The organism is Stenotrophomonas sp. STEN147, from assembly GCF_056757995.1.
On the sequence record NZ_JBRRCG010000012.1, the window covers coordinates 1 to 56,309 of the forward strand.

The window sequence follows — 56,309 nt, forward strand, 5'->3', positions numbered from 1 at the left end:
GGGTATCGCTCTCTTGGGTGTCGCGGGGGGCATGCCGGGGTGCCCCCCTGGGCCCTATTTCGCCGGGGGTAGGGCCCCGGCACTACCGGTTTACCGGTGCGCCGATGGCACGCAGGCAGAAGCTGCAGATGGCGTCGACCAGCGCATCCTCGTCGCGATGCGCTTCACGGCTGGGCGCGGTCGGGCCAACCATCGCTTCGGTGAAGGCACCGACCAGGCACGCGGCCGCCACATGCGCATCCTGCGCAGGCAGTTCGCCGGCGGCCACGCCTTCCTCCACCAGGCGCAGGAACACATCACCGAAGGCACGGCGGCCGCGCATGCGCTCGGCTTCCACGTCCGGATCGACCGGTTCGACGATGAAGGCGTGGGCCAGCCCCGGACCCGCCAGAGCGCGACGCACGAAGGCGGCGATGGCCAGCCGCAGGCGCTCGCTGGCGGCCTCCGGGCCGCTGGCGATGCGTTCCATGATCGCCACTTCATGGGCCACCGCCGCGTTGAGCACCTCCACGAACAGGTCGGCCTTGGAGGGGAAATGACGGTAGATCAGGCCGGTGGAGACCCCCGCCTGGGTTGCCACGGCGGTCACCGGGGCGTTTCGCCAGCCGCCGGTGGCGACCCGTTCACGGGTTGCCAGCAGGATCCGCTCGCGGGCCCCGGCCAGGCGTTCTTCCATCAGTGCAGAGCGTTTGTAGGCCATGTTTTGATTCTGTTTTCAATTTTTGAATTTGTGTTCACTTCTTTCCCGAACCCCGTTACGCTGGGGCCTTGCCCGTGCCGGCGCGGTCCTGGAAACCATCGCCGGCAAGCCCTGGGTGCGTCCATCCCCCACTTTGCCGCCGTGGAGCCGCTGTAATGCACGTGCCATCCCTGAACTTCGATCTCGGTGAAGAGATCGACCTGCTGCGCCAGAGCGTGGCCCATTTTGCCGCCGCCGAGATCGCGCCGCTGGCGGCCGAGGCCGATGCGACCAACCGGTTCCCGCAGGCACTGTGGCCGAAACTGGGCGAACAGGGCCTGCTCGGCCTTACCGTCGAGGAAGAATACGGCGGTACCGGCATGGGCTACCTGGCCCACGTGGTGGCGATGGAAGAAGTCTCGCGCGCCTCCGGCGGCATCGGCCTGTCCTACGGCGCGCACTCCAACCTGTGCGTGAACCAGCTGCGCAAGAACGGCAGCGAGGCGCAGAAACAGCGCTTCCTGCCCGACCTGTGCAGCGGCGCCAAGGTGGGCGCACTGGCGATGAGCGAACCCGGCGCCGGTTCGGACGTGGTATCGATGAAGCTGCGCGCCGACAAGCGCGGCGATCGCTATGTCCTCAACGGCAACAAGATGTGGATCACCAACGGCCCGGACGCCGATGTGCTGGTGGTCTATGCCAAAACCGACATGGACGCCGGCGCCAGGGGCATCACCGCCTTCCTGGTTGAAAAGGGCATGCCGGGTTTCTCCTCCGCGCAGAAGCTGGACAAGCTGGGCATGCGCTCCTCGCCGACCTGCGAGCTGGTGTTCCAGGACTGCGAGATTCCCGAAGAGAACGTGCTCGGCAGCGTCGGCGGTGGCGTGCGCGTGCTGATGTCCGGCCTGGACTACGAGCGCGTGGTGCTGTCCGGCGGCCCGCTGGGGCTGATGGCTGCGGCCATGGACGTGGTGATGCCGTACGTGCACGAACGCCACCAGTTCGGCGAAGCGATCGGCAGCTTCCAGCTGATCCAGGCCAAGATCGCCGACATGTACGTGGGCCTGGGCGCCTGCCGCGCCTACGTGTACGCCGTGGCACGCGCCTGCGACCAGGGCCGTACCACCCGCCAGGACGCGGCCGGTGCGATCCTGTACGCCGCCGAGAAGGCCACCTGGCTGACCGGGCAGGCGATCCAGATCCTCGGTGGCAACGGCTACATCAACGAGTACCCGACCGGCCGCCTGTGGCGCGACGCCAAGCTGTACGAGATCGGTGCGGGCACGTCGGAGATCCGCCGCATGCTGATCGGCCGTGAATTGTTCCAGCGCACTCTGTAAGGCCACCCCATGACCGTCCTGAACAGCCAGCTGCAACCGGGCAGCGACACGTTTGAAAGCAACCGCGCGGCGATGCAGGCCGTGGTCGACGATCTGCACGCCACCCTCGCCCGCACTGCCCTGGGCGGCAGCGAGGCGGCACGCGCCAAGCACACCGCGCGCGGCAAGCTGCTGGTACGCGACCGCATCGACGCCCTGCTCGATGCCGGCAGTGCCTTCCTGGAAATCGCGCCGCTGGCTGCTCATGGCATGTATGACGACGCTGTGCCGGCAGCCGGCGTGGTCGCCGGCATCGGCCGGGTCAGCGGCGTGGAGTGCGTGATCGTGGCCAACGATGCCACGGTCAAGGGCGGCACCTATTACCCGATGACGGTGAAGAAGCACCTGCGTGCACAGGAGATCGCCGAGCAGAACCACCTGCCGTGCATCTATCTGGTCGACTCCGGTGGCGCCTTCCTGCCGCTGCAGGACGAGGTGTTCCCCGACCGCGACCATTTCGGCCGCATCTTCTACAACCAGGCCAACCTGTCCGCGCAGGGCATCCCGCAGATCGCCTGCGTCATGGGCAGCTGCACCGCCGGCGGGGCCTACGTGCCGGCGATGAGCGATGAAACGGTGATCGTGCGCGAGCAGGGCACCATCTTCCTCGGCGGCCCGCCGCTGGTGAAGGCGGCCACCGGCGAAGTGGTGACGGCCGAGGAACTGGGCGGCGCCGACGTGCACACGCGCATTTCCGGCGTGGCCGACCACATGGCCGACAACGACCTGCAGGCGCTGGCACGGGTCCGCGCAATCATCGCCCAGCTGAACTGGCGCAAGCCGGAACCGGCGATGGCGATGCAGCCGCCGGAGGAACCGTTGCTGCCGGCGCACGAACTGTACGGCGTGATCCCGGCCGACACGCGCAAGCCCTACGACGTGCGCGAGGTGATCGCACGCCTGGTCGATGGCTCGCGCTTCGATGAGTTCAAGCCGCGCTATGGCGCCACCCTGGTCACCGGCTTCGCCCATCTGAACGGCTACCCGATCGGCATCATCGCCAACAACGGCATCCTGTTCTCCGAGTCCGCCCTGAAGGGCGCGCACTTCATCGAGCTGTGCACCCAGCGCGGCATCCCGCTGCTGTTCCTGCAGAACATCACCGGCTTCATGGTCGGGCGCAAGTACGAACAGGGCGGTATCGCCAAGGACGGTGCCAAGCTGGTGATGGCGGTCGCCTGCGCGAAGGTGCCCAAGTTCACCGTGGTGATCGGCGGCTCGTTTGGCGCCGGCAACTACGGCATGTGTGGGCGGGCCTATTCGCCGAACTTCCTGTGGATGTGGCCCAACGCACGCATCGGCGTGATGGGTGGCGAACAGGCCGCCAGCGTGCTGGCCACGGTACGTCGCGATGGCATCGAAGCCAAGGGCGGGCAATGGCCCGCTGCGGAAGAGGACGCGTTCAAGGCGCCGATCCGCGAGCAGTTCGAGCAGCAGGGCCACCCGTACTACGCCAGCGCGCGCCTGTGGGACGACGGCGTGATCGATCCGGCCGATACCCGCCGGGTATTGGCCCTGGCGCTGTCGGCCAGCCTCAACGCCGCCCCGCAGCAGACGCGCTTCGGCGTGTTCCGCATGTAACCCGCGCCATGACCGAGCCTGTCGCCATGTTCACCAAAGTCCTGATCGCCAACCGTGGCGAAATCGCCTGCCGCGTCATCGCCACCTGCCGCCGCCTCGGCATCGCCACCGTGGCGGTGTATTCCGATGCGGACCGCAATGCCCGCCACGTGCGCCTGGCCGACGAGGCCATCCACATCGGACCGGCCGCCGCACGCGAGAGCTATCTGCGCGGCGAGGCCCTGCTCGACGCCGCACGCCGGAGCGGCGCGCAGGCGATCCATCCCGGATACGGCTTCCTGTCCGAGAACGCCGACTTCGCCGATGCCTGTGCCGCCGCCGGCATCACCTTCATCGGGCCGCCGGCCAGCGCGATCCGCGCGATGGGTGACAAGAGCGCGGCCAAGGCCTTGATGGCCAAAGCCGGCGTGCCGCTGACGCCGGGTTATCACGGTGACCAGCAGGCGCCGGGCTTCCTGCGCGCGCAGGCCGATACGATCGGCTATCCGGTGCTGATCAAGGCCAGCGCCGGCGGTGGCGGCAAGGGCATGCGCAAGGTCGAACGCAGCGAGGACTTCATCGATGCGCTGGCCAGCTGCCAGCGCGAGGCCGCCTCGGCGTTCGGCAACGAGCACGTGCTGGTCGAGAAGTATGTCGAGCGACCGCGCCATATCGAGATCCAGGTGTTCGGCGACAGCCACGGTGATGCGGTCTACCTGTTCGAGCGTGACTGCTCGGTGCAACGCCGGCACCAGAAAGTGCTGGAAGAAGCCCCGGCACCGGGCATGAGTGCCGAGCGCCGCGCGGCGATGGGCCAGGCGGCGGTCGACGCTGCACGCGCGGTGGGCTACGTCGGCGCGGGCACGGTGGAGTTCATCGCCGGCCCGGACGGTGATTTCTACTTCATGGAAATGAACACCCGGCTGCAGGTCGAGCACCCGGTCACCGAGTTCATCACCGGTACCGACCTGGTGGAATGGCAGCTCCGCGTGGCCTGTGGCCAGCCACTGCCGCTGCGCCAGGACCAGCTGGCCATCCAAGGCCACGCGATCGAAGCACGGCTGTACGCCGAAGATGCCGACCGCGGCTTCCTGCCGTCCACCGGTACCCTGCGCCGCCTGCGCCTGCCGGCGGCCTCGGCCAACGTGCGCGTGGATACCGGCGTGGAGGAAGGCGACGCCATCACGCCGTATTACGACCCGATGATCGCCAAGCTGATCGTCTGGGATGTGGACCGCGACAGCGCATTGCGCCGCATGAGCCAGGCGCTGGCTGACTGCCAGGTGGTGGGCGTGACCACCAATGCCGGTTTCCTGCGCCGGCTGGTCCACACCGATTCATTCGCGCACGCCCGGCTGGATACCGCACTGATCGAACGCGAGCAGGCCGCCTTGAGCGCCATCGGTGACAGCGACGATGCACTGTGGCAGCTGGCCGCGGTCGCCGCGGTTGCCAGCACGGCCGGCGCCGGCAGCGACCCGCGCGATCCCCATTCGCCCTGGCGGGCACAGGATGGCTGGCGCCTGGGTGCGCCGGCGCCCCGCGTGCTGCCGCTGCAGCAGGGAGAGCGCCGGCACGTGCTGAAGGTGTGGGCACAGGCCGATGGCTGGCGGGTGCAATGTGATGATGCGGCTCCCCGGACGGTGCTCGGCCGCCTCGACGGCGAGCACCTGACGGTGCAGCTGGACGGCTGTCGCTGGTCACTGCAGCTGCTGCGCGAGGGCGACCAGCTGTATCTGTTCGGCGCCGATGGTCAGCACCGCTTCACCCTGCACGACCCGGTCGGCGAGTCGGAGCATGCGGTGGCCGATGCAGGCAGCCTGCTGGCGCCGATGCCCGGCAGGATCGTGGCCACGCTGGTCGAGGCCGGTGCCCAGGTCAAGCGCGGCACGCCGCTGGTGGTACTCGAGGCGATGAAGATGGAGCACACCCTGCAGGCACCGGCCGACGGCACAGTGAAGGGTTACCGGGCGAAGGCCGGCGACCAGGTCGGCGACGGCGCGGTGCTGGTCGACTTCGAAGCGGCCTGAGCCACGCTACGGCGTGATCCTGGCGGGCCAGACACGGCCCGCCGGGTCCATCTCCGAGGTCTGCATCGTTGCCGCACGCCAGCCGAAGCCGCATACCGCCAGCGCGCCTTCCGCCATCGGCTGCAGGGCAAGCGCGCGCGCGGCCTCGGCCTCGTTGATGGCCGCCGTGACGAACGCGCCCAGGCCCTGTGCGGTGGCCGCGCTGTAGAACGCCTGCGAGATGTGCCCGGCGTCGAGCATGACCGCACGGTATGCCTTGGCGTGGTTGCGGTACTTCCAGAAGGTGCGCTCGAAGCGGCACACCAGTACCAGCAGCACGTGGGCATCGGCGAACCAGTGCTGGCCTGCCAGCAGACGCAGGCGGAACCCTGCGGGATCGTCGGGCTGCACCGGCAGCGGGGCCAGTTCATGCGCGACTGCGTGGTAATGGTAGAGCCCCGGCGCCAGGCCCTGCACGTCGCGCACCATCAGATAGGCTTCCAGCGGATGCAGGCTGCCGGCCGAGGGCACGTTCTTCTTCAGGAACCGCACGTCCGGATCGGTTTCCACCTGTGCCTGCGCCATCAGCACCTGCTGCAGCAGCCGTGCCAGCAACGGCAGCGGCAGCGGGCGGGTCGCGTCGAAGTTCCGGCAGGTGGCACGCGCCTGCAGCAGTTCCTGCATTGGATCATCATCGCAGCGGGGCAGCGCAAGCGCGCCGTGCTGGCGTGGCGGCGCCTCCGGCGGCGGATTGCCGAAGCTGCGGACCAGGTCGCGCGCGGTCACCAGCTGCTGACGCTGCATGTCCGCGCTGCTGTCCACGCCATCCCAGCAGGATTGCTGGTAGTGCAGCGCCGACAGCGGCCACCAGTGGCTCTCGCGCACGCGCTGCTCCGCCGCACAGGCCTCGGCATGGGCCGGATCGTCGCTCACCAGCAGTCCCTGCTGCAGCAGCGCCAGTACACGACGGCGGCATGCCGCATCCTCCGGCATCGGCTGCCAGTGCTCAGCGCTGCAGGCCAACAGCCAGGCGCAGCTGTCGGCATCGATCTCGCATGCCGAAGGCAGGTGGGCGGTACGCACCTGCAGCCGCTGTTCGAAGGTCACCCCGGTGCCGCCGGCCATCAGGTCGGCCAATGCAAAGGCCGGGCGTTCGACCGGCTCGACGAACAGTGTCCGGCAACGGCGGAATCTCATCGGCGTGCAATCGAAAGGCCTGCGGGGGCGCCGATCATAGCGCGATGCACGTGCCTGCCATCAACTTCGCACGATCGCTGCCGATACTTCCATTTTCCCAGCCCGTCGGTTGCACGCCATGTCTTCTTCACCACTTCCCACCCACGTCGTCCAGCAGCTGCTGGAACGCCTGTCCAGCGACGATGACTTCCGCAAGGCTTTCGCCGCGGATCCGGGCCAGGCACTGCTTGATCTGGGCGCCGATGAAGACTGCGTGCGCGCCTGCCATACGCCGCTGGCCACGCTGGGCAGCAAGGCCGAGTTCGCCAAGGCCGCTCCGCGCCTGCGCGAGCTGCTGGACGCGCGTGCCTCGTTCACCGTGCCGTTCCTGTTCGAGGATGGCCTGCCCGGCCTGGATCGATAGACCGGCCTCAGGGCGCGGCCACCGTGCCCTTGTCAGGCATCACTGCGGCGGCGCGGCCTGCCGCCAGCCGCTGCACATCCATCGCGTTCAGCGGCAACAGAGCGTAGTCACCGGTGTCTTCAGCAAATGCCAGGCCGGCATGGCGCTGCAGCCACGCCGCCTGCCGTGCGACCGCGGCCTGGTCGCCGCGCGCGGTCACCAGATCCAGCTGCAGCACCCGCCACTGGAACAGGTTCGCCGAGGGCTGCTGCGCCAGCAGGTCCTGCGCCTGATCCAGATCACCCTGGTCGAAGGCCATGCGGGCACGCAGCAGGTTCCAGAGCTCGCGCAGACGCGGATCCGCGTCGCGCTCGGGCAGAGCCTGCAGCGGGTCCCTGCGCTGCATCACCACCGATGCGTGGCCTGCGCGCGCGGCATGATAGGCCGCCGCCAGGGCGATGAATGCATTGCGGCGCGCTGGCGCAGGATGGCGGCGGTCGACCGCGGCCAGCGCCCGGTCCAGCACACGCAGGTATTCCTGCGCCGTCACGTGGTCGCCTTCCTGTTCGCGCCAGGCCAGTGCCTGCAGCGCGTAGATGTCGCACAGCCCACCGACCGTCGTGCACTGGGCAGCCACCTGCCGCATGTCGGTGGCTGCCTCGTGCGCGCGCTCCTGCATGGCCAGCACCGCCGCGCGCAGCATGCGCGTCCCCGGCCCCGATACGGGCATCGCCGCAAAGCCGGCATTGGCGGCCTCGAAATCACCAGCCAGCGCGGCGATCACCGGCTCCATGCCATCGCCATTCCAGCCCGGATGAAGGCGTGCGCCACGCAGCGCCGCTTCGGCTGCGGCGACTTCGCCACGGGCCAGCTGCACCCGCGCCACGAACACCAGCACCAGTGCACGCCGAGAATGCTGGCGGGCCAGCAGCGGCTGTGTTGCGGCCAGGGCGCCGTCATAGTCGCCCTGGGTGTACAGGATCTTGGCGTAGTTCATCCAACCGGCCGGGTCGTCCGGGTACAGCTCGGTCAGCAGGCGCCACTTGTCGGCGATGCGCATGGGCGGTGCACCTGCGAAATCCGCTGCCCACGCGTCCAGGTACAGCTGGTCGCGTGCGGTCAGGTGGGCACGCTGGCTGACCGCCTTTCGGTACAGCACGGCGGCCTGCTCCAAGTTGCCCTTGGCGTGCTGGATGGTCATCTGCCCCACATAGGCAAAGGCGAATGCGGGATCGAGCCGGGTGGCCTGCTCGTAGAACATCAGTGCGTCGTCGTAGCGGGCGGCCGCCGTGGCATCGACGCCCTTGGCGTAGGCATGCAGGGCATCGAGATTGGCCGTCGCCACGGTGGGCAGCGGTCGCTGATCGCGACCGACATCACGCAACGCTTCGCCCAGGTCGGCGCGCAGCGCCGCCACCACGTGGTCGGTGGAGGTCAGGATCGATTCCAAGCCTCGACCATCGGCGTAGCGCGTATACACGGTCTGCCCGCTGTGCGGATCGACCACTTCGACACTGACCCGCACCTTGCCGTTGAGCTCGAGCACGCTCGGTACCAGCACCGCGCGCGCGCCGTCGCGCAGGGCCACCTCGATGGCCAGGCCTCGGTCGAGCCGTGCCTGTGGCGAGCGCTGCATCAGCTGCAGGGTATCGCGCACCTTCAACTCGCTGAGGATGTTGACGAAACGTGACTGACCCAGGCTGATGTACAGCGCCTGCTCCAGGCTGCTGTCCAGCTGCGGATAGGCGGTGGTGTTCTGCACCGCAGCCAGGATCACCCAGTCCCGTTCGGCGAAGGCGATGGCCGGCGCCGGGCGCAGCAGCATCCACAGCAGCACGCCCAGCGTCACCGCCAGCGCGGCCTCGGTGACCACGGCCGCGGGACGCCGCCACAAGGGTAGATCGCGCCATGCCTTCTCGCCCGAGCGCGGTCGACGCAGCGGCGCACTGCCACGCAGGCCGATCTCGAACACATCCTGGCGCTCGGTGATGCCCTTGAAGCGCCAGCGCCCATGGTGCTTCCAGCGCAGCGCCTCGCTGGCCCAGGGCAGCGTGGAGGTAGCGCGCCGTGCCATGTGCTCGGCGGTGGACGACAGCAGCACCTGGCCCGGCCAGGCCAGCTGCATCAGCCGCGCCGCCATCGGCTTGGCCAGGCCCTCCACCTCCACCGGCTTAGCGCCATGGGCCATTGCTTCGGCACTGTTGTTCCACAACAGCACGTCGCCGACATGCAGGCCCGCACGCGCGCGCAGCACGATGCCGCGCTCACGCCCCAGCGCCTCCACCGCAGTCTGGTAGGCCAGGGCAAAACCGACGCCATCGATGGTGCGCTCGAACAGTACGAACAGGCCGTCGGAACGGTCGATCAGCTGCCCGTTCCAGCGCTGCTGCAGACCCAGCACCAGACGGTCATGCTGCTGGAACAGCTCGGCCGCCGCCACATCGCCGATCCGTTCAACCAGCTGCAGCGAATCGCACAGGTCGGTGAACAGCAGCGCGCGCAGCTGCTGGTTGTGTGGCGCCGACGTTCCTTTGTCGCCCTTCATCACCGGTGTCTCCGCTCTAGTGCCCGTCCGGCACGTCCACCCAGCGCAGGCAGTTGCCGCCATCGCGCTTGGCCTGGTACAGCGCGCGGTCCGCGCGCGCATACCACTCGCTCCAGTCCGCATCCGGCGCCAGCAAGCTGGCGCCGATGCTCACCAGGCTCACATGGGGCGTGCCATGGCTGCGTTCGAGCAGGCCATGCACCGCGCTGAGGATGAACTCGGCGGCATGCTGCACGATTTCGTGGGTGCCGCGCCGCAGGATGAGGCAGAACTCATCGCCGCCCAGGCGGCAGGCCAGGTCGTGCTCGCCGGCCATCGAGCGCAGGATGTTGCCCATGCTCTGCAGCACCCGGTCGCCGGCCTGGTGGCCGTGCCGGTCGTTGATCTGCTTGAAGCGATCACAGTCGATCAGCAGCAGGCCCTGCGGTGCGCCCCGCCCATCGGCCCGGCACTCCTGCAGGTACAGGGTCAGCCCGCGGCGGTTGTGCAGCCCGGTCAGCTCGTCGGTACGCACCAGCTCGCGGGTGTGCGTGAGCTGGTGGGTGGTGATGTACAGATTGTCGAGCGCCGTTTCCAGATCGTGGTTGCGGCGCCGAAGCTGGCTGATCAGGGCCTGCTCGTTGGTCAGCACGCGCATGATCGTACGGCGCAGGAAGTAGGCCACCAGCCCTGGATCGGCATCGACCAGGCGCTGGAAATCGGCCGGCCCCAGTTCCAGCACCTGGCAATCGACCAGCGCACGTGCACCGGCACTGCGCAGGTGATCGCCGACCAGCAGGCCCAGCTCGCCGAAGAACTCCTGGTGGCCGAGGACCTTGATCACCAGATCCTCGCCGAAATCCAGTTCGATCCGGCCTTCCAGGATCACGTACATGCGCTCGCCACGATGGCCGCGCTGGAACAGCCACTGCCCGGCTTCGAGCCGGAGCGGCCGGCCGAATCTGGCGAACAATGCGACTTCGGCATCGGACAGCAGCGCATGCACGATCTCGGCCATCGCCACATGGGCGATACCGGTCGTTGCATCAGTGTTCTCGGCCGCACCCCTGCCGGTCATTCCCTGCACCCGCCGCCAGCGTCCCCTGGTGAGCCGCGGAGCATAGCACCGCTTTAAAGTGTGCGCCCTATCTCATTTTTACGAATCGACAGCCGGTAGGTGCGTGGAGACCGGGGGGTGCACCTTGGGAGCACGACTGTCCGTAAAAATTCCTGCCGGATCAAGCTGATGCCCGTCTTCACAGGGTTTGGGCCAAGTTGCGTGACGAGGCGTGCGCCCGATTGACGCGGGTGCCATGCGGGACCGCGGCGAGGGGATACAACAACGCCGGCAGGTCCCCCGACCGGCCGGCGTTGTCTGGCCCTTCCCTGGCCACCCTGAGCGGTGTCGGCAGCCGATCGCACGGCCACCGTTGGATCAGGCCGCGCGTTCGCTGTGGAACTGCTCTTCTTCGGTCGAACCGGTCAGCGCGGTGGTGGAGGACTGTCCCTGCTGGATCGCCTGGGTGACCGCGTCGAAGTAGCCGGTGCCGACCTCGCGCTGGTGCTTGACTGCGGTGAAGCCGCGTTCGGCTGCTTCGAACTCCGCCTCCTGCAGCTCGACGAAGGCGCTCATCTGCCGGCGCGCATAACCGTGGGCCAGGTTGAACATGCCGTAGTTCAGTGCATGGAAACCGGCCAGGGTGATGAACTGGAACTTGTAGCCATAGCTGCCCAGCTCCTTCTGGAACTTGGCGATGGTGGCGTCGTCCAGGTTCTTCTTCCAGTTGAAGCTCGGCGAGCAGTTGTAGGCCAGCAGCTTGCCGGGGAACTTCGCATGGATGGCTTCGGCGAACCTGCGCGCGAACTCCAGGTCCGGCTTGCCGGTCTCGCACCACACCAGATCGGCATACGGTGCATAGGCCAGGCCGCGGCTGATGGCCTGTTCCAGGCCGTTGCGGGTTTTGTAGAAGCCTTCGACGGTGCGCTCGCCGGTGGTGAACGGCTTATCGTTGCCGTCGATGTCACTGGTCAACAGGTCGGCCGCTTCAGCGTCGGTGCGCGCCACCAGCAGGGTCGGCACACCCAGCACATCGGCCGCCAGCCGCGCCGCGTTGAGCTTCTCGATGGCCTCGCGGGTCGGCACCAGCACCTTGCCGCCCATGTGGCCGCACTTCTTCACCGATGCCAGCTGGTCCTCGAAATGCACACCCGCGGCGCCGGCTTCGATCATCGCCTTCATCAGTTCAAAGGCATTGAGCACGCCACCGAAACCGGCCTCGGCATCGGCCACGATCGGCTGCAGGAAATCGATGTCGTCCTTGCCTTCAGCGTGATGCAGCTGGTCGGCGCGCAGCAGCGTGTTGTTGATGCGCTTGACCACCGCCGGCACAGAATCGGCCGGATACAGCGACTGGTCCGGATACATCTGCCCGGCCAGGTTGGCATCGGCCGCCACCTGCCAGCCGGACAGGTAGATCGCCTTCAGGCCGGCCTTGACCTGCTGCATGGCCTGGTTGCCGGTCAGTGCGCCCAGCGCGTTGACGAACTCGCGCTCGTGCAGCGACTTCCACAGCTTCTCCGCGCCCAGCCGGGCCAGCGAATGCTCGATATGGACGGTGCCGCGCAGGCGCACCACGTCAGCGGCGCTGTAGTTGCGCTGGATGCCTTCCCAGCGCGGGTTGGTATCCCAGTCGTGCTGGATCTGTTCGGCAGTGGGCAGGGTGCTCATGTCTATCTCCAGTTCAGTGGTGCGTGCAGCGGGAAGGGAAGCGGCGTGGAAACGGGCGCGGGGATCAGTCGATGCGCGCGTAGGCCGGCAGGGTCAGGAAGTCGGTCAGTTCATCGTTGCGGCTCAGTTCGCCAAGCAGGGCGATGGCTTCGCCGATGCGCGCGCCGCCGGGCAGCGCCGTGGTATCACCCAGGCGTGCGGGCAGCTGCTCCAGGGTGGTGTCGAGCAGTGCCAGGTCGATGGCAGTGCCGTCGTCCAGCTGCTGGCCCGGGGTATGCAACCACTGCCACAACTGGCTGCGGCTGATCTCGGCGGTGGCCGCGTCTTCCATCAGGTGATGGATGGGAACGCAACCGTTGCCGTCCAGCCACGCGGCCAGGTAGCGCACGCAGACTTCGACATTGCCCTCGAAGCCGGCGCGGGTGATGGTGCCCGGCGGACGCGCGATCAGTTCGTCGCGGCCCACGCGCACGTCCTGACGCAGGACGTGGTGCTGGTTGGGCGCAGGCATGTGCTCGTCGAAGATCGCCATCGCCACCGGAATCAGCGCCGGATGCGCGACCCAGGTGCCGTCATGGCCTGCACTCACCTCGCGCAGCTTGTCGGCACGCACACGCGCCATCGCCTGCTCGTTGGCAGCGGCGTCGTTGTTGATCGGAATCTGCGCCGCCATGCCGCCCATCGCATGTGCCCCCCGGCGGTGGCACGTCTGGATCAGCAGTTCCGAATACGCCTTCAGGAACGGCTGGGTCATGGTGACCTGGCCGCGCTCGGGCAGCACGCGGTCGGCGTGGCGGCGGAAGGTCTTCAGGTAGGAGAAGATGTAGTCCCAGCGCCCGCAGTTCAGGCCGACGATGCGGTCGCGCAGCGCGTGCAGGATCTCGTCCATCTCGAACACCGCCGGCAGCGTTTCGATCAGCACGGTCACCTTGATCTGCCCGTGCGGCAGGCCCAGCATGCCTTCGATGTGCGACAGCGCGGTCTCCCACAGGGCCGCCTCTTCCATGCTCTGCAGCTTGGGCAGGTAGAAGTACGGGCCACGATCCTTGCGCTGCAGCGTGCGGGCGTTGTGGAAGGCGAACACCGCCGCGTCGAACAGGCCACCGGCCAGGAACTGGCCATCGATGCGGACGTGCTTCTCGTCCAGGTGCCAGCCACGCGGGCGCACGATCAGCACGGCCTGCTCGTCGTACGGGCGCAGGGTGTAGTGCTTGCCGTTGGCCGCGGTGAACTCCAGGTCACCACGCACCGCAGCGGCCAGCGACTGCTGCCCGGCCAGCAGGTTGCGCCAGGTCGGCGAGGTCGAATCCTCGAAGTCAGCCATGAACACTTTGGCGCCGGAGTTCAGCGCGTTGATGACCATTTTCGGATCGGTGGGGCCGGTGATCTCGACGCGGCGGTCCTGCAGCGCGGCCGGCAGGGGTGCGACGGTCCAGTCGCCGCTGCGGATCGCGGCGGTGTCCTCACGGAAATCCGGCAGGCCGCCGCGGTCGAAGAACGCCTGGCGCTCACGGCGGGCCTGCAGCCGCGCCTGCCGGCCCGGCTCCACCGCCCGGTGCAGCGACACCAGCAGGGCCAGCAGCGGCGCCGGCAGCAGGGTGTCCTGGCCGGCCACCCGGGTCGCCAGGGCGATGCCGGGCGTGGCCTTGGCGGCGGGGGAGGGAACAGCAGAAGCGACGGCGGACATGGGACGACTCCAGCAGTGGGGAACGTCTCCACCGTGCCGCTGGCGCTCAGTATTTGGCAAAACAGTTTTTGCAATGCTTTACATAAATTGTGCTAATACTCGTTACGCCATGACCACGCGCAGCTCGCCAAGTCCTCGTTTTTCCTACAAATCCGACCGTCTGAAACCCTTGCGTGCGTTCTGCCAGACCGTGCGCCTGGGTTCAGTCTCACGGGCGGCTGAGGCGCTTTTCGTCAGCCAGCCGGCCATCAGCCTGCAGTTGCAGGCGCTGGAGCGGGAGCTGGGCGTACCGCTGTTCGAGCGCAGCGGCCGCCGCCTGGTGCCCAGCCGCGAGGGCCAGCTGCTGTACGAAATGGCGCAACCGCTGGTGGAGAGCCTGGACGGGCTGGAGGCGCGCTTCCGCGACAAGGTGCGCGGGCTGGATGCGGGCGAACTGAACATCGCGGCCAACAGTTCGACCATCCTGTACCTGCTGCCGAAGATCGTCGAGCGCTTCCGCATGCATCACCCGGACGTGCGCCTGACCCTGCACAACGCGATCAGCGCGGACGGCACCGACCTGCTGCGCGAGGACGCCGCTGACCTGGCCATCGGCTCGATGACCGACGTGCCCGCCGACCTCAGCTACGCCCCGGCCTATCGTTTCGAGCAGGTGCTGATCGCGCCGCATGACCATCCGCTGGCCCGGGGCGCGGAGCTGGAGCTGGCCGACATCGCCCGCTATCCGCTGGTGCTGCCGCCGAAGCGGCAGATCACCTACCGTCTGGTCGACCAGGTGTTCCAGCGCCATCGCATCGCGTACACCGTCGCCCTCGAGGTGGGCGGCTGGGAAGTGATCAAGCAGTACGTGGCGATGGGCATGGGTATTTCCATCGTGCCGGCGCTGTGCCTGAACGAGGCCGACCACGAGCGGCTGGCGGCGCGGTCGATGAAGCGCTGGTTCCCGGAGCGCAGCTATGGCGTGATCGTGCGCCGCGGCAAGGCGCTGTCGGCGCAGGCACGGGCGTTCATCGAGCTGATCCAGCCGGAACTGTTCAGTCCGCGCGACTACGACCAGAGCGGGCATTCCGAGCGGTGAGGGGGTTCTGGTTTGCAGGGCTGCCGCCCTGCACCTGCCGAAGCCTCAAGCCGAAGCAAGGGCAACAGCTGGCTATGTGTGGGACGGCGGGGTGGGTCCGGTTGCGGGGGACGCCGTAAACCCGTCCATGGGGGCTTGGTCGCGGCATCCATGCCGCTCACACCCCCGCAACCGGACCCACCCCGCCTTCGACAGTTTCCCTCTGCTGTTTAGTGCCAGCTGCTGTTGGCGGATGCCGACCGTTGGTCGGCACGGGGTCAGATCCAACCTCTGATTCATTTCCGGCTGGCGATGAATAGACTGGGCGCATGTCCATCGAACTGCGCCACCTGCGCTATTTCCTCGCCGTTGCCGAGACCCTGCACTTCGGCCAGGCGGCCGAGCGGCTGGGCATGTCGCAGCCGCCGCTCAGCCAGCAGATCCGCCAGCTGGAGGACCTGATCGGGGCGCGCCTGTTCGTGCGCAGCCATCGCCGCGTGCAGCTGACGCCTGCCGGTGAACTGCTGCAGGAACGCGCGCGGGCCATCGTGCAGCAGGTGGAGACGGCAGTGGACGAGGTGCAGCGCGCACAGCGCGGCGAACAGGGTGAGCTGCATATCGGACTGACCCGGGCCACACCGCTGTCGCCGCAGATTCCGCGCTCGATCCTGCGCTACCGCCAGCAGTATCCGCAGGTGCGGCTGCAGCTGAGCGAGATGAACACGCTGCAGCAGATCGACGCCCTGCTCGACGGTTCACTGGACGTGGGCATCATCCGCAAGCGCGCGCTGCCGCCGGAACTGGTTGCGCACAGCCTGTTCGTCGATCCGCTGGCGTTGATCGTGCATGCCGACCACCCTGCCCTGCGCCGGCTCCCGGAACAGGGAACGCTGTCGCTGCGTGCGTTCGCGCAGGAACCGTTCGTGGCCTTTCGACGCAGTGCCGGCGCCGGCATCCATGACCACATGATCGCGCTGTGCGCGGCTGCCGGATTCACTCCACGCATCGTGCAGGAAGCCGGTGAGGCGTCCACGCTGATCAGCCTGGCGGCGGCTGGCCTGGGTGCGGCGATCCTGCCGTCCTCGTGCGACCACATCCGGGTGGAAGGCGCGCGCTTTGTCGCGCTGGCCGATGCCGGCGCGCACTCGGAGGTGCAGCTGGCATGGCGCCGTGAGGGAGTGACGCCGCTGATCCGCAACTTCGCCGGCCTGCTGCGCGGCGCATTCGCCGAAGAGTGAAGCGCCGCGCTGCGCGCTCGCCGGGCATGGCCCGGCGCTACCCGGTCAGGGTCGAGAACGGTAGCGCCGGGCCATGCCCGGCGAGCATCAGGCCGTCACCGGCTGCGGGGCGCGCTGCTGCAACGCCCAGACGATGCCACCGCCAAGCAGGGTCAGCACGGCCGCGAACGCGCACACCCCCAGCCAGTCCCAGGCGGCGTAGGCAAGCCCGCCCACACCGCCCAGCACGCTCGACCCCAGGTAGTAGGCGAACAGATACAGTGCCGAGGCTTCCGCGCGCATCATGCCCGCCCGGCTGCCGACCCAGCTGCTGGCGACCGAATGACCGCCGAAGAAGCCGAAGGTCACCAGCGCGATGCCCAGCGCCATCGTGGTCAGCCACGGCATCGCCAGCAGCGCGATGCCGGCACCGATAAGCACGAAGGAGATCGACAGGACGCGCCCACGGCCGTACCGCGTGGCCTGTTGGCCCATCCAGGCCGAGCTGAACGTACCGACCAGGTAGACGCTGAAGATCAGCCCGACCACGGTCTGGCTGAGGTGGTACGGCGGCGCCAGCAGGTGATAGCCGAGGTAGTTGTAGAGGGTGACGAACACACCCATCAACACGAAGGAGGTGGCGAACAGCCACGGCAGGCCGGGATCGGCGAACAACGTGCGCCAGCGCGACGGCAGCTGGCGCAGGCCGCCGCGACGGGCCTGGAAATGCCGCGATGGCGGCAGCTGCAGCCACAGCAGCACGGTGCTGGCCACGGCGATGATCGAGACCACGCCGATGCCCCAGCGCCACCCCCAATGATCGGCGATGATGCCGGCGAGCAGGCGCCCGCTCATGCCACCGATCGCGTTGCCGCCGATGTACAGGCCCATCGCCAGGCCCAGTGCGCGGCTGTCCATTTCTTCGACCAGATAGGTCATCGCCACCGCCGGCACGCCACTCAGGGCCAGGCCCAGCAGGGTGCGCAGCACCAGCAGCGTGGTCCAGTCATCGACCAGGGCGGTACTCAGCGAGAGGATGGCCGAGGCCAGCAGGGCGACGATCATCAACGGCCTGCGGCCCACGGCGTCGGACAGCAGCCCGGCCAGCAGCATCGCCACGGCCAGCGTGCCGGTGGTCAGTGACAGCGACATCGCGCTGCCGGCGGCGGAGACGCCGAAGTGGCGGCTGAACTCGGGCAGCAACGGCTGCACCGTGTACAGCAGGCCAAAGGTGGAGAAGCCGGCCAGGAACAGCGCGACCGCCGTGCGGCGGAACGCTGGCGTGCCCTGCTGGATGCGCGTTTCGGGGCTGGAATCGGCAGGAGGGAAGCGACGTTCGGGGGCCGCGGCGGTTTCGCCAGTCATGGGATCGATGGGCCGTTGGGGGCGGCCGGGGTGGAGGGAACGGGCCCCAGACTAGGCCCGTCTACCCAGTCGATCCATAACCTGAAAAGTCAGGATTGATATCCCTGACGTATCGATTCAGCTCACAGGTGCTGCCACTGGAAGCCATCGCCGCGGCGGTAGTAGACGGCCACCGCGCGCCCGTAGACCTTGTCGGCGTCGACGAAGCCGAAGAAGCGGCCATCGAAACTGTTGCCGCGATGATCCCCCAGTACCAGCAGCTTGCCGGCCGGTACCACCAGGTCCGCAATGTCGGGACCACCGCCCATGTCCAGGTCCAGGCGCGCACGGCGGCTGCCGAAGGCCTCCACGTCCTGCAGGTCGGCCATCTGCAGCGGGTGGCCGTTGATGCTCAGGTGGCCCTCGTGCAGTTGCACGTGGTCGCCGGCCACGGCGGCGACCCGCTTGATCAGGCGGGTGCCGTCGGCAGGCGAATCGAACACCGCCACCTCGCCGCGCTGCGGCTGGCCGGTGGACAGCAGGGACGTGTTGGTGAACGGCAGGCGCAGGCCATAGGCACGCATGTCCACCACCACCCGGTCACCGGGCTGCAGGGTCGGCTGCATCGAGCCACTGGGCACCACGTAATGATTGGCGAGGGTGTCGCGGGCGGCGGCAAGCAGGCCCAGCATGAGCAGCAGCGGCAGCGCCTCCTTCTTCAACCAGGCGAGAGCGCGTTGCGGGAACGGCGGTCGGGCAACAGCATCCATGTCAGGTTCCGATGGGGTGGCAGGGTCTTCAGACCCCATCCGGGTGCAAGAGGTTCCCGGTAGCGCCGGGCCATGCCCGGCGAGCGCCCGGCGCTGCCGATGCAGGGTTACGCAGGTTTTACGCCCGGGCCCGGCGCCCGGCATCGCACCTTTACGGGCACTGCGCGCATCGTCTGCCCACCGCGCCGAACGGCGCTTTCCGCAAGGTGTTGTATGACCCTCCTGGTGATCCGCCACGCCTCTTCATCGGCACCGCGTCCGCAGCTGCCGGCGCAGTTGTCCGGCCACCGCGTGCTGTGCAGCGACTGCGCCAGCCTGTCCGAAGTGCGCCAGTGCCTGTGCCAGCCGCAGGCGCGCTCGGCCGACTGGGTACTGCTGGACGTGGGCGTGGCCGACGAGGCGCAATGGCAGGCCGAGGGCAGCGCGCTGCAGGCCGCCCTGGAGCGGCTGCCGGCGCAGTACATCGAGCTGCAGAGCGCCCGCGAACCCGGCCTGGACGCGCGCCTGCGCCTGCAGCATGGGCCGGCCGCGGTGGTGGTCGACCAGCGCAGCCAGCAGGCGGGTTATCCGCTGTCGCTGGCCATCGTCGGCCGCCGCCTGGCGCAGGAGGGCTGAGCCATGTCGATCTTCATCATCCGCGGCCCGGAAGCGGCCGGCACATTGATCCGTACCGCACTGCCGCTGCCGGCACCGGTACTGAAGTCGCTGGTACACCGTGCGATCGATGCCGGCACCAGCGTGGCCATCCGTGCCTGCGGTTCGGAACAGGAACTGCTGGATGCCCTGCGCGTGGCCGATCACAGCCGCGGCGAAGTGACATTGCTCGATCCCGGCGCGTGTGCCGGCAGCCTGCGTCTGCAGCGCCTGCTGCCTTATCTGCACAACGCCTACGTAGAGGTGCATGACGACGGCGCGGTGGCTGAGCCCTGTCTGCCGGCCGGCATCGGCCAGCGCCTGGGCATCGCCGCCGGCTATGGCGCGCAGAGCTACGTGCTGGCGCTGGATATCGCGCTGGATCACCTGGGCCTTGCCGAACAGGCGAACCGGGTGCACGTGGGGACGTAACGCTGTTTGTAGAGCCGAGCCCATGCTCGGCTGCCTTTCCAGGAAACCTCAGCCGAGCATGGGCTCGGCTCTACAGAAGAACGTCGAGCATGGCTCGACGCTACAGAAAGAAAAACGGCGGGGTCGCCCCCGCCGTTTTCGCTTTCTTACTTCAGCCCGCGGAACTTCAGCAGCGGTTCCACCGACGGGTCCTTGCCGCGGAAATCGCGGTACAGGGTCGACAGCTCCACGCTGTTGCCGCGCGAGAGGATCTTGTCGCGGAATTCCTGGCCATTGGCCGCGGTCAGGCCACCGTTCTCGGTGAACCACTGGAAGGCGTCATGGTCGAGCACTTCCGCCCAGAAGTAGGCGTAGTAGCCGGCCGAGTAGCCACCGCCCCAGATGTGGTCGAAGTAGGTGGTGCGGTAGCGCGGCGGAACCTGCGGCAGATCGACCTTGAACTTCTTCAGCGCGCTGGCTTCGAAGGCTCCCACATCCTGCAGCGGCGCGTCGGCCTTCTGCGTGTGCCAGGCCAGGTCCAGCAGCGCAGCCGACAGGTACTCGGTGGTGGCGTAGCCCTGGTTGAAGCTGCGCGCCTTGAGGATCTTGTCGACCAGTTCCTGCGGCATCGGCTCGCCGGTCTTGTAGTTCTTGGCGTAGTTGGCGAACACCTTCGGATCCAGCGCCCAGTGCTCGTTGAACTGCGACGGGAACTCGACGAAATCGCGCGAGGTGGCCGTACCGGCGATCGAGGGGTACTTCACGTTCGAGAACATGCCGTGCAGGGCGTGGCCGAACTCGTGGAACAGGGTGGTGACGTCGTCGAAGCTCAACAGCGCCGGCTGGCCTTCGGCCGGCTTGGTGAAGTTGCAGACGTTGTAGACCACCGGCTTGGCGCCGGTCAGGCCATCCTGCTCGACGAACACGTCCATCCACGCGCCACCGGACTTGCTGTCACGCTTGAAGTAGTCGGTGTAGAACAGGGCCAGCGAGGTGCCGTCCTTGTCGAACACTTCGTACACCTTCATGTCCGGGTGGTAGGTCGGGATGTCGGTACGTGGCTTGAAGGTGATGCCGTACAGCTGGGTGGCGGCGTAGAAGACGCCGTTCTGCAGCACGTTGTCCAGCTCGAAATAGGGCTTGATCTGCGACTCATCCAGATCGTACTTGGCCTTGCGTACCTGCTCGGCGTAGAAGTCCCAGTCCGAGGCCGCAACCTGGAAACCGCCCTTCTGCGCGTCGATCACCTTCTGGATCTCGCCGGCTTCGGCACGTGCCTTGGCGGTGGCAGCCGGCACGGTGTCGGTCAGCAGCTTCAGCGCGGCGGCCGGGGTCTTGGCCATCTGGTCGCCCAGCTGGTAGTCGGCGAAGGTTTCGAAACCCAGCAGCTTGGCCTTCTGCGCACGCAGCTGGGCCAGGCGCTGCACGGTCTGGCGGGTGTCGTTGGCATCACCGCGCTCGGCGCGGGTTTCCGAGGCCTTGAGCACGGCGGCGCGCTGGTCGCGGTCACTCAGCGAACCGAGCACCGGCTGCTGGGTGGTGTTCTGCAGCGGCAGCAGGAACTTGCCATCAAGCTTGCGCGCCTTCGCATCGGCAGCGGCGGTGTTGATCGCGTTCTCATCCAGGCCGGCCAGCTTGGCCTTGTCGTCCACGATGACGGCAGCGGCAGCAGTGGCCGCGACCAGGCGGGTATGGAACTGGGTGGAAAGCGTGGTCTCTTCCACGTTGAGCTTGCGCAGGCTGGCCTTGTCGGCGTCGGACAGCTGCGCACCGGCACGTACCAGGCCGTCGTAGTAATGCTCGACCAGACGCTTCTGCACCGGGTCCAGGCCCAGCGTGTCACGCTGGTCGTACAGCGACTTCACGCGTGCGAACAGCTTCGGGTCGAGGCTGATCTCGTCCTGGTGCGCGGCCAGTTTCGGCGCGACTTCTTCCTGGATCTTCTGGCGTGCATCGTTGGTATCGGCCTGCACCAGGCCGAAGAAGATGCGCGACACGCGGGTCAGGGTCTCGCCGCTGCGCTCCATCGCCACGATGGTGTTGTCGAAGGTGGCCGGCTCGCTGTTGTCGGCGATCTTGCGCACGTCGGCCAGGTGCTGGCGCATGCCTTCCTCGAACGCCGGCAGGTAGTCGCTGTCCTTGATCTTGTCGAACGGCGGCGCCTGGAACGGCAGCGTGCTGGCGCTCAGCAGCGGGTTGGTGGAGGCATCGGCCGGCTGCTGGGCCGGGGTATTCTGGGCTGCGGACACGGGGGTGGACTCCTTGCCGGAACAGGCCGCCAGCGCCAGGCTGATGGCGGCGGCCAGGACTACGGTACGCGACATGTAAAACGCTCCTTGGGCAGACGGGATGGGATGCCGGCCGTCCACCCTACTCCTGTCGCGCTCGCCCGGCATGTGCCGGACGTGGCCTCTGGACCTTCACGGGCGGCCGGCTCAGACCGTGCCGCGGGTCTTGCCGATCCAGGGCCGATAGAACTCGCGGATGGCGGCCATGTCGGCCACGTCATCGCCGGTGGGATGGAACAGCGGACCGACGCCGATGACCTTCTCCGGATAATGGAAATAGGCGGTCAGGATCGGCACGTCGGCCATCCGCGCGATCTTCAGGAATCCGGCCTTCCATTCCTTGACCGCCTTGCGGGTGCCTTCCGGGGTGATCGCGAACCACATCCTGTCGTTGTTGCGGATCAGGTCCACGGCCTGGCCGACGGTTCCCTGCGGCGAGCTGCGGTCCAGCGGGATCACGCCCAGCCGGTGCAGCAGCGGGCCCAGCGGCCACCAGAACAGCGACGCCTTGCCCAGCACCTTGACCTTCATGCCCAGTGCGATCTTGGCCGCCATGCCCCAGAACCCGTCCCAGTTGGACGAATGCGGGGCGATGATGAAGACCAGCTTCGGGATGTCCGGCAGGGTGCCGACCACCTTCCAGCCGCCCATGCGCAGGGTGCAGCGCGCCAGCCAGCGCAGGAACGGGTTGGATCTGACCTGCGGCATGTTCGGCGGGATGGCCGGCAGCAACGGAGTCGGGTTGTTCAAGCAATCACTCCCAGTCACGTGAGGAGCGCCCGCGCTTGATCTGCGCGCGCCCGCGTTTGGCGTCCAGACGACGCAGTTTCGACCCGAGGGTCGGCTTGGTGGCCTTGCGCGGTTTGGGCACGCTCAACCCGGCCTGGATGAAGGCCGCCAGCCGCTCGCGCGCATCCTCGCGATTGCGATCCTGGGTCCGGAAGCGTTGCGCGTCGATGACCAGCACGCCTTCGCCGGTCATCCGCCGGTCACGCCGCGCCAGCAGGCGCGCGCGCAACGGTTCGGGCAACGAGGGCGAGTTGGCCACGTCGAAACGCAGTTCCACCGCGGTGGACACCTTGTTGACGTTCTGGCCACCGGCACCACTGGCACGCACGAAACGCTCGACGATCTCGCCGTCGGGGATCTCAAGCTGCGCGCTGATGGTGACCGGTCCACTGCCCATCCGCGCATTGTAACGGCAGCCACGTGGCGGAGTGCGGCATCGCGCGCCGTATGCCGCCGATCAGGCACCGAACACGCCGCCTTCGCCTTGCCAGCGGGTATGCTGGCCGTCCCATGTACCGCAGGAAGCTTCGCATGATCCGCTCCGCATCCACCCTGCCCGCCCTGCTGCGCCGTGCTGCCCTTCTGCTGGCGCTGGCCGTGGCCAGCGCCCCGGTCCTGGCCGCCGCGCCGACCGACGGCGACATCAACCGCCTGCTGTCGGCCTCCCGCGCGCAGAGCATGATCGACACCATGCTGCCGCAGATCGAGGCGATGCAGCAGCAGCAGTTCCAGCAGGTCGCGTCGCAGCGCCAGCTCAACGCCCAGCAGCAGGAACAGCTCAAGCGCATCCAGGCACGGACCAGCCAGACCCTGCGCCAGGCCCTGTCATGGCAGCAGCTGCGGCCGATGTACGTGGATCTCTACAAGAAGACCTTCAGCAAGGAAGACGTGCTGGCGATGGCCGAGTTCTACGAGAGCCCGGCGGGGCAGAGTCTGCTCGACAAGACCCCGGCGCTGATGCAGAACGTGATGGTGGCCATCCAGTCGCGCATGCAGCCGCTGTTCGCCGACCTGCAGAAGGATCTGGAAGCGATCGTCAACGAGCCCGAAAAGAAGTGAGGCGGTAGCGCCGGGCCATGCCCGGCGAGTGCCACGCGCGGCCGCTGCGTGGCGGAAGGCGCCGGGCCATGCCCGGCGCTGCCTTCACTCCACCCGCCAGCCGAACAGGTCCAGTGCCTTCTGGAATTCCCGGTCCAGCGGCGCCCGCACATCCACCGTGCCGCCCTCGGGATGCGGAAAACGCAGGCGCTCGGCGTGCAGCAGCATGCGGTGCACCCCCTGCATGCGGAAGATGCGGTTGTGGCGGCCGTCGCCGTGGCTGGTATCGCCGATCATGTGGTGCGAAAGATGCTTGAGATGCCGGCGGATCTGCCGGAACCGTCCCGTCTGCGGCTGGCAGCGCAGCAGCGCATAGCGCGAACGGGCGAACTCGCCGACCGGCACCGGCAGCTCGCCGGTAGCCAGGCACTGGAAGTCGGTGATGGCAGGCTTCTTGACAGGTTTCCCGGGGCCGCCGTCGAGGTCGTGGTCGACCCGCCAAGACGCCTCGGCCGGCCAGCCGCGGCAGATGGTCAGGTAGTCCTTGGCCACCTCGCCGCCCATCAGGGCCTTGCCCAGCGCACTGGCGGTGTCACGGTCGAAGGCCAGCAGCAGGCAGCCACTGGTGGCACGATCCAGCCGATGCACCAGAAAGATCGGGCGCCCGAGCTGCTCACGCAGGCGATCGGCCAGGAAATCATCTTCGCCACGGGCCAGCTTGCTGTCATGGACCATCAGCCCGGCCGGCTTGTCGACCACCGCCAGGCGTTCATCCAGGTGCAGGAGCCGAAGGGGGGCGGTGTCGGTCTCGACCGCGGCGAGGGTATCGGGTTCGGTGCTCACCGCGCGATTATACGGGCGGCCTGTATGGGGTCAGATCCCTTTTCCTGCGGAAAAGGGATCTGACCCCGGGTTTGTGCCGCGAGGCAGTCAGGCGTTGCGCACAGCCAGCAGTTCGCCGTTGCCCACCGGCACCAGGCTGACGCTGACATCAGGATCGGCCACCAGTGCTGCACGCAGCGGCTCCATCTGTTCGGCGTGGGAGATCGCGTTGTCCACCACCAGCAGGCCACCGGGCCGCAGCACGCGGCGCAGGTGCGGCCACCAGCCAGCGTACTGCTCGCGATCCGAATCGAGGAACAGCAGGTCGATGCTGGCATCGGCCGCCTGCGCCAGCCACGCCCCGGCGTCAGCGTGCATCAGGGTGATATGCGCCTGCAGGCCGCTGCGGGCGAAGGTCGCGCCGGCCAGGGCCACCTTGTCGGCAGCGTACTCCAGCGTGGTCACATGGCCGTCGATGGCAGCGGCAGCCTCGGCCAGCCACAGGGTGGAATAGCCGTTGGAGGTGCCGATCTCCAGCACGCGCCGCGCCTGTCCGAAACGTACCAGCAGCGACAGCAGCGCACCGGTATCCGGCGTGATGTTGAGCATGCGCCGGGCCCGCTCGCTTTCGCGCGCATCGTTGTCGGCGCCAAAGCGCGCCAGTTCGTCCTTGAGCGCCTGCAGCACGGCGGCTACTTCCACCACGCCCGGGCCAATGCGGCCACACCCACCGCGCCCGACAGCCAGCTCCACATCGGCAGGTCGCCCCAGTACCAGCCGGGCGGCTGCAGCACGTACATCAAGGCGGCAATGGCAAGCAGGCCGACGCCGGTGATGGCACCGACCGCATGCTTCTGCAGGCGCTGCACGCTGGCATCGAGCGATACCAGATCGCGCGAGCGCATCGCCAGCTCGTGACGTCCCTCCACCTGCTGGGTCAGCCAGGCATGCACCAGGCGGGGCATGTCCGGTGCGTGGGTCATGATTTCCGGCAGGCGCTTGCCGAGCTCGCGCATCACCCTGCGCGGGCTGTAGCGCTCGCGCAGGATCTTCGCCAGTACCGGCTTGGCCACCGCCCAGATATCGATCTGCGGGTCGAGCTGGCGACCGACGCCTTCGATGTTCAACAGGGTCTTCTGCAGCAGGATCAGCTGCGGCTGCAGCGTCAGCTGGTAGCGCTGCGCCACGCGGAACAGCTTCATCAGCACTTCCGCCAGCGAGATCTGCGACAGCGGGCGGGTGAAGTACGGCTCGCACACCGAGCGCACCGCCGCCTCCAGGTCGTCGATGCGCACATGGTCCGGCATCCAGCGCGCCTGCACGTGCAGCTCGGCGATGCGGCGGTAGTCGCGGTTGAAGATGGCCATGAAGTTCTCGGCCAGGTAGTACTGATCTTCCTGCGACAGCTGGCCCATGATGCCGAAGTCCAGCGCAATGAAGCGTGGATCGCTGCGGCGTGCCGGGTCGGGGTCGACCCAGATGTTGCCGGCATGCGCATCGGCGTGGAAGAAGTTGTCGCGGAACACCTGGGTGTAGAACACCCGCACGCCCTTGGCGGCCAGCGCCTTGCGATCGATCCCGGCGGCGTCCAGTGCCACGATGTCATCGGAGGGAATGCCCCACACGCGCTCCAGGGTCAGCGCGCGCTCGGCCGTGTGGCTCCAGATCACTTCCGGCACGTACAGGTCGTCGGAGTTCTCCCAGAAGCGGCGCAGGACGCTGGCGTTGGCGCCTTCGCGCTGCAGGTCCAGCTCGGCGGCCAGGGTGTTCTCCACTTCCGCCACGACTTCGCGCGGGCGGATCTTGTCGGCACGCGGGTGGGTGCGCTCGACCAGCGTGGCCAGTGAATTGAGCAGGGCGATATCGGCGTCGATCTGCTTCTCGATGCCCGGGCGCAGCACCTTGACCACTACCTGGCGGCCATCGGCCAGCGTGGCCGCATGGACCTGCGCGATCGAGGCCGACGCCAGCGGTTCGGTATCGAAGCTGGCAAAGGCTTCGCTGACCGGCAGGCCCAGCGCGTCCTCGACGATGCGGCGCGCGGTGTCGCCGTCGAACGGCTTGACCCGGTCCTGCAGCAGGGTCAGTTCGTTGGCCACGTCCGGCGGCACCAGGTCGCGACGGGTCGACAGGATCTGCCCGAACTTGACGAAGATCGGACCCAGGTCCTGCAGCGCCAGGCGCAGGCGTGCGCCACGCGATTGCGCGGCGATGTCGGCAGAGGCCCGCGGAACGAAGGGTTTGGCCAGGCGCAGCCAGCGTTCGGCCGGCGTGTCCTGCAGCAGGTCATCCAGGCGGTAGCGCAGGATCACCCGGCCGATGCGGCTGGCCCGCAGCACCGCCTTCATGCCGCACCCCGCAGGCGCTGCACGCGTGCACCCAGGCGCTCGACATCATCGCGCAGCACATCCACATCGTCGTGGAACGCGTCCAGCTCGGCGCGCGGCACCACGTCGCGCGATTCCTCGGTAATGAATTCGGCTGCACTGTGCGCCAGATCGATCACGCCCTGGCGGGCGTGCTGCAGCGCGCCGCGCAGTGTGTTGGCCACCTGTACGCCCAGCACCTCGCCGAACACGCTGACGAAGGGCTGCTGCCAGTCCGGGTCGAAGCCCTTGGCCAGCTGCTGCAGGCGGCGCGCCAGCTCGGCATCGCCGGCCACGCGCACGCGTCCCTTGCCGGTGCTGTCGGCGCGCCGGGCATTGGCCAGCAGCGGCAGCTGGGCCAGCACCCCCGACAGGCTGCTGCGTACGGCCAGATCGGCTTCCTGCGCATCCACCGGCCCCACCCGCAGCTGGTCACCGTCAACGCTGATGCGCATGGCCAGCGCAGGAGCCTCCAGGGTCAGATCGATATGCCGGCCATCCAGACCGGCCAGCGCGTGGCGGGTATCCGGATCCAGCGCCAGGGCGCGGTTCAGGGCGATCTGCAGGGCACGGCCGGCGACCGGCTTGAGGGACTTGAGCAGGGAAAGAGCCATGGCCCCATTCTACCTTCGTGGGTGCCGGGCTTGGGCCGGGCAGCGCGGATGGGTGCGGGTTCATCCCCGCCTCACCTGCCGGGCCAAGGAAGGTCCATGCTGTGGGGCCACGCAACGTCCAGGACATCGCATTGCCCATGAGCAGGACCCGGGTCGGCATCATTTTCGGTGGTACGTCCTCCGAGCACGAAGTCTCGCTGCAGTCGGCGAAGAACATCCTCGACGCACTCGACCACGAGCGCTTCGAGCCGGTGCTGATCGGCATCGACAAGCAGGGCCGATGGCACCTGAGCCAGCCCGGGAGCTTCCTGCTCAACGCCGATGATCCGGCGCGCATCGCGCTGCACCGGTCCGGCGTCGCGCTGTCGGTGCACCCGGGCGCCGGACAGGCGCAGCTGCAGCCCGCCGATCCGGCTGCCGTGCTCGGCCAGATCGACGTTGTCCTGCCGATCGTGCATGGTCCGCTGGGTGAGGATGGCGCGCTGCAGGGCCTGCTGCGCATGGCCAACCTGCCCTTCGTCGGTTCACCGGTGCTGGGCTCGGCCGTGGCCATGGACAAGGACGTGACCAAGCGCCTGCTGCGCGATGCCGGCCTGCAGGTGGCGCCCTGGCAGTGCATCCGTCGCCACCAGGCTGCGAACATCAATGTCGACGGCATCATCGCCCAGCTCGGCCTGCCGCTGTTCGTGAAGCCGGCCAACCAGGGTTCGTCGGTGGGGGTGAGCAAGGTCAAGGACGCTGCCGGCTTCGCGGCCGCGCTGGAACGGGCGCTGCGCTACGACCACAAGGTTCTGGTGGAAGCGGCCGTGGCCGGCCGCGAGATCGAATGTGCGGTGCTCGGCAACGAGCAGCCGCAGGCCAGCGTGTGTGGCGAAGTGGTCGTGCACGACGAGTTCTATGCCTACGACACCAAATACCTCAACGAGAACGGCGCCGACGTCGTGGTCCCGGCCGACATCGATGATGCCACCCAGCAGCGGATCAGGCAGATCGCCCTGCAGGCGTATCAGACGCTGGAGTGCGCGGGCATGGCCAGAGTGGATGTGTTCCTGACCGGCGATGGCCGCGTCGTCATCAACGAGGTCAACACGCTGCCGGGCTTCACCCGCATCAGCATGTATCCGAAGCTGTGGGGCGCCAGTGGCGTGGATTACACCACGCTGATCACACGCCTGATTGAACTGGCCCTGGAACGGCACGAAGCCGATCACAGGCTGCTGTAGGCCAGGCACTACCCGGTACTACAGGAAACAACCGCTTCCGCCGGAGCAGTGCCGGCCATCGACCAGCACTGCTCCGGGGCTCACTAGCCGCGCTTGCGGAACATCGAGATCACCGCCAGGACCAGGAACACCACGAACAGGATCCAGGCAATGTTGCTGGCCGCGCCGGCGATGCCGGAGAAACCGAGCACGGCGGCGATGATGGCGATGACGAAGAAAATGACGGCGTAATGCAGCATGGCGCTCCTCGCAGATATTCGGCCGTGGGTGGCGTGGGGTCCATCCTCCCGGTCCGGCGGTGTGCAACCGGTGATGGCCGGTTCTGCGCGCGATGAAGTCTTCAGCGCCGTGAGGCTGCCGTCATGACGACGCGGCCTTCAGCCGACGCAGCCCTTCCTCGATGCTGACCTGCGGCACATAGCCGAAATCACGGCGCGCCGGCTCCATGCTGTACCAGTGCGGCGTGCACAGCTGCTCGGCGAGGAAACGCGTCAACGGCGGCTCGCCGCGCAACCGCAGCAGCGGCCACAGGCGCTCGCAGATCGCACCGATCCGGTAGGCGGTCCTGAAGCTGATTGCCTTCTCCACAGGGGGGGCGCCCACGGCCTGCAGCAACGTGTTGACCAGCTCGCGCATCGGCAGTGGCTCGCCATTGGAGATGAAGTAGGCCTTGCCGGCGCAGGCCGCCGCCGGGCCCAGCGCCTCGAATGCCAGGAAGTGCGCCAGCGCGGCGTTGTCGATGTAGGTGGTGTCGACCTTGTTGCTGCCATCACCGACCAGCCGCAGCCGGCCCTGCCGTGCGCGCTCGGCCAGGCGCGGCACCAGCTGCTGGTCGCCCGGCCCCCAGATCAGGCGCGGGCGCAGCGCCACCGTGGCCAGCGTCGCGTCGTTGGCGGCGAGCACCCGTTGTTCGGCGATCGCCTTGGTCGCCGCATACGGCGCCTGGAAATCCTCGCCGTAAGGCACCTCGTCCGCGCCCAGTCCTTCCACCGGGTGGGTGGCACGATGGGTCACGCTCGGTGTGGAGGTATAGACCAGCCTGCCGATGCCATGCGCACGGCAGGCAGCGATGACATTGTCGGTGCCGACCACATTGGCCTGGTGGTAGCTGTCGTAACTTCCCCAGGCACCGGCCTTGGCTCCGTTGTGGAACACCGCATCGACACCGGCCACCGCATGCAGCACGGCCTGCGGGTCCGCCAGGTCGCCACGGATCTGGCCCACTCCCAGCGCCTGCAGCGCCGGGTAGTGGCTGCGGTTGAACGCCAGCACCTGGTGGCCGCGCTCGACCAGCCCGCGGCACAACGCCTGGCCCAGAAAACCACCACCACCGGTGACCAGGATCTTCATGCGCGCTTCTCCAGTTCGGCGCTGGCCCAGACGGCGAGCTTCTCGCGGCCGATCTTGGCGTTGTGACGGATATCGACGGGAAACGCCGGATGCACCAGGAAGTGCTGCAGCCCGGCCTCGGGCAGGCGTGCGCCGGCAAGGGCGCGCAGCGCTTCATGCAGCGCCGGGCTGTCGGACTGTCCACGCTGTAGTTCCACGCACAGGACCGGCACCTGCGCGCCCACAGGACCCACGCCGACCAGCGCGGTGCGTGCCACGCCCTGTACCGTGTTGAACACCGGCTCGACCTGCTCGGTGTAGAGCGGGCCGTGCGGGGTTTCCACGCGCTGGGTCTTGCGTCCACAGAACCACAGACGGCCCTGCGCGTCGAAATAGCCCACATCGCCCATGCGATGCACGATGCGGGTACTGCCATCGGCCAGCGTCTCGGCGATCTTCGCCGCAGCGGTGGCCTGCGGACGATTGAAATAGCTGTCGGTGGCGGTGGGGCCGGCCACGGTGATCTCGCCCACCTCGCCGGTGGCCAGCACGCGCACCTGCGACCAGTCGGCCAGCGGTGCATCGTCGATGGCGATGATGCGCACTTCGTTCGGGGCCACCACGTTGCCCACGCAGGTACCCGCACCGCCCTCGGTGGCCGCACGGGTGCGCTCCAGTTCATGGCCTTCCACCACCGCCACCGGCAGGCATTCGGTGGCGCCGTACGGCGTCCAGAACTGGGCACCGGCCGGCAGCAGGCCACGGATGGTGGCCACCACATCCGGCGGAACCGGGGCACCGGCCGAGGTCACCCGGGTCACCGACGGCAGCGGCCGGCCATGGCGGGCCAGGACCCGCATCAGGGCAGGCGAGCCGAACAGCTGGGTCACGCCGAAGCGTTGGATCGCATCATGCAGGCGTGCCGGATCGGCCTGCGCGGGCCGCGTGGGGTCCATGTCCGGGATCACCGAGGTCAACCCCAATGCGGGATCGAACAGCGCGAAGGGCGGGAACGTCGGCAGGTCCACCCCGCCGGCCTCCATGCCGAAGGCGCTGCCCAGCAGCTCGATCTGGCCGAGGAAATGGCGATGGCGGTAGACCACGCCCTTGGGCACGCCCGTGGAGCCGCTGGTGAACAGGATCGCGGCCATGTCCTCGCCGTCGGTGGCCGCCAGCATCGGCCCGGCCTGCGCACCCGCGCGCTCCAGCGCGGCCAGGGTGGTCCCGCCCCAGGCCAGCCGCCGTCCCACCGTGACCAGGCGGGTCGCCGACGGCGCCCAGCGCAGCGCCAACCGTGCCACGTGGGCCAGCGGGATGCCGATGAAGGCCTCCGGCTGGGCTTCGTCCAGGCACTGCTTCAGCGCACGCCGGTCGATGCCGGGATCGACCAGCACCGGCACCGCACCCAGCTTGAACAGGGCGAACATCAGCAGGAAGAACTCCGGCGAGGGCCGCACCATCACCACCGTGCGCACGCCGCGCCCGATCCCGTAGCCGGCCAGGCCCGCGGCCATGGCGTCGCTGCGGGCATCCAGCTGCCGATAGTCCAGGGTCACATCGTAGGCCGCCATGCCGTTGCCCGCGCCGCGGCGGCCGGGGCAGCGGATGGCGATCTGGTCGGGGCGTTCACGGGCCAGTTCAGGCAACCGCGCAGCAATGTTGCAGGGTCGGTTCATCCGTTCATTGTCGCCGCTTACGGAATTTCTTGCGCGGCGGCTCACTTCGTGGAAAATCCGCAGCCTCGTTCCCGATTCCGACTGCCGCCCGAGGCGGCTTGCCCATGCAACACCCCTGCATGACCTGCGGCGCCTGCTGCACCCAGTACCGCGTGGCCTTCCACTGGATGGAATCGGACGAGGTCACCCCGGGCGGCGTGCCCCACCAGCTGACCGAAGTGCTCGACCCGCATCGCCTGTGCATGCGCGGCACCCACTCCAAACCGGTGCGCTGCGTGGCACTGGATGCGCAGATCGGCGTGTATTCGCGCTGCACGATCCACCCCAACCGGCCCAGCGTGTGCCGCGAAGTGGATGCCTCATGGGAGTACGGCAAGGCCAGCCCGCAGTGCGACAAGGCCCGCATCGCCTACGGCCTGGACCCGCTGACGCTGGCCGACTGGCGCTGGCGCGACGAGGCGGACAACGACGACGATCATCCGGACGACAACGGCAGCAGCCCGTCGTCTCCGCCGCAGGCGCCGATCGCGGCGTGACGGTCAGGGTCGGGCCCGTTTCCGGCACGGAAGGGCTCTGACCCCCTGTACGACAACGCCGGGCATGGCCCGGCGCTACCGAAGGGATCCGATCAGATCGGGTTCGCGTCCAGGAAGGCGCGGATCTCCGGCACCAGCACCTCGTGCTTGTCTTCCAGCACGTAATGGCCCGCGTCCTTGAAGGCATGCACCTGGGCCTGCGGCAGCGCCGCCTGGAAGCCCTGCAGGAAATGGTGGTCGAACACGAAGTCGCGCAGGCCCCAGCCTATGAAGGCCGGGCGATCGGCAAACGACGGCAGCGCCTTGCCCGCGCGCTCCAGCAGCGACCACGCCTTGTCGGCCGGGCCCAGCGGAATGTCCTGCATGAAGCGGATGGTGCTGATGCGGTTGGCGTAGCTGTTGTACGGCGATACATACGCGCGGCGCACGTCTGCGGGCATCTTCCGCTCCACGCCCAGCCACGATGCGCCGGCGGAGAAGGCATTGAAGGTGCGGATGATCCACTCGCCGATCTTCCAGTGCCGTCCGAGCGCGATCTGCCATGGCATCTTCTTCGCTGCCGGCATCGGGAACGCGGCGGTGTTGAGCACCACCAGCCGCTTGACCTGCGCAGGGTGCGACAGCGCCCAGCCGAAGCCGATCATGCCGCCCCAGTCGTGCACGGCCAGGGTCACCGGTCCGGTGATGCCCAGGTGCCTGAGCAGCGCATCCAGGTCATCCACGCGCGATTGCAGCGTGTACGCATAGCCACGGTCATCGGGCTTGTCCGACAGGCCCATGCCGATGTGGTCGGGCACGATGCAGCGGTACTTGTCCGACAGGCCGGCCACCAGCGTGCGCCAGTAATAGCTCCACGACGGATTGCCATGCACCATCACCACCACCTCACCGTCGCGCGGGCCCTCGTCGAGATAGTTCATCGACAGGCCGGGGCGGACCTCGAAGCGCTGGGGATGGGCGGGGTAACCGGGAAGCTTGGACATCGGGTCGCACCTGTAAAAAGGGCCGGTAGTACCGGCCCCAGGATTCAACGCAGGGGTCTGTTTACCAGACCACTTCGGCCATCGAGCAGTTCAGGCCCGAGCCGATGCCCAGAAGCGCGATGCGATCACCCTTCTTCAGCTTGCCCAGCTGCTTGAGCTTGCTCAGCACGATCGGTACCGACGCCGGGCCGATGTTGCCGTGCTCGCCGAAGATGGTCATGACCTTCTTCGGGTCGATGCCGAAGTTCTTGATGAATGCTGCGGTGTGCGGCTGGCTGACCTGGTGGATGACGAACTGGTCCAGTTCTTCCACCGCCCAGCCCAGCGCGATCTTGGCCGCAGTGAACGTCTTCTGCGCCAGCTTGATGCCTTCGATCAGCAGCAGGCGGGTGTCGGTCACCATGCGGTCCAGGTTGCCCAGGCACAGCTGGTTCCATTCGGTCGCCGAACGGGTGACGCCGCCCTTGTAGCGCGGGGCATCCGGCACCAGTTCCGAGCGCGCCATCACCATGGCGGCAGCGCCCGAACCGGTGGTCAGCGCCGCCAGTTCGTTGCGGAAATCGTCGGCGGTGACGTCCGGCGCGGTCATGCGCTCCAGCGTCTTCTCGTACACCAGGTTGGCGGTTTCGCCATCCACCACCAGCGCATAGTCGATGTCACCGCGCTCGATCATGCGCGCCGCGATGTCCATGCCGTTGATGAAGGCCAGGCAGGCATTTGCGACATCGAAGGTCATGCATTCGTCGCTGACACCCAGATTGCCCGAGACGATGGAGGCCGTGGACGGCTCCAGGTAGTCGCGGCTGACCGAGGTATTGACCAGCAGGCCGACCTGGGTGGCTTCGATGCCGGCATCTTCCAGTGCCTTGCGACCGGCCATGGTGGCCGCGTCCGAGGCCAGCACGCCGTTGTCCCACAGGCGGCGGGCGTGGATGCCGGCAATATCGCCGAGCACGTCGGTGCGGATGCCCAACCGGTCCAGCGTCGGCTGCAGGCGTTCGTTGATTTCCTTCGTCGTCAGCGTATGAGGCGCATCAACGTGTGCCAGGCCGGCGATCGAGACATTCTTGAAGAGCATCGAGGTTAGCGCCAAGGCTCAGGCAAAAGGGGGCGCTATTCTATAACCCCCCGGGCCTTCACCGCATCTTTACGAATTCCGGCTTGCCCGTATGGTGAAGGATTCAGCGCGGCGGGCACTGGAAGGCGGCAAAGCGCTGGCTGCCATCGGCCGGCGGTGCGGCGGCCTGGACGGCATTGGCGCCGGCGCTGGGGGCCTCGTTGCGGGCCAGCGTTTCCAGTTCTTCCTGCACGCGCAGCGGGTTGCGGTTGTAGAAGCCGACCTTGCTCTTCACGGTGACCACCACCTCGCCCTTGGTGATGCAGCCGGTCGGCGCCGGGCCGGCCGGCAGCACGCGGACGGTCTTCCCGGCCGGTTCGATCGGCACCCAGGTACAGGCGGTGACGGTGAGCAGCAGGGAGGAAAGCAGCAGAACGCGCATGGGCAGATCCTGGAAGGGTATGAGGGGGATTCTGCCTGAACCGCCTGAATCGAGGGTAGCCGGGAGGCCCGGCGCTACCCGGGGAAGCCTGCCCGCGTTGGCGGGCAGGCCTGTCCCTTACTTCTTGACCGGCTTGCCTTCGGCATCCAGCACGGTCACCTCGCCCAGGTTCAGCGCGCGCACGGCCGCCTCGGTCTGCTTGAGGTCGCCCACCACGACCCAGGTCAGCGCCTGCGGCTTGATCTCGGCCGCAGCCTGCTGCACCTGGGCCGGCGTCATCGCCTCGATCTCGGCCTTGCGACGCAGCACATAGTCATCCGGCCGCTTGAACTGCACGATGCTGCTGATGGTCGCGGCGACCGCACTGGCGGTCTCATAGGCGCCCGGCAGGCTCAGCGTCTGGATGTTGCGGATGCGGTTGACCTCGGCAGCGGTGGCCGGCTTGCTGCCCGTGCTGAACTCGACGATTTCCTTCTGCATCTCGGCCAGCGCCGGGCCGGTCTTGTCGATCTGCACGGGGGCACTGGCCGCCCACGGCCGCTGTCCGACCGAGTTCGGCGCACTGCTGCGCGCACCATAGGACCAGTGCTTGTCCTCGCGCAGGTTCATGTTCAGCCGCGAGGTGAAGTCACCGCCGATCACACCGTTGGCGATATCGAAGCGGGTCGAGCTGGCGTCACTGGACGGTGGCACCACCTGGCCGGCGAACAGGTTTGCCTGCACCGCACCCGGCTGATCGATCAGGAACACGCGCGGGCGCTTCGGCAGCGCCACATCGGTGGCCGCCTTCACCTGCGGCGCGGTACCCGTGGCCTTCCAGTCGCCCAGCTGCTTGTCCAGCAGGGGCACGATCTCGGCCAGCGTGGTATCGCCAACCACGATCAGGGTGCCGTCCTGCGGGCGCAGCCAGTCGCGGTGGAAGTCGACCAGATCCTCGCGGGTGAGGCTGCTGATGGCCGCTTCATCACCGCTGCCGGTGAACGGAATGGCGTACGGATGGCCTTTGCCGTACAGCAGCGGCGGCAGCACGCGCATGGCCACCGCGTTCGGGTTGACCTTCTCCTGCTGGATGCCGGCGATCCAGGTGGCCTTGACCCGGTCGATCTCGGCCTGTTCGAAGCGCGGCTCGCGCAGCAGATCGCGGTACAGGGCCAGCGATGGCACCAGGTTCTCCTTCAGTGCCGACAGGTCCACGGTCACCGAATCCAGGCCGGCACCGGCGTCCAGGCTTGCACCCAGCGCATCGGCGGCATCGGCGAAGGCCAGCGAGCCGAGCTTGCCGGCGCCTTCGGTCATCAGGTTCATGGTGAAGTTGGCGGTGCCCGGCTTGCGGCCCTGGTCGGCGGTGAAGCCACCCGGGAACTGGTAGCTGAACTGCACCACCGGAATCTCGTGGCGCTCGGCCAGCACCACCTGGGTGCCGTTCTTCAGCGTGGCGCGCTGCAGGGCGGGGAACTTCAGCTGCGGGAATTCACGGGTCTGCGGCACGCCGGCCTTGCGGTCCACCTGCTCCGGCAGGGTGCCGTACTTCGGGTCCACCGCCGGCACGTTGAACGGCTTCGGCGCCTGTGAGGGATCTTCCTTCAGCGCCACGCGCTCGCCCGGTTCGACCACCAGCGTGTGGCTGCCGACGTCCAGCCACTGTGCGCCCAGGCGCTTCAGGTCGGCCGCGGTCGCCTTGTCGATGTTGGCCAGCGACGTGCGGAAGCAGCCCGGGTCGCCGGTGTAGACCGCGCATTCGGCCAGTGCGTCGGCCTTGCCACCGAAACCACCGATGCGCTCGATGCCGCGGATGAACGCTGCGCGCGAGCCGGTCTTGGCACGCGCCAGCTCGTCGGCCGTGGGGCCCTCCTTGATCAACCGGTCCAGTTCTTCGTCGATGATCTTCTCGACCTTGGCCGGATCCTGGCCCTGCTTCACCGTGGCCATGACGATGAAGTTGGAACCCAGCTGCGAGGCGTAGGCGCCGGCGCTGATGTTGTCCACCAGCTTGTCCTGGTGCTGCAGTCGCTGGCTCAGGCGCGAGGACTTGGCGCCGCCGAGCACATAGGCCAGCAGCTGCAGCTGGTCGACGTCGGTGGTGCCGACCTGCGGCACGTTCCAGGCGCGGTAGATGCGCGACTGCGGCACCTTGTCGGTCATCGTCTCGCGGGTGTCGGCCGGGCGCTTGGCCACGTCGACCTTCGGCTGCGCCATGCTCGGACCGGCCGGGATGCTGCCGAAGTAACGGGCCACCTTCTCCTTGGCGGTGGCCACGTCGATATCGCCCGCCAGCACCAGCACCGCGTTGTTCGGGCCATACCAGGTGCGGAACCAGGTCTTGACGTCATCCAGCGAGGCCGCGTTGAGGTCGTTCATCGAGCCGATCACGCTGTGGTGATACGGGTGGCCGGCCGGGTACATCGCACGGTTGAGCTTCTCCCAGGCCTGGCCGTAGGGCTGGTTCTCGCCCTGGCGCTTCTCGTTCTGCACCACGCCACGCTGCTCGTCCAGCGCCGCCTGGTCGATCGCACCGAGCAGATGGCCCATGCGGTCCGACTCCATCCACAACGCCATGTCCAGCGCGGTGGTCGGCACGTTCTCGAAGTAATTGGTGCGATCGGTATTGGTGGTGCCGTTCTGGCCGGTGGCACCCACCTGCTTGAACGGTTCGAAATACTCGCCGTCGTGGTTTTCGCTGCTCTGGAACATCAGGTGTTCGAACAGGTGGGCGAAACCGGTGCGGCCCGCAGGCTCGTCCTTGCTGCCGACGTGATACCAGACGTTGACCGCCACGATCGGCGCCTTGCGGTCGGTATGCACGATCACGCGCAGCCCGTTGGGCAGGGTGAACTGCTCGAACGGAATATCGACCTTGGCCGGCGTGACCGTCTTGGCCGCCAGTGCAGGAGTGGGCGCGAGCGTGCCCAGGGCAGTGCTGAGGGCAACAGCGAGCAGTGCAGCACGCGGGCGCAGGGCGAGAGACATTTCCGGATCCTTGGTCACGTTGGTGAAGCCCGATCCTAGCGTGCCCATCCGGTGCCCGGAATCCGCCAGCAGTCACTGGGGGTGTTTGCCCTCGCAGCCGTTCAGGGCCTTGTCGGCGGCCCCCGACAGCAGTCACGTCTCCCCCGCCCCTGCGTCCGGACAGTGTCCGCGCCCCCTCGGATGGACAGGTGTCCGCCCCGCGGACACTTTCCGACGGGATAAAAACCGTTTCAAATCAATGATTAAAAGTTGGCACGGGGTTTGCTTGGTACTTCCTGCGCCAAGAAGGGCTTCAGACGAAAGCTGACTGAAGACTGAACAAATGCAAGAAATCGAAAATTTCCCTTGCATCCCCCGAATTGGTGTTCTACCTTACTACCACACCACCGCTCAACAACACTAAACAGGCCCCGTCATGAACGCCAAGACCATTGCCATCGCCATCGCCCTGATCGCCGGCACCGCGGTTGTTTCGTCGGTGCAGGCCTCCGAATCCATCAAGACCCTGGACACCGTGCAGGTTCGTCCTGCCGCCGACCAGCTGGCCCAGCAGGCCTGGGAACGCGCCAGCAGCATCCCGACCCTGGCCACCGTGGAAGTGCGGCCGAGCGCCGAGCAGCTGGCCGAACGCGACGGCTTCACCGCCGCCCCGGTCGCCGCCGCCCTGCCGATCACCACCCTGGCCGCGGTGGAAGTGCGCCCGAGCCTGGAACAGCGCGTTGCCCTGGCCGCCGAACTGGAAGCACAGCGCTACGCAGCCACCCTGGCCGCCGCCGCCACCAGCGTTGCCAACCAGGTGATCGTCAACCTGCCGACCCTGCAGGTGCGTCCGAGCGCGGCCGACCTGCAGGCCCTGGCCACCGAAACCGCCCAGGTCCTGCTGCGCCCGTAAGCGGTGCCCGCCCTGCCCTGGCAGGGCGTGCGCCGTACTGGCAGCCGTCGCAGGTACACTGCGCCGATGAATGCCGCACCCCAGTTCCACGTGATCCTGTTCCAACCGGAAATCCCGCCCAACACGGGCAATGTGATCCGGCTCTGCGCCAACACCGGCGCGCAGCTGCACCTGGTCGAGCCACTGGGCTTCGCACTGGAAGACAAGCAGCTCAAGCGCGCCGGCCTGGATTACCACGAGTACTCGCGCCTGCAGGTGCATCCGGATCTGGACACCGCGCTGGCGCGGATTGCACCGAAGCGGTTGTTCGCACTCAGTACCCGCGCCAGCGTGCGTTACGACAGCCTGGCCTTTGAAGAGGGCGACGCCTTCCTGTTCGGCCCGGAAAGCCGCGGCCTGCCGCAGGAGGTGCTCGATGCCTTGCCGGAGGGCCGGCGCCTGCGCCTGCCGATGCGGCCGGACAACCGCAGCCTCAATCTTTCCAACACCGTTGCCGTGGTGATGTATGAAGCCTGGCGGCAGCACGGGTTTGCCGGCGGCGCGTGAGAGGAAGCAGCCGAGCATGGGCTCGGCTCTACACGTGTGACCTGCTTATGGTGGGTGCGGACCTTGGTCCGCACCGATGCCCGGATGCACGCCGAAGGAATGTGCCGACCAAGGTTGGCACCCACCGGAACCCGCTGTCAGAACGCGTTGATGCCGGTCAGTTCGCGGCCGATCACCAACTGGTGCACGGTCTCGGTGCCTTCATAGGTGATCACCGATTCCAGGTTCAGCGCGTGCCGGATCGCCACGTGTTCGGTGGTGATGCCAGCCCCACCGAGCAGATCGCGACACTCGCGGGCGATGTCGATGGCCATGCGGCAGTTGTTCCACTTGGCCAGGCTGACCTGCTGCGGCTGCAGCTGGCCGGCTTCCTTCAGCCGGCCCAGTTGCAGGGCCAGCAACTGGGCGGTGGTGATGCGGCGGGCCATTTCCGCCAGCTTGATCTGCGCGCTCTGGGTGGCGGCCAGCGGGCGGCCGAACAGCACGCGCTCCTTGGCGTAGCCCAGCGCTTCATCCAGGCAGGCGATGGCCGCGCCGATCGGGCCCCAGCTGATCCCGTAACGCGCCTGGGTCAGGCACCCGAGCGGCCCCTTCAGGCCCTTCACGTTCGGCAGGCGGTGGCTGTCGGGCACGCGCACATCGTCGAAGAACAGCGCGCCGGTCAACGAGGCGCGCAGGCTCATCTTGTGCTTGATTTCCTGCGTGGTGAAACCGGCCATGCCCTTCTCCAGCACGAAGCCCTGGATGCCGTCCTCGGTCTGTGCCCAGACGATGGCCAGGTCGGCCACCGGGCCGCTGGTGATCCACATCTTGCTGCCGCTGATGCGCCAGTCGCTGCCGTCGCGTACCGCTCGGGTCTTCATGCTGGCCGGGTCGGACCCACCGTGCGCCTCGGTCAGGCCGAAGCAGCCGATCAGTTCGCCGCGTGCCATCGCCGGCAACCACTGCTGGCGCTGTTCCTCGCTGCCGTACGCGTAGATGGGATACATGCACAGCGAGCTCTGCACCGAAACGAAGCTGCGCAGGCCCGAATCGCCGCGCTCCAGCTCCTGGCAGATCAGGCCATAGCTGACCGCGCCGAGGCCACCGCCACCGTATTCGGCCGGCAGTGTCGCGCCCAGCAGGCCCAGCGATGCGATCTCCGGTACCAGTTCGGCCGGGAAGCGCGCCTGGTCGAAGGCATCGCCGATGATCGGCAGCACGCGCTCGTTGGTGAAACGGGCCACGCTGTCCTGTACTGCGCGCTCTTCCTCGCTGAGCAGGGAACGGACATCGAACAGGTCGTACGGATCCAGGGCCATGGCACTCACACGCAGTCGGGACCGGGCCATTGTCGGTCATCCGGGAAGCGCGTGCCGACCAGGGTCGGCACCCACCCGGCTGCGCGCGTGCGCTGCAGTGCAGCAATCACGATGTGAATACCGGCGATCTAGCTCGATCACGCCCGTCCCGGTACCCTGACACATTCAAACAACCGTTTCGCCGTGGCTGCACGCGCGATTTCCAGGCAACCGCCGGTGGCCCTGCTACCGGCACTACCCACGAGTCATGCAATCGATGAGCGCTGAAGCCAACGCCCTGCCCCCGCGTGAAGTAATGGAGTTCGACGTGGTGATCGTCGGTGCCGGCCCAGCCGGGCTGGCCACCGCGATCCGCCTGCGCCAGCGTGCGATCGAAGCCGGCCGCGAACTGTCGGTGTGCGTGCTGGAGAAGGGCTCCGAGCCCGGTGCACATGTTCTGTCCGGCGCGGTGATGGACCCGCGCGCCCTGACCGAACTGTTCCCGGACTGGGCCGAACGCGGCGCACCGCTGAAGCAGAAGGTCACCCGCGACGAATTCCTGTTCCTCAGCGAGACCGGGTCGCGCAGCACGCCCAATGCGCTGCTGCCGGAGTGCTTCCACAACGAAGGCAACTACATCATCAGCCTGGGCGAAGTGACCCGCTGGCTGGCGCAGCAGGCCGAGGCGCTGGAGGTTGCGATCTTCCCCGGCTTCGCCGCCGCCGAGGTGCTGTACGGCGACACCGGCGAAGTGATAGGCGTGGCCACCGGCGACATGGGCATCGAGAAGGACGGCAGCATCGGCCCGGCCTTCGAGCGCGGCATGGCGCTGCATGCGAAGTACACGATCTTCGCCGAAGGCGCGCGCGGCCACCTTGGCCGCCAGCTGATCGCCCGTTACAGGCTCGACGAAGGCAAGGACCCGCAGGCCTACGGTATCGGCATCAAGGAACTGTGGCAGATCGACCCGGCCAGGCATGAGCCGGGCCTGGTGGTGCACGCCGCCGGCTGGCCGCTGGACAGCGACACCTACGGCGGCGCGTTCCTGTACCACGCCGACGGTGGCAAGGTCGCCATCGGCTACGTGGTCGGCCTGGACTACAAGAACCCCTGGCTGAGCCCATTCGAGGAATTCCAGCGCTTCAAGACCCATCCGCAGATCCGCAAGCACCTGGAAGGCGGTACCCGCATCGGCTACGGCGCGCGCGCGATCACCGCGGGGGGCCTGCTGTCGCTGCCGAAGACGGTGTTCCCCGGTGGCGCGCTGGTCGGTTGCGAGGCCGGTTATCTCAACGCCAGCCGCATCAAGGGCAGCCACGCCGCGATCAAGACCGGCATGCTGTGCGCCGACGCCGCGTTCGACGCGCTGGCCGCCAACCGCCAGCACGATGAGCTGAGCGCCTATCCGAAGGCCTTCGAAGCCAGCTGGCTGTTCACCGAACTGCAGCAGGCCAAGAACTTCAAGCAGTGGTTCAAGAAGGGCCAGACCGTGGCCACGCTGATGACCGGTGTGGAGCAGTGGCTGCTGCCCAAGCTGGGCGTGCGCAACCCGCCGTGGACGCTGCACCGTACGCAGCCGGACCACGCCTGCCTGGAGCCGGCGGCCCAGCACACCCGCATCAGCTACCCGAAGCCGGACGGGGTGCTGACCTTCGACCGTCTCAGCTCGGTGTTCCTGAGCAGCACCAACCACGACGAGAACCAGCCCAGCCACCTGACCCTGAAGGACCCAAGCATTCCGGTGAAGGTGAACCTGGCCGAGTACGCCGGCCCGGAAGCGCGCTATTGCCCGGCCGGCGTGTACGAGTTCGTTGGCGAAGCCGACAACGCACGCCTGCAGATCAACGCGCAGAACTGCGTGCACTGCAAGACCTGCGACATCAAGGATCCCACCCAGAACATCGTCTGGGTGACCCCCCAGGGCGGCGGCGGCCCGAACTACTCGGGCATGTGACCGCAGCGGGCTGCGACCGCGTGTCGCAGCCCGGCCCGTGGCGGCCACGGCTATCCTCTCCGCCCATGCGTGCCTTCCGCCTGCTCCCTGCCCTCGTCCTGCTGCTGGCGTGCAGCGGCTGCCAGCGCACGGCCACGCCACCGGCCACGCCTGAGCAGGCGCGACAACAGGCGATGCAGCGCGCGTTCGAACTGTGTGCGGGCTGCCACACGGTGCAGGCCGGTGGCATCCACCGGTTCGGTCCCAACCTGCACGGTGTGATCGGACGCCGCGCCGGCAGCCTGCCCGACTACGGCTATTCGCAGGGCATGCGCCGGGCCGACATCGTCTGGACCGCACAGACCCTGGATGCCTTCCTGCAGTCACCGACGCAGCAGGTGCCCGGCACGCGCATGTACAACGCGTTTCCCAGCGCCGAACGACGTGCGCTGGTGATCGCTTACCTGCAGCAGCAGTCCGCTCAGTGAGACAGCCCCTGCAGCTGCTGCTGCAGGCGTGACAGGAACGCCTGGACCTCGGCGAACAACGGCGCGCTGTCCACTTCCCCGGCGTCTTCCAGGCGTTCGACCAGGGCATTGGCCTGCGTTGCCAGCGCGTGCGCACCCACCGCCCCGAGCCCGCCGGCCTGGCGATGCAGGTGCAGGGCGGCGGCCTCGCGGTCGCCGGCCTGCACCGCACGCTGCACGGCCGCGATATCCACCTCGCTGGCCTGCAGCAGGGTGGCGGCCAGCTGCACGGCGACCGCATGCGAACCGAAGCGCCGCTGCAGGCCTGCCAGGTCCAGCGATGCGTCGCCCTCCACCGCTGCGGACGACGCTGCGGTCGCCTCCTGCGGCGCCACGGACGCCTGCGGCAACCATCGCATCAACGCCGCGCGCAGCGTGGCCAGCGACAACGGCTTGGCCAGCACCTCATCCATGCCGGCCTCGCGGCAACGTCGCGCGTCGTCGTCCAGCACACTGGCCGTCAATGCCAGCACCGGCATGCGCGGCTGGCCCTGGCGGCCTTCGCGCTCGCGCAGCAGGCGGGTGAACGCAAAGCCATCGAGAACCGGCATGCGGCAATCAGTGATCACCAGGTCGAAGCGTTCCGACGCCACCCGGTCCAGCGCCTGCTGGCCATCACTCACCAGCACATGCGGAAGGCCCAGCTGCTGCAGCCGCCAGGCCATCATCGCCTGGTTGGTCGGATGATCCTCGATCACCAGCACGCGGCTCTGGCGCAGCACGATCGGCAGCAGCGCCGCCTGCTCGTGTTCGCTCGCCAGCACGGCGACGTCCTCGATGCCGGCTTCCACCAGCGACAGACGGACCTCCGCGCGGGTGCCCTCGCCAAGCGTGCTCTGCAGGGTCAACGTGCCGTCCATCATCTGCACCAGCCGCTGGCAGATGCTCAGGCCCAGGCCGGTTCCGCCATGGTCGCGCTGGATGTATGCACCGGCCTGGGTGAACGGCGCGAAGAGGTGCTGCAGTTGTTCCGGCGCGATGCCCATGCCGGTATCGATGACGCTCAGGCACAGCGGCTGGCTGCCATCGGCGGTGGTCGGCCCGAGCACCTCCAGCCGCAGCCACACATCGCCCTGCGCGGTGAACTTGATGGCATTGCTGAGCAGGTTGAAGACGATCTGCCGCAGGCGCACGCCATCCACTTCATGCGCCGCAGCCAGCTGCGGATCGATCTGCACGTGCAGGGCCAGGCCACGCGCGCTGGCCTGCGCCGACATCAGCCGGCACACGCCTTCCAGCAGCGTCCGCAGTGACAATGGCACCGGCTCCAGGCGCAGCGCACCGGCTTCGATGCGCGAGTAGTCGAGGATGTCATCGAGAATCTGCCGCAGCATCTGCGCAGAATCCTCGATCACGGCGAGGATGCGCTGCTGTTCTGCATCCAGCGGCGAGTGCGCAAGCACTTCCAGCATGCCCAGTACACCGCTCATCGGCGTGCGGATCTCATGACTCATCGTGGCCAGGAAGCGTGATTTGGCCTCGGCCGCCTGTTCCGCCTCGATCTTCGCCGCCGCCAGCGCATCAGCCTGTGCGCGTGCCTGGGTCACGTCCACCCAGTAGCCGCTCCAGGTGACGGCGCCGGCCTCGGTGGCGTAAGGGTGGGCCTGGCTGCGTACCCAGCGCGCGGGCGTGCCGTCATCACCCGGCAGCAGGCGGAACTCGAAGGCCAGCGGCGCGAACTGGCGGGCCGCCTGGTCGATGGCCTGCAGCACGGCCTGGCGGTCGGTGTCCTCGATCCGCGCCAGCAGCGCCTGCGCATCCTGCTCGGCACGCTGCCGCGGAATGCCGAACAGTGCCTGCAGGTCGCCGGCGATGAAGGGGAAGGCCAGGCTGCCGTCCGCGTCGCGACGTGCCTGGTAGACCACCGCCGGCAGATTGTCGGTGACCTCGGCCAGGCGCTGCTCCAGATGGCGGCGCCCGGCCACCTCCCGGCGCAGCCGCCAGTGACCGACGCCATGCACCACCGCCCCGGTCAGCAGCACCAGCAGCAGCGGAAGCCCCCAATGCAGTACGGCGTCCCAGTCCACGCCACTGCGATACTCCACGGCCAGCCAGTCGCCCCGCAGCGCCTCGTGCTCCCGCGGTGACATCTGCAGCAGCAGGCGGTCGAAGGTGGTCGCCAGGGCGGCATGGCGACGGTCGACAGCCAGCGCCAGCTGGTCGCCGAATCCGGCCGGCGCAAGGATCTGCAGACGGCCCGGGAAGCGGTTGCGCAACAGGTGGTCGACCAGGACCAGGTTGCCCACGTAGGCATCGGCCTCGCCATTGGCCAATCGCTGCAACGCCTGCTCGCCACTGCGCGCGGGAATGATCTTTGCCCGTGGCGCCTGCTGCAGCACGTAGCCGCGCAGGCGTTCCGGGTCGGACAGCAGCACGCGCTTGCCCTGCAGATCGGCCAGCCCCAGGATCGCCGGGCTGTCGCGCGTGCCGACGATCACGCTCGGCACGCTGATGAAGGGCTGGCTGAACACCCAGTCCGGCCCCAGGTAGCGCGAATCGGTGGGAATGCCCATCACCGCCTGCACCTCACCCCGCAGCGCCTTCTCGCGCACCTCGAACCAGTCATGGCTGGTTTCCACCTGCAGGTTGGCGCCGACCTGGATCAGCCGCCGCAGGTACTCGCTGGTCAGCCCGCTGGGCTGGCCATCGCGGTCGGTGAACGAAAGCGGCGCGGCATTGGGCGCGAAGGTGATCTTCAACGGCTGCTGCAGCACGCGCTTCTCGGCCTGGCTGAGGGCCAGCTGCGCCGACGCGGACCATTCCGGAGGCCGCAGCCAGCGCTGGGCCAGCGCGTCCCGCTGCGCCTGGCTCGTGGCAGCCAGCGCCAGGTCCAGCGCCTCGGCCAGCGGTTGCTTGCCGTTGGGGACGCCGAAGTGCGCCCGCTCCGGCGGCAGATCGCTGGGCCGCAGCAACACCACTCCCTTCAGCTGATGGGCCGCGATCAGCTCGGTGGCGACATAGGCATTGCCGATATAGACGTCGGCCTTGTCGTCTCTGACCATCTGCAACGCCGCCAAAGTGCCATTTGCGACAAGTTGTCGTGCCCGTGGGAAACGGGCGCGCACCTGCGGTGCGGTCAGGAAATCCTGCTCGATCACCACCCGCAGTCCGTCCAGATCCGGCATCTCCGAAGCACGCAGGTCTCCGGGTCGTCCGACCACCGCCAGCGGCGCTTCGACATAGGCCGAGGTGTAGACCATGCAACGGGTTCGGTCGGCACTGAGGCCGATGTTCATGACCACATCGATCTCGCCCCGGCATGCCGCGTCCAGCACGGATGGCCAGTCCGGATAGCGGCGCGCCTCGACGTTCACGCCCAAGCGACGAGCCAGAAGCGACAAATAATCCGGTCCCAGGCCCACCTGTTGGCCGTCACGGATCGACTCGAAAGGGGGCCAACCACTGTCATACTGCCCGACAACGATGCGAGGGTGCGCAGCCAGGTATTCGCGTTGCAGGGGACTCAACGGCAATGGGCCGGGCGCGAGTTGCGCCCAAGCGACGGCAGGACCCAACATGGCCAGCAGCAGGACCCGCCCGCGAACAGCCCAGCTACGCATCGGCGTTGATCTCCTAGAATCCTGCCAGGAGCCGCGATGGTCGCGGTCCGGCGTGCCCGGTGGTCATACTAGAGCATGAGCTTGCGCATCATCATCGCAGACGACCACCCCGTGGTCCGTATCGGAACCCGCGCCGTCATCGAGTCCAGCGGCGTTGGCCAGGTCGTCGGTGAAGCCGACAGTGCCCAGGCGCTGATGGCGCTGCTGACCAGCCAGCCATGCGACCTGCTGGTCACCGACTATTCGATGCCCGGCAGTCCCCAGGCCGATGGCTTCGCCATGATCGGCATGATCCGGCGCCGCCATCCCGATCTCAAGGTGCTGATGCTCAGCGTTTCCAGCAACCTGGCGATCCTGCGCATGGTGCTCGACAGCGGCGTGCTCGGCCTGGTCGACAAGAGTTCGTCGATGGACGAGCTGCCGCAGGCGATCCAGGCGGTGAACCGCGGCCAGCTCTATATCAGCCGCAGCCTGCGCGAGCGGGTCGAGGCCGCCGGCAGCTGGCGCATGCGCGAGGGCGACGGCAAACCGCTGTCGCCACGCGAACTGGAAGTGCTGCGGTTGCTCGGCACCGGCATGACGGTCAAGGAGATCTCGGTGCAGCTGCACAAGAGCGTCAGCACCATCAGCCGGCAGAAGGGCGATGCGATGCTGAAGCTGGGCCTGAAAGGCGATGCGGAACTGTTCGACTATCTGCGTGACGGCAAAATCTGAATCCTGTCCATCCAGCCGTTGAACTTTCAGGCAGGCTTCATGCCGCCTGACGCTAGATGAATACGCACGCCGCCCAGTGGCCCACGCAATGTTCCGGCAATCTCCGGGCGCCAGCGTGGTCACTACGGCAGCCGGGGCGCCCGCGCCCTCCCTGCCCACCGTGGCATGCCCCTACAGGAGAACCGAACATGCTCAGTACTTCCGCTCTCAGCTTCCGTGGCGTGGCGATGGCCCTGGCCCTGCTGGCCGGTGTCGCCGTGGTCAGCGACGCCAGCGCCATGTCGAGGAAGGACAAGCGCACCGTCGTCGGTGCGGTGGTGGGCGGCGTCGCCGGCCACCTGATCTCCAATGGCGATCCGGCCGCCACCGTCGGCGGTGCCGTGGCCGGCGGCGCGATCGGCAACCTGACCACCCCGGACCGCCACGACCGTCGTTATGACCGCCGCTACGACCGCGGCTACCAGCGCGGCTACGACCGGGGCTATGGCTATCGGGACCGCGGTCATGACCGCCGCTGGCGCGACAGCGATCGCCGCTACTACCACGACCGCGGTCGCCACCGCGGCTGGTAACCCTCGCCGGCGCTGCCCGGCATCACCGGCAACGGGCGGGTCGATGACCCGCCCGTTTGCGTCCGGGCCGTCCATGGCGTTGAATGCGCAGCCCTGGATCACTCCTTTGCCCCCGGCCCCCGCATGACCTCCACCGCCCACCGCGTGCAGGGCCTCAACAACGATGAGGTCGCTGCCGACTGGCCCGCGATCGATGCAGCCGAGGTTGCCTGGCTGGCCCGCCGTTATCCGGTGCTGGACGCGGACAGCGCCCTGCGTTGGCACAGCCCCCGGCCGTTGTCGGCCGCCGCGCTGGTCGAGGGTAGCCGCGGCCGGGTGTTCATCAAGCGCCACCACCGCAGCGTGCGCAGTGCCGCCTGCCTGCAGGAGGAACACCGCTTCATCGCCCATCTGGACGCTGCCGGCGTGCCGGTGGTGAAGGTTCTGCCCACCGCCGGAGGTGACAGCGCCATCGAGCATGGGCCGTGGACCTATGAGCTGCATTCGCCGGGGGGGGGTGACGATCTGTACCGCGACGCCGCCTCCTGGACGCTGCTGACGGACACCGCACGGGCGCGTTCTGCCGGACGCATGCTGGCCCGGCTGCATCAGGCCGCCGCCAGCTACCAGGCCCCACAGCGCAGCACGCATGTCCTGGTGGCACGCGATGAGCTGATCCGCGCCGCCGACCCCATCGGCGTGCTGGAAGCGGGTCTTCCCGACCGCCCGGGACTGGCCCGCTACCTGGCACGGATTCCGTGGCAGGCGCAGCTGCGCCGCGACGTCCTGCCCTGGCATGCCGGCCTGGCCGAGCGCCTGTCCGCCGAGCCGCCGCTGTGGGCGCACAACGACTGGCATGTGTCCAACCTGCTGTGGCGCGGCGACGACGTCAGCACCGTGCTGGATTTCGGCCTCGCCTCACCCACCAGCGCGCTGTTCGACCTGGCCACCGCGATCGAGCGCAATGCCGTGGCCTGGCTGGAGCTGGAGCGGGGCCATGAGGCGGTGCGCATCGACATCGCGCTGGCCCTGCTCGACGGCTACCGCGAAGTGCTGCCGTTGTCGGCCACCCGCCTGCACCTGCTGGCGGACCTGCTGCCGATGGTCCACTTCGACTTCGCACTGTCTGAAGTGGAGTACTTCGAAGGCATCACCGGCTCGACGGCGAACGCCGATGTCGCCTGGTATCCCTTCATGCTGGGCCATGCCGCGTGGTTCGCCAGCGCACCCGGCCAGGCCCTGCTGCAGGCGCTGCATGCCGCCACCTGAAGGGCATCGGCTCGCAAATCCCTGCCATCTGTAGTGAAATAGCGGCCTGAAGCGGGGGTGCCTGGATCTGCAGGCTGAGAGAGTCCCTTGGAACCTGATCCGGTTTGCACCGGCGTAGGGAGCTTTGAGCCGCAGCCACACCCCCGTTCCGGGCCGGTGCACCTGCGCGCCGTCGCTTCGTCTCCCCTGTTGTCCGAAGACGAATCGAATGAACCGCTGCCTGCGTCCCACCCTGCTCGCTCTCGCCCTCTGTGCCGCGCTGCCACTGCATGCCAGCGAGGCTGGAGCCTCCCCCGACGTGGCAGCCGACAGCGGCGAACGTTCGCCCACCGAGCTGGCAGCGGTCCGCGTGCAGGCCGGCAGGCCGGCGGCCGACAGCGCGCGGGTCAGTGCATTCGGCGCCGGCTCCTGGAAGGACACCCCGGCCTCGGTGAACGTGCTCGAACGCGACTACCTCGACCGTCGACAGGTGCGCTCGTTGTCCGAACTGGCCAGCAATGACGCCTCGCTCGGTGATGCCTACGCGCCGGTGGGCTACTACCAGAACGTCGCCATCCGCGGCTTCGCGCTCGATGCCGCCACCGGCTACCGCTTCAACGGCCTGGCCATCGCCGGCGAACAGCGGCTGGCGCTGGAGAACGTGCAGGCGGTGGAGATCCTGAAGGGTGAAGCCGGCCTCGCCGCGGGGGTGATGGCACCCGGCGGCATCATCAACTACATCGGCAAGCGCCCGGCGGAAGTGCGCACGGCTACCCTTGGCACCGATTCGGAAGGCTCGCGCTATGCCGCCGTCGATGTCGGCCACTGGATCACGCCGCGTTTCGGCATCCGCCTCAATGCCGCCTGGGAGGGCAGCGAGTCCTACGTCGAGCACGCCGACGGCCGCCGCAACTTCTATTCGCTTGCAGCGGACTGGCTGATCGGCGAGCGCGGCAAGCTGGAAGTGGACGCCAACTACCAGACCAGTTCGCAGCGCTCGGTGTCCGGTTACCAGCTGCTGGGCGCACGGGAGCTGCCTCGTGGCGTCGACCGCGAGCACCTGCTGGGCTATCAGCCGTGGCAGCGCCCGGTGGAGATCGCCAGCACCAACATCACCGCCGTGCACACCTACGACTTCAACGAGCACTGGCAGTCGCGGCTGTCGGTGGGCCACAGCCGCTCGGTCATCGACGACAACGTCGCCTTCGCCTATGGCTGCTACTACGCCGACGCGTGCGCTGATGGCAGCGTGCCCGGCAACTACTTTGCCCCCAACGGCGACTACGACATCTACGACTACCGCAGTCCGGACGATACCCGCCGCAACCAGCAGGCACGTGCCGAGCTGCGTGGCCGCTTCGACACCGGCAGCGTCGGCCACCAGCTGACGGTCGGCGCCGACACGTTCCGCCGCACGGTGGACAGGCGACCGAGCGTCAACGAGTACGTAGGCAGCAGCAACATCCACGACACGCAGGTGCCGGTGTACGAGCCCTCGCCGCTGATGCCCGGCCCGTCCGCACGGCGTCTGGACAGCCGCCAGACCGCCGTGTTCGCGCTGGACCGCATGCAGTTCGGCGATGACTGGCAGTGGCTGGCCGGTGGCCGCTTCGTCCGCCTGGACGAGCGCGCGTACGACAAGCGCGGCACGCCGCAGCGGCACAGCCGGCTGTCGCGCTTCCTGCCGCAGACCGCGCTGGTATGGAAGGCCACCGACCAGCTCAATGCGTACGCCAGTTATGTGCGCGGCATTGCGCTGGGCCAGGAGGCACCGTTCTGGACCTCCAACGCCGATGCCTTCCTGCCGGCGGTGCAGTCACGGCAGCTGGAAGCCGGCGTCAAGTACGTGCCGGCTGCCTCGCTCACCCTGGGCGCCGCGCTGTTCCGCATCTCGCAGCCCTACCAGTACGCCATGCCGGATGACAGCGATGCCGGTTACACCTTCGTCGAGCGCGGCACGCAGACCCATACCGGCCTGGAGCTGACCGCCAACGGCCAGCTGACCGATGCGCTGCAGATCGTCGCCAGCGCCAGTGTGCTGCAGGCGCGTGCACGCGATACCGGAACGCCGGGCCAGGAAGGCCATCAGCTGGTGAACGTGCCGAAGGTACGCGCCAGTGTGCATCTGGCCTACGCGCTGCCGTTCGTGCAGGGCCTGGATGTCACCGGTGGCTGGCGCTATGCCGCCGCCAATGTGGCCCGTGCCGACGGCGGCGTACGCGCGCCGGACTATTCGGTGTTCGATACCGGCCTGCGCTTCCGCCACCGCGTGCATGAGCGCGCCGTGACCTGGAACCTGTCGGTGGACAACGTGTTCAATCGCTTCTACTGGCGCGACACCGGCAGCAGCGGCGGTGACTACTACCTGTTCCCCGGCGCACCGCGACAGGCGCGCCTGTCGGTGACGTTCGCGCTGTGAACGGCGCCGTGCTCGAGTGGACCGCCGCGCTGTGCAGCGTGCTGGGCGTATGGCTGATGGCGCGCCGGCGGCTGGCAGCGTGGCCGGTCGGCCTGCTGTCGGTGGCGCTGTACGGATTGGTGTTTGCCGAGGCAAAGCTGTACTCCGACACGCTGCTGCAGGTCGCCTTCGCCGGCTTCCTGGTCTATGGCTGGATCAACTGGCGCCAGCACGCCGCCGACGAGGGCAGCATCCGCATCGTGCCGCTGGCACGCGGAAAACTGCTGCGTGACCTGATCATCGGCCTGTGCGGTGGCGTGGCGCTGGGTACGGTCATGCACACCTTCACCGATGCCGCGCTGCCATGGCTGGACGCGATGCTGACCGCCCTGAGTCTGGTCGGCCAGTGGTGGCAGGCGCGCCGCCATGTGGCGTGCTGGTGGGTGTGGATCGGGGTGGACGTGGTCTATGTGGGCGCGTACCTGTTCAAGTCGCTGCACGTCACGGCCGCGCTGTATGTGTTCTTCCTGGGGCTGGCGGTATTCGGCCTGCGCGCCTGGAGTGCGGCGGCGCGGGAGCGCGAGCTGCTGCCGGCGCGGTAGTGCCGCGCAGTGCACTTCACTTCGGCTGCAGCACCAGCCCCAACCGCAACGGCTGGCGCATGTCGGCCGGTGGCGCCGACGACAGCGGCGCCGACTGCAGCGTCGCGCGCAGATCCGCGTCCGCCTGCGCATCGCCGAGACTGTCGAATTCCAGTTTCGCGATGCGGCCATCGGCTGCGATCCAGAGGCTGACCGGCAGCGGCGTGGGCACCTGCGGGTGCGCCTGCAGCCAGGCCAGCACGCGCTGCACCTTCGGGTCCTGCTCCTGCTGCAGGCGCTGCTGCAGCTCACTGCCTGCCGTGGCGGCGTAGGCCATCCAGTGTGGTGGAGCCTCCTCGGCCGAGACGGCCCCGGCGCCGCCCAGCGCCAGAAGGCCGATCAGCGATGCCAGCGGTCGCCACCAGCGGCGGCGGTCGGCGCGAAGTACGGATTCCATGGCAGCACCCTCATGCAGTCGTCCAGCGCTCCATCGTCGGCGGCGCGGATGACAGGCAGATGGCGGGCAGGCATCACCCGCCCAGGTCGGCCAGCACCTTGCGCGAAGGCGCGAAGAAGGTCACGCCGGTCATCGCGGTGGAGAAGTCCAGGATGCGGTCATGCAGCGGCGCAGGGTTGCCGATGAACATGCGCTCGAGCATCTTCTCGATCACCCACAGGCGGCGCGTGTAGCCGATGAAGTACGTACCGTACTCACCGCGCCCCGGGTTGGCGAAGGGCATGTTGTCGCGCAGGATGTCGTGCTCGCCGTCGGCGTCCTCGATGGTGCACAGCGTCTTGTGCGACTTCTGCGCGTCGGCCGGCGCATCGTCCAGCTCGGTGTTGTCGTGCTTGGTGCGGCCGATGATCGCCTCCTGCACCTCGGTCTTCTGCGCGCGCCATGCGTCGAGGTTGTGCAGGTACTTCTGTACCACCACGTAGCTGCCGCCGGCATGCGCGGGATCCTCGTCGCCGACGATCGTGGCGTCCGGCAGCGACAACCCTTCCGGATTGGCGGTGCCGTCAACGAAATCGAGCAGGTCGCGGCCGTCGAAATAGCGGAAGCCGGCCACTTCATCGACCGTCTCCACCGCATCGCCGAACGCCATCAGCAGGTTGCGCTCGAACGCCACGATCAGGTCCATCGTGCGTGCCCGGATGTGGTACAGCAGATCGCCCGGGGTGGACACCGCGGTGTGGGTGGCGCCCCTGATCTCGCGGAACGGATGCAGCTCGCGCGGCGGCGTGCTGCCAACCAGCGGCTGCCACACACGGTGGCCGATCGCCACATTGCAGGTGAAGGTCCGTTCGATCTCGCGGATGGCCGTGTTCTTGATCAGGTCATCGGTGCTGGCCAGCACGTCGCGCACCTTCGCGATCGAGTCCGCATCATCCTTCACCTTCAGCACCAGGAAGGCGGCCGAGTGGGTCAACGGCGCAGTGATCTGCTGCGGCTCGTTGTCGAGCGTGTGATTGAGGGCGGTGATCGGTGCGGGCTGGGAATTCACGGCAGTTCCTGCGGGCTTGAGGCGGGCGCATCGCGCATGGTGCAGCGATGTGCGGGCGATCATAGCGGAACGGCTTCCGCTGCGACGGAGCGGTTCTCAGTCGCGCGCCAGCCGCTTGGGGCGCAGAAAAGTGAAGCCCGGCGCGAGGCCGGGCTTCGATGGCGTGCGGGAGAGAGAGAGTCACACGCCAGTTACACGCACTAACGACAGAGCGTTTCTTACCAGGTGAAGCGCGGGCCGACGAACCACTCGCGGTCGCCCGCCTTGGCCAGCTTCACTTCGCCACTCAGGCCCCAGTTCTGGTTGAACTTGGCGGTGGCACCGACGCGGCCGTAGAACTCGCCGTCCGGGTTGTAGCCGTGCTTCTTGCTGAAATCTTCGTAGCCGGCCAGCGCGTAGCCTTCCAGATACGGGTTGAACGCGGTGCGCACGCCCACTTCAGTGGAGTAGCCATTGAAGTCCAGGCCGCGCTTCTCGTCGTACTTCTGGTAGGCCACACGGGCCACCAGGTCGGTGTTCGGCGCGATGCCGTAGTTGTAGCCGACACCCAGGCGCCACTGGTCGACGTCATTCTTGAAGCGGTCGGTTTCCTGCGCGCTGTAGTCGCCGAAGATGTGGAAGTTCGGGTGGACGGCCACCGAGCCCTTCACGCCCCAGCCATCGGCGTCGCCGCCCTTGGCATCGGTGTTCACGTAGCCGCCTTCAACGTAGTTGTACGACAGGCCATCGGCAGCCGATGCAGCGAACGGCAGGGCAGCCAGCAGACCCAGGGCAAGCAGCGAATTCTTGTTCATCGGGACACACCTTTAATTATTTTGGTTTCGTCGACCGCCTCCCGGGAGGGGGAGAGAGGAGAGGCGGTCGACAGGTGTGAATTATCCGTTTGTTGGCGAAATCAGCCCTGAATATTGAACTGACCGGTACATGAATGAAGTTGCTGTTCAGGGAACTCTGCCGCTGGTCGTCAGTAGATGGGCAACCATAGGTTTGCACGTTTGCTCAACCTATGGTTGCGCAAGGGCTGAAAACCTTTGGTTGCAGGTAGCCAAGGGTGGGTCTCGCGTCCGCCGGTCATTGGCCCTCGCCAACGGCCCTGGCGGGAAGACCCTTAACCAATGGGGGAGAGCCTCACGTGGCTTTTGGAAGGCCGGGGCAGTGAAGGTCGGACGAAGCATTCTGTTCCCTGGTGCCGAATCCGGAGCAGTGGAGGTCGACATCGCCACGGTAACGTCCGCTATGGATCGGACGCTGTCGCCGCAACGCTAAATACGCCTCTTGCCGATGATCGGTGCTTCCCGCCAAGAGAACACACGACACCACTCAGCCACTGGTGGCACGGCTGAGTCTGCGCAAGGACGTCCTATTCGGCGGGCGGCGGCTCGCAGCCTTACCGGGCGAACGTGAGAATGGTCTCAGTGCGCATTCGCTTTGACAGACTTCCACTCTGGGTCAGTGGCAGATAGCGACTGCCTGCAGGCAGATCGCGCTCTGCAACCTTAATCAGAGACAGCCCGGCCTGGATGCCTGCTTTTGCAACGCCCTCCGAGTTGCGGATAAATACTTCTTTCAGGCAGGAGTTGCCCAGCACATAGGTCGCCGTGCCGCCGGGGCGCAACACGCGGGCGGCTTGCTGCATCATGCGCTCCAGATCCCCAGCGTATCTGATCACCATCTTTCGCTGCTTGGACTCAAGCCGATCCAGGTCACACATCGCCGTTGCGATCGTGTCGGCGATTGAGCACTGCGCATCAAAGCTGCGCTCAGCCCCAATCGTGCTGGAGCGGATACTTCGAAGTTCGCCAATGCTGTGGCCGAGCCAAACCAGCGAGAGGCGATGTCCGCGCATGTAGTCGATAGCGTTCAGGTAAGGGGGGGAGGTCATGATCGCGTCCACACTGCGATCCTGCAGGCTTATAGAGCGCGCATCTCCAAGCGTGACCTGCACTTGACCATGTTCGTGGTTAGCGGACTGATTATTGACAAGGCGGGTGAGCAACTGGGCTGCCGACCGTTTGAAGCCATCAACTACATCATAGTCGGAAACCAACGCTACACGGTGGGGTCGGCTGTGTGACGTATCCCGCGCCAGCGAAGCGCACTGTTCTTTGGTGACGATGATCCGGCTGAGAGCGACTTGCAGAATGTCCAAGGCCGAGCGCCGCAATATGGACCGGATGGACTTGCGGCGGCGATCGAACACGATAGCCAAGCGCGTCAGCTCGCGGCGTTGCGCGGCACCAAACCAATAGCGGATGAACTCCAGGGTCTCATCGTCCTGCCATGCAAGGCGAGCGCTACGCAGGTCCACGGTGGCAGCCTCTGAAAGCACAGACTCCAACTCGGCGCGCACGACGTCTGCGTCAAAGTGTGCTGTCCATACGCGGCTCATCAAAACCGCAAGGGGGTCCATGTCAAAGCCAATTGCCGTGTGGCCGAGTGAGAGGGCTTGCCGCAGCACTGTTCCCGACCCGGCCATTGGATCAAGAACCACGCTGTTGGCCGGCAGCGCGACCAAAGAACTGAGTGCCAATTCCGGTGCCATGCGGGCCGGAAATGGATGGACGGTGCGAGTGTGCATGTGATCAGAGTCCTAAGCCTGCCTTGGCTGATGGGAATTATCGCTGTCAGGGAGCGCGTGGGGTGAGACCTACGGACCTGTCTCGGAGCGACCGCACCAGGTCCAGTGTTGCCTCGAGTGCGGTTACCAACTCATCCAAAGAGCCCGTAGGTCGCACGGTACCGTTTTCGCCATTCAGGATATTCATACAATGCATTGTCACCTCGCCGGGAGGCTCCACCACCCCTTTCTCGTATCGAGATATCACGCCTTGGGATTTTCCCATCATTCTGCCGAAAGAAGCCTGATT

The 56,309-nt window shown here is 67.6% G+C and carries 49 protein-coding genes and 1 riboswitch (1 of these 50 running past the window's edge); of the genes, 20 read left to right on the plus strand and 29 right to left on the minus strand.

What is annotated here, in order from left to right:
* Positions 1–82: 82 nt before the first annotated feature.
* A complete protein-coding gene (locus ACVOKU_RS12670; protein ID WP_053518597.1) occupies positions 83–700 on the minus strand; it encodes a TetR/AcrR family transcriptional regulator in 618 nt (205 codons plus the stop codon).
* Between the two features lie 155 nt (positions 701–855).
* Between ACVOKU_RS12670 and ACVOKU_RS12675 the strand changes: the two genes are divergently transcribed.
* Genes ACVOKU_RS12675 through ACVOKU_RS12685 form a run of 3 tightly spaced genes read left to right on the plus strand, consistent with a single transcriptional unit; the run spans position 856 to position 5,648 of the window.
* Complete coding sequence (locus ACVOKU_RS12675) at positions 856–2,019, plus strand: isovaleryl-CoA dehydrogenase (RefSeq protein WP_481560089.1); 1,164 nt, start codon at positions 856–858, stop codon at positions 2,017–2,019.
* 9 nt (positions 2,020–2,028) lie between these two features.
* Entirely contained in the window at positions 2,029–3,639 is a 1,611-nt protein-coding gene (locus tag ACVOKU_RS12680; protein WP_065174183.1) for a carboxyl transferase domain-containing protein, read from the plus strand.
* A gap of 26 nt (positions 3,640–3,665) precedes the next feature.
* Positions 3,666–5,648: an acetyl/propionyl/methylcrotonyl-CoA carboxylase subunit alpha gene (locus ACVOKU_RS12685; RefSeq protein WP_481560090.1), complete on the plus strand. Its 1,983-nt coding sequence runs from the start codon at positions 3,666–3,668 to the stop codon at positions 5,646–5,648.
* A 6-nt stretch (positions 5,649–5,654) separates the two neighbouring features.
* Here ACVOKU_RS12685 and ACVOKU_RS12690 read toward each other — a convergent pair whose 3' ends face one another.
* On the minus strand, positions 5,655–6,824 hold the full coding sequence (locus ACVOKU_RS12690) for a putative peptide maturation dehydrogenase (protein ID WP_481560091.1): 1,170 nt from the start codon (positions 6,822–6,824) through the stop codon (positions 5,655–5,657).
* Between the two features lie 118 nt (positions 6,825–6,942).
* Between ACVOKU_RS12690 and ACVOKU_RS12695 the strand changes: the two genes are divergently transcribed.
* Positions 6,943–7,227: an NHLP-related RiPP peptide gene (locus ACVOKU_RS12695; RefSeq protein ID WP_053518604.1), complete on the plus strand. Its 285-nt coding sequence runs from the start codon at positions 6,943–6,945 to the stop codon at positions 7,225–7,227.
* Between the two features lie 7 nt (positions 7,228–7,234).
* On the opposite strand, the gene ACVOKU_RS12700 is transcribed toward ACVOKU_RS12695, so the two are convergent.
* From ACVOKU_RS12700 to aceB, 4 genes are all read right to left on the minus strand, one after another.
* Positions 7,235–9,751, minus strand: coding sequence for a putative peptide modification system cyclase (locus tag ACVOKU_RS12700; RefSeq protein ID WP_481560092.1), 2,517 nt, complete (start codon positions 9,749–9,751; stop codon positions 7,235–7,237).
* 16 nt (positions 9,752–9,767) lie between these two features.
* A complete protein-coding gene (locus ACVOKU_RS12705; protein WP_481560093.1) occupies positions 9,768–10,808 on the minus strand; it encodes a GGDEF domain-containing protein in 1,041 nt (346 codons plus the stop codon).
* Between the two features lie 357 nt (positions 10,809–11,165).
* Positions 11,166–12,458 carry an isocitrate lyase gene (gene aceA, locus ACVOKU_RS12710; protein WP_053518608.1) on the minus strand — a complete coding sequence of 431 codons (1,293 nt, stop codon included), beginning with the start codon at positions 12,456–12,458 and terminating at the stop codon, positions 11,166–11,168.
* A 64-nt stretch (positions 12,459–12,522) separates the two neighbouring features.
* Positions 12,523–14,145 (minus strand): malate synthase A, encoded by a 1,623-nt coding sequence (aceB, locus tag ACVOKU_RS12715; RefSeq protein ID WP_481560094.1) that lies wholly within the window; start codon positions 14,143–14,145, stop codon positions 12,523–12,525.
* A 109-nt stretch (positions 14,146–14,254) separates the two neighbouring features.
* On the opposite strand from aceB, the gene ACVOKU_RS12720 reads away from it, so the two are divergent.
* Positions 14,255–15,223, plus strand: coding sequence for a LysR family transcriptional regulator (locus ACVOKU_RS12720; protein WP_164151111.1), 969 nt, complete (start codon positions 14,255–14,257; stop codon positions 15,221–15,223).
* Between the two features lie 308 nt (positions 15,224–15,531).
* The gene (locus tag ACVOKU_RS12725; protein WP_053520468.1) at positions 15,532–16,440 is read left to right on the plus strand and encodes a LysR family transcriptional regulator; all 909 of its coding nucleotides are present in this window, start codon (positions 15,532–15,534) and stop codon (positions 16,438–16,440) included.
* 87 nt (positions 16,441–16,527) lie between these two features.
* On the opposite strand, the gene ACVOKU_RS12730 is transcribed toward ACVOKU_RS12725, so the two are convergent.
* Both ACVOKU_RS12730 and lepB read right to left on the minus strand, forming a co-directional pair.
* A complete protein-coding gene (locus ACVOKU_RS12730) occupies positions 16,528–17,784 on the minus strand; it encodes an MFS transporter (RefSeq protein WP_065182046.1) in 1,257 nt (418 codons plus the stop codon).
* A 122-nt stretch (positions 17,785–17,906) separates the two neighbouring features.
* The gene (lepB, locus tag ACVOKU_RS12735) at positions 17,907–18,533 is read right to left on the minus strand and encodes a signal peptidase I (protein ID WP_065174178.1); all 627 of its coding nucleotides are present in this window, start codon (positions 18,531–18,533) and stop codon (positions 17,907–17,909) included.
* A gap of 213 nt (positions 18,534–18,746) precedes the next feature.
* On the opposite strand from lepB, the gene ACVOKU_RS12740 reads away from it, so the two are divergent.
* Positions 18,747–19,148, plus strand: coding sequence for a hypothetical protein (locus ACVOKU_RS12740; RefSeq protein ID WP_065174177.1), 402 nt, complete (start codon positions 18,747–18,749; stop codon positions 19,146–19,148).
* 3 nt (positions 19,149–19,151) lie between these two features.
* Entirely contained in the window at positions 19,152–19,598 is a 447-nt protein-coding gene (locus ACVOKU_RS12745; RefSeq protein WP_053518439.1) for a hypothetical protein, read from the plus strand.
* 146 nt (positions 19,599–19,744) lie between these two features.
* Here ACVOKU_RS12745 and dcp read toward each other — a convergent pair whose 3' ends face one another.
* From dcp to arfB, 3 genes are all read right to left on the minus strand, one after another.
* Positions 19,745–21,901 (minus strand): peptidyl-dipeptidase Dcp, encoded by a 2,157-nt coding sequence (gene dcp / locus ACVOKU_RS12750; RefSeq protein ID WP_481560095.1) that lies wholly within the window; start codon positions 21,899–21,901, stop codon positions 19,745–19,747.
* A gap of 111 nt (positions 21,902–22,012) precedes the next feature.
* Positions 22,013–22,615 (minus strand): lysophospholipid acyltransferase family protein, encoded by a 603-nt coding sequence (locus ACVOKU_RS12755; protein WP_053518437.1) that lies wholly within the window; start codon positions 22,613–22,615, stop codon positions 22,013–22,015.
* Between the two features lie 4 nt (positions 22,616–22,619).
* Complete coding sequence (arfB, locus tag ACVOKU_RS12760; protein ID WP_005420755.1) at positions 22,620–23,051, minus strand: alternative ribosome rescue aminoacyl-tRNA hydrolase ArfB; 432 nt, start codon at positions 23,049–23,051, stop codon at positions 22,620–22,622.
* Positions 23,052–23,185: 134 nt separating this feature from the next.
* On the opposite strand from arfB, the gene ACVOKU_RS12765 reads away from it, so the two are divergent.
* Positions 23,186–23,713, plus strand: coding sequence for a DUF2059 domain-containing protein (locus tag ACVOKU_RS12765; protein ID WP_065174175.1), 528 nt, complete (start codon positions 23,186–23,188; stop codon positions 23,711–23,713).
* 84 nt (positions 23,714–23,797) lie between these two features.
* Here ACVOKU_RS12765 and ACVOKU_RS12770 read toward each other — a convergent pair whose 3' ends face one another.
* The 4 genes from ACVOKU_RS12770 to ACVOKU_RS12785 form a co-directional block, all read right to left on the minus strand.
* Positions 23,798–24,535: a pseudouridine synthase gene (locus ACVOKU_RS12770; protein ID WP_053518434.1), complete on the minus strand. Its 738-nt coding sequence runs from the start codon at positions 24,533–24,535 to the stop codon at positions 23,798–23,800.
* Between the two features lie 87 nt (positions 24,536–24,622).
* Positions 24,623–25,201, minus strand: a complete 579-nt coding sequence (locus ACVOKU_RS12775; RefSeq protein ID WP_481560142.1) for an O-methyltransferase — start codon at positions 25,199–25,201, stop codon at positions 24,623–24,625.
* Between the two features lie 5 nt (positions 25,202–25,206).
* Entirely contained in the window at positions 25,207–26,862 is a 1,656-nt protein-coding gene (gene ubiB, locus ACVOKU_RS12780) for a ubiquinone biosynthesis regulatory protein kinase UbiB (protein WP_065182047.1), read from the minus strand.
* Positions 26,859–27,494 carry a ubiquinone biosynthesis accessory factor UbiJ gene (locus ACVOKU_RS12785; RefSeq protein ID WP_053518430.1) on the minus strand — a complete coding sequence of 212 codons (636 nt, stop codon included), beginning with the start codon at positions 27,492–27,494 and terminating at the stop codon, positions 26,859–26,861. The genes ubiB and ACVOKU_RS12785 overlap by 4 nt, the downstream gene beginning before the upstream one ends.
* A 137-nt stretch (positions 27,495–27,631) precedes the next feature.
* Between ACVOKU_RS12785 and ddlA the strand changes: the two genes are divergently transcribed.
* The gene (ddlA, locus tag ACVOKU_RS12790; RefSeq protein WP_481560096.1) at positions 27,632–28,717 is read left to right on the plus strand and encodes a D-alanine--D-alanine ligase; all 1,086 of its coding nucleotides are present in this window, start codon (positions 27,632–27,634) and stop codon (positions 28,715–28,717) included.
* An 83-nt stretch (positions 28,718–28,800) separates the two neighbouring features.
* On the opposite strand, the gene ACVOKU_RS12795 is transcribed toward ddlA, so the two are convergent.
* From ACVOKU_RS12795 to oleC, 3 genes are all read right to left on the minus strand, one after another.
* Complete coding sequence (locus ACVOKU_RS12795) at positions 28,801–28,956, minus strand: DUF1328 domain-containing protein (RefSeq protein ID WP_004153593.1); 156 nt, start codon at positions 28,954–28,956, stop codon at positions 28,801–28,803.
* 121 nt (positions 28,957–29,077) lie between these two features.
* The gene (oleD, locus tag ACVOKU_RS12800) at positions 29,078–30,067 is read right to left on the minus strand and encodes a 2-alkyl-3-oxoalkanoate reductase (RefSeq protein WP_074902286.1); all 990 of its coding nucleotides are present in this window, start codon (positions 30,065–30,067) and stop codon (positions 29,078–29,080) included.
* Positions 30,064–31,722, minus strand: a complete 1,659-nt coding sequence (gene oleC / locus ACVOKU_RS12805) for an olefin beta-lactone synthetase (RefSeq protein ID WP_481560097.1) — start codon at positions 31,720–31,722, stop codon at positions 30,064–30,066. Before oleC ends, oleD begins: the two co-directional genes overlap by 4 nt.
* Positions 31,723–31,826: 104 nt before the next feature.
* Between oleC and ACVOKU_RS12810 the strand changes: the two genes are divergently transcribed.
* On the plus strand, positions 31,827–32,258 hold the full coding sequence (locus ACVOKU_RS12810; protein WP_053518425.1) for a YkgJ family cysteine cluster protein: 432 nt from the start codon (positions 31,827–31,829) through the stop codon (positions 32,256–32,258).
* 92 nt (positions 32,259–32,350) lie between these two features.
* Here the strand turns inward: ACVOKU_RS12810 and ACVOKU_RS12815 are convergent, their stop codons facing one another.
* The 4 genes from ACVOKU_RS12815 to ACVOKU_RS12830 all read right to left on the minus strand — a co-directional run bounded on the left by ACVOKU_RS12815 (position 32,351) and on the right by ACVOKU_RS12830 (position 37,707).
* On the minus strand, positions 32,351–33,241 hold the full coding sequence (locus tag ACVOKU_RS12815; RefSeq protein WP_481560098.1) for an alpha/beta fold hydrolase: 891 nt from the start codon (positions 33,239–33,241) through the stop codon (positions 32,351–32,353).
* A gap of 61 nt (positions 33,242–33,302) precedes the next feature.
* Positions 33,303–34,319 carry a 3-oxoacyl-ACP synthase III gene (locus tag ACVOKU_RS12820; RefSeq protein WP_008264841.1) on the minus strand — a complete coding sequence of 339 codons (1,017 nt, stop codon included), beginning with the start codon at positions 34,317–34,319 and terminating at the stop codon, positions 33,303–33,305.
* 103 nt (positions 34,320–34,422) lie between these two features.
* Complete coding sequence (locus tag ACVOKU_RS12825) at positions 34,423–34,740, minus strand: DUF4156 domain-containing protein (protein ID WP_053518422.1); 318 nt, start codon at positions 34,738–34,740, stop codon at positions 34,423–34,425.
* Positions 34,741–34,857: 117 nt separating this feature from the next.
* Positions 34,858–37,707 (minus strand): M16 family metallopeptidase, encoded by a 2,850-nt coding sequence (locus ACVOKU_RS12830; RefSeq protein ID WP_481560099.1) that lies wholly within the window; start codon positions 37,705–37,707, stop codon positions 34,858–34,860.
* Between the two features lie 415 nt (positions 37,708–38,122).
* Here ACVOKU_RS12830 and ACVOKU_RS12835 point away from each other — a divergent pair, with 415 nt between their 5' ends.
* Positions 38,123–38,599, plus strand: coding sequence for an XAC0231 family protein (locus ACVOKU_RS12835; RefSeq protein ID WP_346480097.1), 477 nt, complete (start codon positions 38,123–38,125; stop codon positions 38,597–38,599).
* A gap of 66 nt (positions 38,600–38,665) precedes the next feature.
* A complete protein-coding gene (locus ACVOKU_RS12840) occupies positions 38,666–39,145 on the plus strand; it encodes a tRNA (cytidine(34)-2'-O)-methyltransferase (RefSeq protein WP_481560100.1) in 480 nt (159 codons plus the stop codon).
* A gap of 137 nt (positions 39,146–39,282) precedes the next feature.
* Here the strand turns inward: ACVOKU_RS12840 and ACVOKU_RS12845 are convergent, their stop codons facing one another.
* Positions 39,283–40,446 (minus strand): acyl-CoA dehydrogenase family protein, encoded by a 1,164-nt coding sequence (locus ACVOKU_RS12845; protein WP_053518446.1) that lies wholly within the window; start codon positions 40,444–40,446, stop codon positions 39,283–39,285.
* 256 nt (positions 40,447–40,702) lie between these two features.
* Between ACVOKU_RS12845 and ACVOKU_RS12850 the strand changes: the two genes are divergently transcribed.
* Complete coding sequence (locus tag ACVOKU_RS12850; protein ID WP_481560101.1) at positions 40,703–42,379, plus strand: electron transfer flavoprotein-ubiquinone oxidoreductase; 1,677 nt, start codon at positions 40,703–40,705, stop codon at positions 42,377–42,379.
* A 65-nt stretch (positions 42,380–42,444) separates the two neighbouring features.
* Positions 42,445–42,846 (plus strand): c-type cytochrome, encoded by a 402-nt coding sequence (locus tag ACVOKU_RS12855; RefSeq protein ID WP_053518416.1) that lies wholly within the window; start codon positions 42,445–42,447, stop codon positions 42,844–42,846.
* On the opposite strand, the gene ACVOKU_RS12860 is transcribed toward ACVOKU_RS12855, so the two are convergent.
* Positions 42,840–46,445 carry an ATP-binding protein gene (locus ACVOKU_RS12860; protein ID WP_481560102.1) on the minus strand — a complete coding sequence of 1,202 codons (3,606 nt, stop codon included), beginning with the start codon at positions 46,443–46,445 and terminating at the stop codon, positions 42,840–42,842. The two genes, ACVOKU_RS12855 and ACVOKU_RS12860, sit on opposite strands and share 7 nt — an antisense overlap.
* 75 nt (positions 46,446–46,520) lie before the next feature.
* Between ACVOKU_RS12860 and ACVOKU_RS12865 the strand changes: the two genes are divergently transcribed.
* From ACVOKU_RS12865 to pnuC, 5 genes are all read left to right on the plus strand, one after another.
* On the plus strand, positions 46,521–47,159 hold the full coding sequence (locus tag ACVOKU_RS12865) for a response regulator (RefSeq protein WP_053518414.1): 639 nt from the start codon (positions 46,521–46,523) through the stop codon (positions 47,157–47,159).
* 188 nt (positions 47,160–47,347) lie between these two features.
* Positions 47,348–47,731 (plus strand): glycine zipper 2TM domain-containing protein, encoded by a 384-nt coding sequence (locus ACVOKU_RS12870; protein ID WP_074902303.1) that lies wholly within the window; start codon positions 47,348–47,350, stop codon positions 47,729–47,731.
* A 123-nt stretch (positions 47,732–47,854) separates the two neighbouring features.
* Positions 47,855–48,979 (plus strand): phosphotransferase enzyme family protein, encoded by a 1,125-nt coding sequence (locus ACVOKU_RS12875; RefSeq protein WP_481560103.1) that lies wholly within the window; start codon positions 47,855–47,857, stop codon positions 48,977–48,979.
* Between the two features lie 43 nt (positions 48,980–49,022).
* Positions 49,023–49,117, plus strand: a riboswitch (TPP riboswitch).
* 70 nt (positions 49,118–49,187) lie between these two features.
* Entirely contained in the window at positions 49,188–51,377 is a 2,190-nt protein-coding gene (locus ACVOKU_RS12880; protein WP_481560104.1) for a TonB-dependent receptor, read from the plus strand.
* 8 nt (positions 51,378–51,385) lie between these two features.
* Positions 51,386–51,958 (plus strand): nicotinamide riboside transporter PnuC, encoded by a 573-nt coding sequence (gene pnuC / locus ACVOKU_RS12885; protein ID WP_414487552.1) that lies wholly within the window; start codon positions 51,386–51,388, stop codon positions 51,956–51,958.
* Positions 51,959–51,974: 16 nt separating this feature from the next.
* Here pnuC and ACVOKU_RS12890 read toward each other — a convergent pair whose 3' ends face one another.
* The 5 genes from ACVOKU_RS12890 to ACVOKU_RS12910 form a co-directional block, all read right to left on the minus strand.
* Positions 51,975–52,394: a hypothetical protein gene (locus ACVOKU_RS12890; RefSeq protein WP_065174162.1), complete on the minus strand. Its 420-nt coding sequence runs from the start codon at positions 52,392–52,394 to the stop codon at positions 51,975–51,977.
* Between the two features lie 73 nt (positions 52,395–52,467).
* Positions 52,468–53,442, minus strand: a complete 975-nt coding sequence (locus ACVOKU_RS12895) for a Dyp-type peroxidase (protein WP_197600148.1) — start codon at positions 53,440–53,442, stop codon at positions 52,468–52,470.
* 218 nt (positions 53,443–53,660) lie between these two features.
* Positions 53,661–54,236 carry an OmpO family porin gene (locus tag ACVOKU_RS12900; protein WP_065174160.1) on the minus strand — a complete coding sequence of 192 codons (576 nt, stop codon included), beginning with the start codon at positions 54,234–54,236 and terminating at the stop codon, positions 53,661–53,663.
* A gap of 593 nt (positions 54,237–54,829) precedes the next feature.
* Entirely contained in the window at positions 54,830–56,020 is a 1,191-nt protein-coding gene (locus ACVOKU_RS12905) for a hypothetical protein (protein ID WP_481560105.1), read from the minus strand.
* 46 nt (positions 56,021–56,066) lie between these two features.
* Positions 56,067–56,309 carry the 3' portion of a helix-turn-helix domain-containing protein gene (locus ACVOKU_RS12910; protein ID WP_481560143.1) on the minus strand. 93 nt of this gene lie beyond the right edge of the window, so the window shows 243 of its 336 coding nt (coding positions 94–336); the start codon falls outside the window, past its right edge; it ends in the stop codon at positions 56,067–56,069.

What these genes read in the sequence shown, in the direction of transcription:
- ACVOKU_RS12670 (WP_053518597.1), bottom strand. Translation starts at nt 700, where the DNA reads ATGGCCTACAAACGCTCTGCACTGATGGAAGAACGCCTGGCCGGGGCC.
- ACVOKU_RS12675 (WP_481560089.1), top strand. Translation starts at nt 856, where the DNA reads ATGCACGTGCCATCCCTGAACTTCGATCTCGGTGAAGAGATCGACCTG.
- ACVOKU_RS12680 (WP_065174183.1), top strand. Translation starts at nt 2,029, where the DNA reads ATGACCGTCCTGAACAGCCAGCTGCAACCGGGCAGCGACACGTTTGAA.
- ACVOKU_RS12685 (WP_481560090.1), top strand. Translation starts at nt 3,666, where the DNA reads ATGTTCACCAAAGTCCTGATCGCCAACCGTGGCGAAATCGCCTGCCGC.
- ACVOKU_RS12690 (WP_481560091.1), bottom strand. Translation starts at nt 6,824, where the DNA reads ATGAGATTCCGCCGTTGCCGGACACTGTTCGTCGAGCCGGTCGAACGC.
- ACVOKU_RS12695 (WP_053518604.1), top strand. Translation starts at nt 6,943, where the DNA reads ATGTCTTCTTCACCACTTCCCACCCACGTCGTCCAGCAGCTGCTGGAA.
- ACVOKU_RS12700 (WP_481560092.1), bottom strand. Translation starts at nt 9,751, where the DNA reads ATGAAGGGCGACAAAGGAACGTCGGCGCCACACAACCAGCAGCTGCGC.
- ACVOKU_RS12705 (WP_481560093.1), bottom strand. Translation starts at nt 10,808, where the DNA reads ATGACCGGCAGGGGTGCGGCCGAGAACACTGATGCAACGACCGGTATC.
- aceA (WP_053518608.1), bottom strand. Translation starts at nt 12,458, where the DNA reads ATGAGCACCCTGCCCACTGCCGAACAGATCCAGCACGACTGGGATACC.
- aceB (WP_481560094.1), bottom strand. Translation starts at nt 14,145, where the DNA reads ATGTCCGCCGTCGCTTCTGCTGTTCCCTCCCCCGCCGCCAAGGCCACG.
- ACVOKU_RS12720 (WP_164151111.1), top strand. Translation starts at nt 14,255, where the DNA reads ATGACCACGCGCAGCTCGCCAAGTCCTCGTTTTTCCTACAAATCCGAC.
- ACVOKU_RS12725 (WP_053520468.1), top strand. Translation starts at nt 15,532, where the DNA reads ATGTCCATCGAACTGCGCCACCTGCGCTATTTCCTCGCCGTTGCCGAG.
- ACVOKU_RS12730 (WP_065182046.1), bottom strand. Translation starts at nt 17,784, where the DNA reads ATGACTGGCGAAACCGCCGCGGCCCCCGAACGTCGCTTCCCTCCTGCC.
- lepB (WP_065174178.1), bottom strand. Translation starts at nt 18,533, where the DNA reads ATGGATGCTGTTGCCCGACCGCCGTTCCCGCAACGCGCTCTCGCCTGG.
- ACVOKU_RS12740 (WP_065174177.1), top strand. Translation starts at nt 18,747, where the DNA reads ATGACCCTCCTGGTGATCCGCCACGCCTCTTCATCGGCACCGCGTCCG.
- ACVOKU_RS12745 (WP_053518439.1), top strand. Translation starts at nt 19,152, where the DNA reads ATGTCGATCTTCATCATCCGCGGCCCGGAAGCGGCCGGCACATTGATC.
- dcp (WP_481560095.1), bottom strand. Translation starts at nt 21,901, where the DNA reads ATGTCGCGTACCGTAGTCCTGGCCGCCGCCATCAGCCTGGCGCTGGCG.
- arfB (WP_005420755.1), bottom strand. Translation starts at nt 23,051, where the DNA reads ATGGGCAGTGGACCGGTCACCATCAGCGCGCAGCTTGAGATCCCCGAC.
- ACVOKU_RS12765 (WP_065174175.1), top strand. Translation starts at nt 23,186, where the DNA reads ATGATCCGCTCCGCATCCACCCTGCCCGCCCTGCTGCGCCGTGCTGCC.
- ubiB (WP_065182047.1), bottom strand. Translation starts at nt 26,862, where the DNA reads ATGAAGGCGGTGCTGCGGGCCAGCCGCATCGGCCGGGTGATCCTGCGC.
- ACVOKU_RS12785 (WP_053518430.1), bottom strand. Translation starts at nt 27,494, where the DNA reads ATGGCTCTTTCCCTGCTCAAGTCCCTCAAGCCGGTCGCCGGCCGTGCC.
- ddlA (WP_481560096.1), top strand. Translation starts at nt 27,632, where the DNA reads ATGAGCAGGACCCGGGTCGGCATCATTTTCGGTGGTACGTCCTCCGAG.
- ACVOKU_RS12795 (WP_004153593.1), bottom strand. Translation starts at nt 28,956, where the DNA reads ATGCTGCATTACGCCGTCATTTTCTTCGTCATCGCCATCATCGCCGCC.
- oleD (WP_074902286.1), bottom strand. Translation starts at nt 30,067, where the DNA reads ATGAAGATCCTGGTCACCGGTGGTGGTGGTTTTCTGGGCCAGGCGTTG.
- oleC (WP_481560097.1), bottom strand. Translation starts at nt 31,722, where the DNA reads ATGAACCGACCCTGCAACATTGCTGCGCGGTTGCCTGAACTGGCCCGT.
- ACVOKU_RS12810 (WP_053518425.1), top strand. Translation starts at nt 31,827, where the DNA reads ATGCAACACCCCTGCATGACCTGCGGCGCCTGCTGCACCCAGTACCGC.
- ACVOKU_RS12815 (WP_481560098.1), bottom strand. Translation starts at nt 33,241, where the DNA reads ATGTCCAAGCTTCCCGGTTACCCCGCCCATCCCCAGCGCTTCGAGGTC.
- ACVOKU_RS12820 (WP_008264841.1), bottom strand. Translation starts at nt 34,319, where the DNA reads ATGCTCTTCAAGAATGTCTCGATCGCCGGCCTGGCACACGTTGATGCG.
- ACVOKU_RS12825 (WP_053518422.1), bottom strand. Translation starts at nt 34,740, where the DNA reads ATGCGCGTTCTGCTGCTTTCCTCCCTGCTGCTCACCGTCACCGCCTGT.
- ACVOKU_RS12830 (WP_481560099.1), bottom strand. Translation starts at nt 37,707, where the DNA reads ATGTCTCTCGCCCTGCGCCCGCGTGCTGCACTGCTCGCTGTTGCCCTC.
- ACVOKU_RS12835 (WP_346480097.1), top strand. Translation starts at nt 38,123, where the DNA reads ATGAACGCCAAGACCATTGCCATCGCCATCGCCCTGATCGCCGGCACC.
- ACVOKU_RS12840 (WP_481560100.1), top strand. Translation starts at nt 38,666, where the DNA reads ATGAATGCCGCACCCCAGTTCCACGTGATCCTGTTCCAACCGGAAATC.
- ACVOKU_RS12845 (WP_053518446.1), bottom strand. Translation starts at nt 40,446, where the DNA reads ATGGCCCTGGATCCGTACGACCTGTTCGATGTCCGTTCCCTGCTCAGC.
- ACVOKU_RS12850 (WP_481560101.1), top strand. Translation starts at nt 40,703, where the DNA reads ATGAGCGCTGAAGCCAACGCCCTGCCCCCGCGTGAAGTAATGGAGTTC.
- ACVOKU_RS12855 (WP_053518416.1), top strand. Translation starts at nt 42,445, where the DNA reads ATGCGTGCCTTCCGCCTGCTCCCTGCCCTCGTCCTGCTGCTGGCGTGC.
- ACVOKU_RS12860 (WP_481560102.1), bottom strand. Translation starts at nt 46,445, where the DNA reads ATGCGTAGCTGGGCTGTTCGCGGGCGGGTCCTGCTGCTGGCCATGTTG.
- ACVOKU_RS12865 (WP_053518414.1), top strand. Translation starts at nt 46,521, where the DNA reads ATGAGCTTGCGCATCATCATCGCAGACGACCACCCCGTGGTCCGTATC.
- ACVOKU_RS12870 (WP_074902303.1), top strand. Translation starts at nt 47,348, where the DNA reads ATGCTCAGTACTTCCGCTCTCAGCTTCCGTGGCGTGGCGATGGCCCTG.
- ACVOKU_RS12875 (WP_481560103.1), top strand. Translation starts at nt 47,855, where the DNA reads ATGACCTCCACCGCCCACCGCGTGCAGGGCCTCAACAACGATGAGGTC.
- ACVOKU_RS12880 (WP_481560104.1), top strand. Translation starts at nt 49,188, where the DNA reads ATGAACCGCTGCCTGCGTCCCACCCTGCTCGCTCTCGCCCTCTGTGCC.
- ACVOKU_RS12890 (WP_065174162.1), bottom strand. Translation starts at nt 52,394, where the DNA reads ATGGAATCCGTACTTCGCGCCGACCGCCGCCGCTGGTGGCGACCGCTG.
- ACVOKU_RS12900 (WP_065174160.1), bottom strand. Translation starts at nt 54,236, where the DNA reads ATGAACAAGAATTCGCTGCTTGCCCTGGGTCTGCTGGCTGCCCTGCCG.
- ACVOKU_RS12905 (WP_481560105.1), bottom strand. Translation starts at nt 56,020, where the DNA reads ATGCACACTCGCACCGTCCATCCATTTCCGGCCCGCATGGCACCGGAA.